We start from the raw sequence: 55,769 nt of genomic DNA, 5'->3' as shown, positions 1-55,769 counted from the left end.
GCCGTGATCGGCTTGCCGGTCTGGGTCTTGGCGCCCTCCTCCAGGGCCGCGGCGAGGATCAGCGGCTTGAAGGTCGACGCGGGCTGGTAGTCGCGCCGGGTCGCGTTGTTGGTGAAGTGCTTGACGTAGTCCTGGCCGCCGTACATCGCCAGCACCGCGCCGGTCTTCGGGTCGACCGAGACCGCGCCCGCCTGGACGTCCCCGTCGACCTTGCGGGTCTTCGGCTCCAGCTTGCTGGTGAGCTTCGCCTTGACGGCCTGCTCCAGCTGCCGCTGCTTCGTCTTGTCGATGTTCAGCGTGAGCGTCCAGCCGCCCGCCTCGACCTGCGCCTCGGCGTCGGACGCGGACAGCCCCTGGGCGACGAGCTGCTTCTGGAGCGCGTCGTTGGCCGCCTTGACGAGGTATCCGGTCTGGCCGCTGAGTCCGGGCGCGGGCCGCGGATCCTTCGGCACCGGGAACTTCAGGCCCTGCCGCTTCCCGGCGTCCAGCCAGCCCTGCTCGACCATGTTGTCGAGGCTCTTGTTCCAGCGCCCCTGCACCAGCCGCTTGCCGGTGTCCGTCGCGGTGGCCCAGTCGTACTGGCCCGGCGCCTGGAGCAGCGCGGCGAGATAGGCGCCCTGCTCGACGCTCAGGTCCTTGGCGTCGACCCGGTAGTACGCCTGGGCGGCGGCCTGGATGCCGTAGGCGCCCCGGCCGTAGTAGCTGGTGTTGATGTAGCCCGCGAGGATCTCGTCCTTGGACGACTGGCGGTCGACCTTGAGCGAGATGACCAGTTCCTTCAGCTTGCGGCTGACGGTCTGGTCCTGCGTGAGGTAGTAGTTCTTGACGTACTGCTGGGTGATGGTCGAACCACCCTGCTTGCCCTTGCCGGACAGGGTGTTGATCAGGCCGCGTGTCGTGCCTTTGAAGTCGATGCCCTGGTCGCTGTAGAAGGTCTTGTTCTCCAGGGCGACGTAGGTCCGCTGGACGTCCATCGGCACCTGGTCGAGGTCGACCACCTCACGGTTGAACTCTCCGGTACGGGCCAGGATCGAGCCGTCGCTGTACTTGTAGACGTTGCTCTGCTTCTGCGCGTCGGCGTTGCCCGCCGGTATGTCCACGAGCATGTACAGGACGATGAAGCCGGCCATGCCGAGCAGGCAGAGGCCGAAGAAGGTGCCGAGGATCTTCTTCCAGGTGAAGAAGCGGCGTATGCCCCGGCGCCCGCCGTCGGACGAGCGCCCGCGCGGCGCGCGGCGCGCGCCGTGCTGCCGTGCCCGTCTGTCTTCGGCTCGTCCCATGGGTCCGATCGCTCCGCTTCCTTCTCGTTCCTGCTCGCTTCTCACTGGTGCCTCACCCGTGAGGTCAGCTCAGCAAGCTAACACCGCAGGGCGGGACAAAGGACTGCCGATCCGGCCTTTTCCGGACGTGACAATGAGCACCAAGCCCCATGGGAACCGACGAGCGAGAGGTGCGGAAGGTTGCCGCTTGCGCTAATCTGATATCACTTTGCTAGGCCCAACAGGGGCCCGGGGCAAGGGAAACCGAGAGAGACGGGGGCGCGATTATGTCCGATACGCCTGATATATCCGCATCGGAGAAGATGGCCGTCACCAAGGCGGCGGGAGGGTCCGACGGGGGCGCGGGGATGCCCGAGATGCCGGCGCCCCGGGTGCGGGAGTTCGCGGCGCGCAGCATCGGCGGGGGACTCGCCCTGCTCCTGGGTCTGGCGGGGCTCCTGGTGGGAGCGGGGCTGCTCGCGGTGGGTGCGGGGGTCGACGCGACCGGCGCCAAGGCCACGCTGATCGTGCTCGGCGTGGTGGTGGTCATCGCGTCGCTCGTCGCGATGGGCGGTCTGAACATGGTGGCGCCCGGCGAGGCCCGGGTCGTCCAGCTCTTCGGCCGCTACCGGGGCACGATCCGCACGGACGGGCTGCGCTGGGTGAATCCGCTCACATCGCGCACGAAGATCTCGACGCGGGTGCGGAATCACGAGACCGCGGTCCTCAAGGTGAACGACGCCTACGGCAACCCGATCGAACTCGCCGCGGTCGTCGTCTGGCGGGTCGAGGACACCGCGCAGGCCACGTTCGAGGTGGACGAGTTCCTGGAGTTCGTCGCGACGCAGACCGAGGCGGCGGTACGGCACATCGCGATCGAGTACCCCTACGACGCGCACGACGAGGAGGGTCTGTCGCTGCGCGGGAACGCCGAGGAGATCACCGAGAAGCTGGCGGTCGAACTGCACGCGCGTGTGGAGGCCGCCGGGGTGCAGATCATCGAGTCCCGCTTCACGCATCTCGCGTACGCGCCCGAGATCGCGTCAGCGATGCTCCAGCGGCAGCAGGCCGGGGCCGTGGTGGCCGCGCGGCGGCAGATCGTGGACGGCGCGGTGGGGATGGTCGAGGCGGCCATCGCGCGGATCACCGAGCAGGACATCGTCGAGCTGGACCAGGAGCGCAAGGCCGCGATGGTGTCCAACCTGATGGTCGTGCTGTGCGGGGACCGGGCGGCGCAGCCCGTACTCAACACGGGTTCGCTGTACCAGTGACGCCGCAGCAGCGGAAGCAGGTGTTGTTGCGGTTGGATCCGCTGGTGTACGAGGCGCTGGCGCGGTGGGCGGGGGACGAGTTGCGCAGCGCCAACGCCCAGATCGAGTTCCTCCTGCGGAGGGCTCTGGCGGAGGCGGGCCGCCTGCCGGGTTCGGCGAAACCGATTCCCCGGCGGGGGCGGCCTCCGGCCGGGGAGGACGGCTGAACTTCCTTCGGGGGCGCCCGGTACTTGGGCACAGCGGGGGGAACCTTTGGTCGTCAAGGTTCCCCCTCCGGTGGCTATACACGGGGGGTATACATGGTGTGTAGAGTGCTCGCATGTCCATCGGTCACACTCTTTTGGGGCTACTGGAGTCAGGGCCCCGCCATGGCTACGACCTGAAGCGAGCCTTCGACGAGCGCTTCGGGCACGACCGGCCGCTCCACTACGGCCAGGTCTACTCGACCATGTCCCGTCTCCTGAAGAACGGTCTCGTCGAGGTCGACGGAATAGAGGCGGGCGGCGGCCCCGAGCGCAAGCGGTACGCGATCACGGAAGCGGGCATCACGGATGTCCGCCGCTGGCTCGCGACCCCCGAGAAGCCGGAGCCGTACCTCCAGTCGACGCTCTACACCAAGGTCGTCCTCGCGCTGCTCACCCACCGCAACGCCGCCGACATCCTCGACACCCAGCGCGCGGAGCATCTGCGCATGATGCGCATGCTCACGGAACGCAAGCGCAAGGGTGACCTCGCCGACCAGTTGATCTGCGACCACGCCCTGTTCCATCTCGAAGCCGATCTGCGCTGGCTGGAACTGACAGCCGCGCGTCTCGACAAGCTCGCCCAGGAAGTGCGCCCATGACCCCCGCAGGCTCCCTGCTCACCGCTGTCGACCTGCGCAAGGCGTACGGTCCGACGCCCGCGCTCGACGGCGCCGGATTCTCCATCCACCCGGGCGAGGTCGTCGCCGTGATGGGCCCGTCGGGCTCCGGCAAGTCCACGCTGCTGCACTGTCTCGCCGGCATCGTGACACCCGACTCGGGCACCATCACGTACGCCGGTCGTGACCTGACCGCGATGAACGACGCCGAGCGCAGCGCCCTGCGCCGCAGCGAGTTCGGCTTCGTGTTCCAGTTCGGCCAGCTCGTACCGGAACTGACCTGCGTGGAGAACGTGGCGCTGCCGCTGCGGCTGAACGGGTCGAGCCGCAAGGAGGCCGAGCGGACCGCGGTGGCGTGGATGGAGCGCCTGGAGGTCGACGACCTGAAGGACAAGCGCCCCGGTGAGGTCTCCGGCGGTCAGGGCCAGCGCGTCGCCGTGGCCCGCTCCCTGGTCACCGTTCCGCGCATGCTGTTCGCGGACGAGCCGACCGGCGCCCTGGACTCCCTCAACGGCGAGCGCGTGATGGAGCTGCTGACCGACGCGGCCCGCTCGGCGAACGCGGCGGTCGTCCTCGTCACGCACGAGGCCCGGGTCGCCGCGTACTCGGACCGCGAGATCGTCGTACGTGACGGCAAGTCGCGTGACATGGAGCGCGTCGTATGAGCCTCGGAACCCCCGGCGCGGGACCCGACCCCCGCCCCACGGGCCCGACGGGTACGACCGGTTGGGTACGGGACCTCACGATGGGCGCCCGGTTCGCCGTCACGGGCGGGCGCGAGGGCTGGATGCGGACGGCGCTCACAGCCGTCGGCGTCGGCCTCGGTGTGGCGCTGCTGCTGCTCACCACCGCCCTACCCAGCGCCCTCGGCGAACGCCACAACCGTGAGCGTGACCGCCAGGACATGACCTACGCCCAGGAGATCCCGCCGAAGGCGGACAACACGCTTCTCATCGCTCGGGCCGACTCGACGTACCGCGGCGACGAGATCCGCGGGCGGTTGATCCAGGCCGAGGGCCCGCGCGCACCGCTGCCGCCGGGCGTCGGCACCTTCCCCGCGCGGGGCGAGATGGTCGTCTCCCCCGCACTCGCGGAGCTGCTGAAGTCCGACGCGGGCAAGCTGCTGCGCGAACGCCTTCCGTACACGATCACCGGCAGCATCGGCGACAGCGGTCTGATCGGTTCGCAGGAACTCGCCTACTACGCTGGCTCCGACCGGCTGACCGCCCAGAACAGGGGCTCGATCCGGGTCGAACGCATCGACCGCTTCGGCGTGGACCGCGAGTCCGAGCCGCTGGACCCGGTTCTGATGCTGCTCATCCTGATGGTGTTCATCGTGCTGCTGATGCCGGTCGCCGTGTTCATCGCGACGGCGGTCCGCTTCGGCGGCGAGCGCCGGGACCGCAGGCTCGCCGCGCTGCGCCTGGTCGGCGCCGACGGCCGGATGACCCGCAGGATCGCCGCGGGCGAGGCGGTCGCCGGGTCCCTGTTCGGGCTGGTACTCGGCACCGGATTCTTCCTGACGGGACGGGAGTTCGCGGGCAGCCTCCAGGTCTACGACATCTCCGCCTTCCCCCAGGACCTCAACCCGTCGCCCCTGCTGGCGCTCCTGGTCGCCCTCGCCGTACCGGCCGCCGCCGTCGCGGTGACCCTGTTCGCGCTGCGCGGTGTCGTCATCGAACCGCTGGGCGTGGTCCGTTCGGCCAAGCCCCGGCGCCGCCGGCTGTGGTGGCGTCTGCTGCTTCCGCTCGGCGGTCTGGCGATGCTGTACCCGATGATCGGCCAGGGCACCGACCAGGGGTACTTCAACCAGTGGCTGGTCACCGGCGGCACAGTGCTGCTCCTGATCGGGGTCACGGCACTGCTGCCCTGGGTCGTCGAAGCCGTCGTGTCCCGCCTGGACGGTGGCTCGGTCTCCTGGCAACTGGCGATCCGCAGGCTTCAGTTGAGCAGTGGTCCGGCGGCCCGCATGGTCAACGGCATCGCGGTCGCGGTGGCCGGCGCCATCGCCCTGCAGATGCTGTTCGCGGGCGTCGAGGGCGACTACACGAAGATGACGACCAACGACCTGTCACGCGCCCAGATGAACGTCTCGCTGCCCGGCGACGTCCCGCTCGCGGAGGGCGCCCGCGTCCTGGCGGCCACGCGGGGCGTGACCCACACGACACCGCTCGGGGGAGGTTCACTGGGCGACAAGAAGAACGACCCGGACCGCACGAGCGAGCTGACCGTCGGTGGCTGCGACGCCCTGCGCGAGGTCGCCAAGGTGACGTCGTGCCGCGACGGGGACGTCTTCGCCGTACGGAACGCCGAGTACGACACGAACACGCCCCTGCTCGCCAAGTCCGGCCAGACACTGTACGTCGACCCCTCCTACGGCGGCTGGGGCGGCGCCCGGGTGGCCTGGACGATGCCGAAGAACATCAAGTGGGTCGACACCCGTACGGACCCGTCCGGATCCGAGCGCGGCGGCCTCCTCGTCACGCCGAGCGCCCTCCCGAAGGCCGCCGCCCCGGCGATCGTGAGCTGGGTCTATCTCCAGCTCGACCCGTCGGTGGCGGACTCCCGTGAGTTCGTGCGCAACGCGGCGGCGTCACTGAGCCCGATCGCCGAGCCCATGACCCTGGTGGCGCAGGAGCGGAACGATCGCTTCACGTCCATCCGTACGGGCCTGTTCGTCGGCGCGACCTGCGTGCTGCTGCTGATCGGCGCGAGCCTGCTGGTCTCCCAGCTGGAGCAACTGCGCGAGCGCAAGAAGCTGTTGTCGGCGCTGATCGCCTTCGGTACGCGGCGCCGGACGCTGAGTCTGTCGGTCCTGTGGCAGACGGCACTCCCGATCGCCCTCGGCCTGGTCCTGGCGGCGGTGGTGGGCCTCACCCTGGGCGTGGCGCTCCTCAAGATGACGGGAGCGAGCGTCGCCATCGACTGGCCAAGCCTCTTGTCCATGACGGGAATCGGAGCGGGAGTAGTCCTCCTGGTCACCCTCCTGAGCCTCCCCCCACTATGGAAACTCATGCGCCCGGACGGCCTCCGCACGGAGTAACCACCACGCCGCGCCCCGGTGCCGGGTGACCCGAACTTCACAGGGTCACCCAGGCACCGGGGCATCAGCAACCACCCGAACCGGCAACCCCCGAAGCTCCCCCCGCAAAGCCTCAGCCAAAACCCCGTACTCCCCGAACCTCGCCGCCCCCACCCTCGTAGCGAAAGCCACCCTCCGAGCCGGCGCGGGCTCGGCGAAGTACCCGGTCAGCAACTGACCACTACGGGCCGTCTCCACGGCAACCGCACTCCGCGGCAACAGAGTCACCCCCAACCCCCCGGCCACGAGCTGCACCAACGTGGACAACCCGGCAGCGGTGGTCGTGACGGGCACATCGTCCCGCCCCGCCTCCCGGCAGATGTCGAGCGCCTGGTCCCGCAGACAGTGCCCCTCGTCCAGCAGCAACAGCTTCAACTCCCGCAGCGCGTCGCGAGGAATCCCCTCCCGTCCCCCGAGCCAGTGATCCATCGGCGTGACGAGCACGAAGTCCTCGTCGAACAGGGGGAGTTCGACTATTCCCGGCACCCCGAGCGGCACGGCGAGCAGCAGCAGATCGAGCCGCCCGGCGGCGAGGCCGTCGAGCAGGGACTCGGTCTGCTCCTCGTGCACCTGGAGGTCGAGTTGCGGATACCGCTCGTGGACGAGCCGCAGCACCGTCGGCAGCAGATAGGGCGCCACGGTGGGGATCACCCCGAGCCGCAACGCCCCGGTGAACGGCGCCCGTACCGCCTCGGCCTCGTCGAGCAGCGCGCCGACCTCGTCCAGAACGGCCTTGGCCCGTATCGCGAGCCGCTCCCCGGCGGGCGACAACAGCACCTTGCGGGTCGTACGCTCCAGGAGCCGCACCCCGAGGACGTCCTCCAGGGCGGACACGGCGCCGGACAGCGCGGGCTGGCTCATCCCGATCGAGGCCGCCGCGTCCCGGAAGTGCAGATGCTCGGCGACGGCGGCGAAGGCCCGTAGCTGCGCCAGACTCGGCTGCCGCCCCCGCCCGCCCCGCGCGACACCGCCGCGCGCCGCGCGCGTAGCCGTACCCGTACCCGTATCCCTGGCCATGGGCCGTCACTCACTCCCCGTCACTGATAAGCAATCTCGATCAACACCACCGAGTCTAGCTATTTCCCGAATCAATGCACCGTGTGCCACCATCGTGAGCAGTCCAACCCCACAGGAAACCCCTGGAAATCGGGGGTTCCTACGCTGCAAGGAGAGCGCGTGCTCACTGTCGGTGACCAGTTCCCCACGTACGACCTGACTGCTTGTGTGTCGCTGGAGAGCGGCCAGGAGTTCGAGCAGATCAACCACAAGTCCTACGAGGGCAAGTGGCGCGTGGTGTTCTTCTGGCCGAAGGACTTCACCTTCGTCTGCCCCACCGAGATCGCCGCTTTCGGCAAGCTGAACGACGAGTTCGCCGACCGTGACGCCCAGATCCTCGGCGCCTCGGGCGACTCCGAGTTCGTGCACCACGCCTGGCGCAAGGACCACGACGACCTGCGTGACCTGCCGTTCCCGATGCTCGCCGACTCCCGGCACGAGCTGATGCGGGACTGCGGTGTCGAGGGCGAGGACGGCTTCGCGCAGCGTGCCGTGTTCATCGTCGACCCGAACAACGAGATCCAGTTCACGATGGTGACCGCCGGTTCCGTGGGCCGTAACCCCAAGGAGGTCCTGCGGGTCCTCGACGCGCTCCAGACGGACGAGCTGTGCCCGTGCAACTGGTCCAAGGGCGAGACCACTCTCGACCCGGTCAAGCTGCTGGCCGGTGAGTGAGTGTGGCCCTCGACGATCTGAAGTCCGCCGTACCGGACTACGCCAAGGACCTGCGGCTCAACCTCGGTTCGGTCATCGGCAACAGCGATCTGCCGGCGCAGCAGCTCTGGGGCACGGTCCTGGCCTGCGCCATCGCGACCCGCAGCCCGATCGTGCTGCGGGAGCTTGAGCCGGAGGCCAGGGCCCACCTCTCCCCCGAGGCGTACACCGCGGCGAAGTCGGCGGCGGCGGTCATGGCGATGAACAACGTCTTCTACCGCACCCGCCATCTGCTCTCGGACCCCGAGTACGGGACGCTGCGCGCGGGCCTGCGGATGAACGTCATCGGCAACCCCGGTGTGGAGAAGGCCGACTTCGAGCTGTGGTCGCTCGCGGTGTCCGCGATCAACGGCTGCGGGCAGTGCCTCGACTCGCACGAGCAGGTGCTCCGCAAGGCGGGCGTCGACCGCGAGACCGTCCAGGAGGCGTTCAAGATCGCCTCGGTGCTCCAGGCGGTCGGCACGACCCTCGACGCCGAGGCCGCCCTCACGGCCACGGTCTGACGGCGACGTACGACGAAGGGCCCGCACGGACACTCCGTGCGGGCCCCTTCGTCATGTGCCGTACCGTGCCTGGGAGTTGGCCGTAGTCGCGCCGCTACTTCTCCGGACCCGTGCCGGGCGGTGACGCCGGTGGCGCCGGTGGTTCCGGGGGCGGTGCGGGCGGCAGGTCCACCGGAGCCACGCCCGCGGCCGTCGCGCCGTGCGGCTGCGGTGACCGTCTCAGCGCCTCCTCGCGGGAGTACGCCCGCAAATAGCCGACGACCGTGTTGGTCACCGCGACCAGCGGTACGGCGACGACGGCGCCGCCGATCCCGGCGACCAGACCGCCGGCCGCGACCGACAGGACGACGGCGAGCGGATGCACCCGTACCGCGCGGCCCAGGATGAAGGGCTGGAGGATATGGCCCTCGATCTGCTGCACGGCGAGCACCACCGCGAGCGTCATGACGGCGGTGAACACGCCCTGCGTGACCAGCGCGACGACGACGGCGAGCGCGCCGGACACCACCGCGCCGACCAGCGGGATGAACGCGAACAGGAAGATGAACACGGCGAGCGGCACCGCCATCGGCACACCGAGGAAGTAGATGCCGAGGCCGATGAAGATGGCGTCGATCAGGGCGACTATCACCGTGCCGCGCACATACGCGGTCAGCGTCCGCCAGGCCCGGGGCCCGGCGCCCGCGATGCCGGGACGGGCCGCCGTCGGGACGAGCTTGAGGACCCACTCCCAGATGCGGCGGCCGTCGTAGAGGAGGAACAGCGTCGAGAACATCGCGAGGAGGATGCCGGTGAGGGCCTCCACGATGACGGTGACGCCCTCCAGACCGGCGGACGTTATGGAGTCGGTGTTGGCGCCGACCGCGTCCCGCAGGTTCTTGGCGATGTCGTTGATCTGGTCCTCGGTGACATGGAACGGGCTGTTGAGGAGCCACTTGCGCAACTCGTCGATGCCGTCCTGGACCTGGTTGGACAGGTCGTCGATGTTCTCCATGACCTGCCACACCACGAACCAGCCGACCAGGCCCATCACGACGAAGCCGAGGATCGCGGTGAGCACGGTCGCGAGCCCGCCCGGCACACCGAGCCGTTTGAGGCGGGCGACGGTGGGTTGCAGCAGCGCGGTGACGAGGAGCGCGGCGACGAACGCGAACACGACGAGCTGGACGGAGCTGATGACCCGCATCAACACCCAGAGCGTGCCCGCGAGAACGAGGAGGCGCCAACTGGCCTCGGCGGCGACCCGCAGCCCCCACGGCACGGCCGTGACCGGGTCGGTGGGCGGCGCCACGGCGGGCGCGTAGGCCGGGGGCGGTGGTACGTGGTCCGGTGTCGACGGGTCGGTGCCCGTGCCGGGCCCCGGCATGTCGTCCTCGGCGTCGGCGCGTTGCTCGGCGCGCGCCCGGCGTTCGTCCCACTGTTCGCCGAGTTGCTGGCCGAAGCGCGAGAGACCCGACCCGAGCCGGTCGAGCCACCCTGGTACGCGCGCCATGATCTGTCCTCTTCCCCCGCTTCTCGCGCTTTTCCCGCTCACCACTCCCCCGGAACGTAGAGAACCGTACAGGGCCGAAGCCCCTCACCGTAGGACGGCGAGGGGCTTCGGAAGGTTGAGCGGTACGCGACGAGCGCGCACTCGGAACCAGGGCTCCTAGTACCAGTTGTTGGCCTGCCAGAAGGACCAGGCTCCACAGGGGCTGCCGTAGCGGCCGTCCATGTAGCTGAGGCCCCACTTGATCTGGGTGGCCGGGTTGGTCTGCCAGTCGGAGCCGGCCGAGGACATCTTCGAGGCGGGCAGGGCCTGGAAGAGCCCGTACGCACCCGAAGAGGGGTTCACGGCACGGTAGTTCCAGGTCGACTCGTGGTTCACGATGTTGCTGAAGCACTGGAACTGGTCCGCGGGGACCATGGAGCGGGCCATCGCCTGGATCTGCGAGATCGAGTACGAACTCTGCGGGGAGAAGCTGGACGCGTCGCGGGTGGCGGAACGGCTGGCGACCTTCTCGGCCTCGGCGCGCTCCTTGGCCTCCTTCTCCGCCTTCTCCGCTGCCTTCTGCTTGGCGACAGCGTCCTCGGCGGCCTTCTTACGGGCCGTCTCCTCCGCGGACTTCTTGGCAGCGGTGTCGGCCGCGATGGCCTGGGCGTCCGCCTGCTGGGTCAGCGAGGCGGTCTGCACCTGGGCCTGCTGGCCCGCGGGAATGTCGGCGAGGAGGGTCGCTTCGCCGGCCGTCGCCTCGAAGTCGTTCGAGGGCTGCTGGGGGTTGCCCGAGGCAACACCCACGACGGCGCCGACAGTGGTGACCGCGGTGGCCGAGGCCACCGCGAATCCCCGGACCGAGATCCGGCTCACACGGTTGTCCTTCCAGCATCGCCCGCTTAGGTGACCCTCGCGGACGCAATCGTGCCCCTGGCGCTGGCCTCCGAACTACGGGGTCACGGGAGGCACGGGCCCGCTGGGCAACTCCCTTGGCGGGAGCGCCACATGATGCTCGGGCGGCATACGACGACGCTATGGAGTTCTGTGGTGCCGTATCGCTGGGGATACAGATGTGTCGTATGCGGGGACCTGACAGGACCCAGACTTTGCCGCAGCCCCGCACCGCAAGGCAATTCCCTGTTGCGTGTGAAAGCTCACACCTCGTTTGCCTCAAGAGTTTCGCGGAATCTCCCGCACATGAAGGCGCCGCCCGGCTAAGCTCTCAGGCTCTTCCGGACGGCGCCAACATACGTGCCGTCGCCACGAGATGACGGACCGGGACCGATCACCCCACCTCGTGGCCAGACCCTCGCTTCCGGGTCAGATATGCACGTCCTCCAGCATTTCGGTCACCAGGGCAGCGATCTGTGAACGCTCCGAACGGGTGAGCGTGACATGGGCGAAGAGCGGATGGCCCTTCAGCTTCTCCACGACCGCGACCACACCGTCGTACCGCCCGACCCGCAGATTGTCCCGCTGGGCGACATCATGGGTCAGCACCACCCGTGAATTCGCCCCGATCCTGGACAACACGGTCAACAGGACATTCCGCTCCAGGGATTGGGCCTCGTCGACGATCACGAACGCGTCGTGCAGCGAGCGGCCCCGGATATGCGTGAGCGGCAGCACCTCCAGCATGCCGCGCGCGGTGACCTCTTCGATGACGTCACGGCTGGTGACCGCCGACAGCGTGTCGAAGACGGCCTGCGCCCAGGGGCCCATCTTCTCGGCCTCGGTGCCCGGCAGATAGCCCAGCTCCTGCCCGCCCACCGCGTACAGCGGCCGGAAGACCATCACCTTCTGGTGCTGCCTGCGCTCCAGGACGGCTTCGAGACCCGCGCAGAGCGCGAGCGCCGACTTACCGGTGCCGGCCCGGCCGCCCATGGACAGGATCCCGATGTCCGGGTCGAGCAGCAGATCCAGCGCGATGCGCTGCTCGGCGCTGCGGCCCTTGATGCCGAACACCTCGCGGTCCCCGCGCACCAGCCGGACCTGGCCGTCGGACGTCACCCGGCCGAGCGCCTTGCCCCGCTCCGACTGGATCGTCAGCCCCGTGTGCACCGGCAGCTCCGCCGCCTCCGGGACATACAGGGTGTTCCCGTCGAAGAGGAGATCCACCTGCTCACCCGAGAGGGTCAGTTCGGACATACCGGTCCAGCCGGACTCCGTGATGGCGAGTTCCGCGCGGTACTCCTCGGCGAGGAGACCCACCGACGACGCCTTGATGCGCAGCGGCAGGTCCTTCGACACGACCGTCACGTCGTATCCCTCGGCCTGGAGGTTGCGGGCGACGGCGAGAATCCGGGAGTCGTTGTCCCCCAGCCGATAGCCCGCCGGGAGGACGCCGGGGTCGGAGTGGTTCAGCTCGACGCGCAGGGTGCCGCCCAGGTCGCCCAGGGAGATGGGGGCGTCGAGACGGCCGTACCGGACACGGTAGTCGTCGAGCAGGCGCAGGGCCTGCCGGGCGAAGTAGCCGAGTTCCGGATGGTGCCGCTTGGCCTCCAGCTCCGTGACGACGACGATCGGCAGGACGACTTCGTGCTCGTCGAACCGGGACATCGCGTTCGGGTCGGCCAGCAGGACGCTGGTGTCGAGAACATAGGTGCGCCGGTCTGGCAGGCGGCGCTTTGTGCTGGTCACCACGGAAGGACGTACCCCCTCGGACGAGGTCGGGGAGCGACGGCAGCGCGGGGCACCCCGAAAGGAAGGAACGAACCGGGTTCGGGCCGCGAGACAGCGGCCGAACTCCGGCCCTCTGCCTCGTCCGCACGGTACGTACGGTGCACCTGGTGCAAAGAGCCTCCCGGGCGGGCGACGCCATGCCGTCCGCTGAGATCCGACATCCCTTTCCGGTACTGCTCGGGATGTCGACCTGGGTGGCTTATTCCCTTCAATACGCCTGGCCATGCCATGGCATATGACGGCGCGTGGGTGAACGTCGGGTGACCCGCTCCGCCCGGGACCTCACTTCGGACCTCGTCCGGGGCCCCGGTCAGCCCCCGTAGCGCCGGTGGCGCGCGGCGTAGTCACGCAGGGCGCGCAGGAAGTCGACCTTGCGGAAGGCCGGCCAGAAGACCTCACAGAAGTAGTACTCGGAGTGGGCCGACTGCCACAGCATGAACCCGGAGAGCCGCTGTTCACCGCTGGTACGGATGACGAGGTCCGGGTCGGGCTGGCCCCGGGTGTACAGGTGTTCGGAGATGACGTCGATGTCGACCAGCTCGGCGAGTTCCTCGAAGCTGGTGCCCCGCTGGGCGTGGTCGAGGAGCAGGGAGCGCACGGCGTCGGCGATCTCCTGGCGTCCGCCGTAGCCGACGGCGACATTGACCAGTATCCCGTGGTTGCCGTCGGTGGCCTGCTCGGCCTCCTTGAGGACGGTCTGGGTGCGGCCGGGCAGCAGGTCGAGGGTGCCCACGTGGTGGACGCGCCAGCGCCCGTCGGAGGCGAGACCGCGGACGGCGTCCTCGATGATGCCGAGCAGCGGACCGAGTTCGTCCTCGGGCCGGTCGAAGTTGTCCGTGGACAGCATCCAGAGGGTGACGACCTCGACCTCGGTCTCGGCGCACCAGCCGAGGAACTCGGAGATCTTGTCGGCGCCCGCGCGGTGGCCCTGCGCGGTGGTTCCTCCGGACGCTTTCGCCCAGCGGCGGTTGCCGTCCAGGATGACGCCGATGTGCTTGGGGACCTGGTCGTGGTCGAGGCGACCTTCCACCCGGCGTGCGTAGAGTCCGTACACCAGGTCGCGCAAGTTCACCGAGTCTCACCTCTCGCGTTGCGTGGGGGCCGGCCGCAGGGCTGATCCTGCCGGGGGTCCGGGGGTCGCCCCCGAAGAGCACAGCACACTCTTGTCGGCCCCTCGGGCAATCGGCTTCCCCGAGGGCCCTGGTATTCGGCTTCCCCGAGGGCGACACCCTACCGCTGTGAGGGGTGGGTGCCGCTGTGGGGTGCGGGCCCGCTGAAGTAGTTTCGGACTCATGAACGACACGGCTCTGTACCAGGCGGCAACGGCGCGCTACGACTCCATGGAGTACCGGCGCTCGGGCCGCAGCGGTCTGCGACTCCCTTCGATCTCTCTCGGCCTTTGGCACAACTTCGGCGACGACCGCTCCCTGGAGTCCCAGCGCGCCATCCTGCGGCGCGCCTTCGATCTCGGCGTCACCCATTTCGACCTGGCGAACAACTACGGCCCGCCGGCCGGTTCCGCCGAGCTGAACTTCGGCAAGCTCTTCCAGCAGGACTTCGCGCCGTACCGCGACGAACTGGTCCTGTCGACCAAGGCTGGCTATCTGATGCACCCGGGCCCGTACGGCGAGTGGGGCTCCCGCAAGTATCTGCTGTCGTCGCTGGACGCGTCGCTGAAGCGGATGGGCGTGGACTACGTCGACATCTTCTACTCGCACCGTTTCGACCCCGACACGCCGCTTGAGGAGACGATGGGCGCGCTGGCGTCGGCGATCCAGCAGGGCAAGGCGCTGTACGTCGGCGTGTCGTCGTACACCAGCGAGCAGACGGCCGAAGCCGCGCGGATCCTCACCTCCATGGGCGTACGTCCGCTGATCCACCAGCCCTCGTACTCGATGATCAACCGCTGGACCGAGGACGACCGGCTGCTCGACACCCTTGAGGACGCCGGGATGGGCTGCATCTCCTTCGCACCGCTCGCCCAGGGGCTGCTGACGGACAAGTACCTGACGGGCATTCCGGAGGGTTCCCGGGCCGCGCAGGGCAAGTCCCTCGACCCGAATCTGCTGAGCGACGACGTGGTCCGGAGGCTGCGCGGCCTGAACGACATCGCGGCGCGGCGGGGCCAGTCGCTGGCGCAGCTCGCGCTGACGTGGGTGCTGCGGGACGAGCGGATGACGTCGGCGCTGATCGGCGCGTCGAGTGTGGCGCAGCTGGAGGCGAATGTGGCGGCCCTCACGGGCCCGAAGCTGACGGACGAGGAACTCGCCGAGATCGACACGTTCGCGGTGTCGACTCCGGGGACGAACATTTGGGCCGGCCGACGCTAGGGCCCCCGGCGGGGCGGTGAGTCTGGCGCCGGCGGTCGGGGGCTCGGTGCCGCTGCGGCGGGTTCGAAGGGCGGTGCCCTTCGAGGAACCCCGGGGCGGGGGCGGTGTGGGCTTGGCACCGCCGGTCAGGCTCGTGGTGGCTGAGCGCCGTCGCGGCGGATTCGAAGGGCGGCGCCCTTCGAGCAACCCCCGGATGGCGGTGGGCTTGGCACCGCCGGTCAGGATCGTGGTGGCCGGGGGCCGCTGCGGCGGAATCGAAGGGCCGGGCCCTTCGAACCACGCCGGAGCGGAGGGCTTGGCGCCGAAGGCTGGTGCCCTTCGGGCCACCCCGGACGGCAGGAGGCTTCGCGCCGGCCGTCAGGGTCGTGGTGGCCGGGCGCCGCTGCGGCGGAATCGAAGGGCGGTGCCCTTCGAGGGACCCCGGGCCGTGGGCCGGCGCCGAAGGGTCGTGCCCTTCGGGCAACCCCGGACGCTGGGGGCGGTGGGTTTGGCACCACCGGTCAGGCTCGTGGTGGCCGGGCGCCGCTGCGGCGGAATCGAAGGGCCGGGCCCTTCGAGCAACGCCGGAGCGGAGGGCTGGCCCCGGAGGGTGGTGCCCTTCGGGGTACCCCGGACCGGGGGGCGGAGGGCTTGGCGCCGCCGGTCAGGGTCGTGGTGGCTGGGCGCCGTCGCGGCGGAATTGAAGGGCGGCGCCCTTCGAAGAACCCCGGGGCCGTGGGCTGGCGCCGAAGGGCCGGGCTCTTCGAGGAACCGCGGGGCGGAGGGCTTGGTGGCGGAGGGTGGTGGCCTTCGAGGGGCCCCGGGGCGGAGGGTGTCGTGCTTCCGGATTTCCCGGCATGAAAAAACGGGCCGGTCCGTGGGGGGGGATACGGACCGGCCCGAGGGGGGGTTTCCACCATAACCCTTCGTAAGTGATGCTGCGTGCATTGGCGTCGGACAACTACTCTCCGTTATTGGCCGACGACGCCGTGAGGCAGGTACAGGCCGGTTCCGGCCGGTAAAACTGCCGGTGCGCGGGGGTGGAGCGGCGGCGTGTCGCACGTGCGTGCCGTACTCCGCTCGGGGGACGCGGGGCGGGACGTCCGCTTGACGCGGGAGCCTCCCGGACGGCGCTAGCCTCACGCACATGGCGACGAGCTTCACCGTGCCGGGGCACGCGGCGGCGGTCCCGCTGGAGATCGCGGAGACGGGTGCGGCGCGCCGCCGGGGACTGCTGGGACGTACGGGCATCGACGGGGCGCTTCTGCTGACCAGGACCCGGTCCGTACACACCCTGGGGATGCGGTTCACGATCGATGTGGCCCACCTGGACGGCGACTTGAGAGTGCTCGCCGTACGGACCATGCGCCCTGGACGGATCGGCCTCCCGCGACTGCGGGCGCGGTACATGCTTGAGGCGGAGGCGGGGGCGATGAGGGCCTGGGGAGTGACCCCGGGAACCCGTCTGAAGATGGCCGAAAACTGATACGACACGGGCCCGGTGCCGAACCGACTCCGATCCGGCACCGCGCAGCCCCCTCCACTGCGCGGTACCGCCCGCGCAGCTTTGCTGACGCGAATAACCTTGGTCTGAACTTACGTGGCGCCGCGCCCCGATGCGAGCCAGGCTCGATAACGATACGGAAAACGTCCCCTGGGGCGGATGGTGCCGCTGATACGCCAGAGGCAGTCAGTTCGGCGTACGAGAGGATCGAATTCAGGCCATCGAGCGCCTGGATCGAGCCGCTACGCGTCAGGCCGACGTGGGGTGCTGGTGCTGGTCATGGTGCTTGCGGGCGACGACCTCGTCCATGTGCCGCTCCCCCCACAGCCCGAGCGGAATCAACGCGGTGTTGAGCTGCTCGCCGAGGTCGGTGAGCGAGTACTCCACCTTGGGCGGGACCTCCCGGTACACCTCGCGATGCACGATCCCGTCGGCCTCCAGCTCCCGCAACTGCTGGATCAGCATCTTCTCGCTGACGCCCCGCACATGGCGCCGCAGCTCCCCGAACCGAAGTGTCCCGCCCTCGTACAGCGACCACAGGATCATCGGCTTCCACTTCCCGCCGACGACATCGACGGCGGCGTCGAGACCACAGCTGTACGGACCCTTGCCCTTGGTCATCCCCAACTCCTCGCACGCGTCCCTCGCTTACCGGATCGACAGTACTGCCGAGCCCGACGCCGGTCACCGGTCACCGGTCACCGGTCGGGGATCGCGGACGAAAGGTCATTGCGGACGGAATCCGACCTGATCGGCGCCTAGCCTCGCGCCCATGACAGCGACGATCACATGGGCGCGGGCCGGGGCCCGCCGCGCCGAACGCCAGTTCCTGCGGACCCGCGCGGCCGAGGGCACACCGGTCGCCGACGTGGCGCGCGCCATGCTCGGCGTCCACGCGCAGGTGCTGTCCGCGGCGGAGATCTCCCTCGGCGTACGGATGGCCGGCGTGACCCGGCGTACCGTCCGCGACGCGCTGTGGACGGACGGCACCCTGGTGAAGACCTTCGGCCCGCGCGGCACCCTGCATCTGCTCCCCACCGCCGAACTCCCCTTCTGGTCGGCCGCGTTGCCCGAGATCCCGCCGAAGGCTTCGTTCGCGTCCGGGGTACGGATGTCGCCGGAGGAGACCGAGGAGGTCGTCGCGGCGATCGGCGACGCGCTCGACGGCGCGCGGCTCACCGTCGACGAACTCCACGACGAGGTGGTGGCCCGTACCGGGGCGTGGGCCGGTGACCTGGTGATGCCGGCGTTCCAGGGGATGTGGCCGCGCTGGCGGCAGGTGATGCACCTCGCCGGGCAGCGCGGCGCCCTCTGCTTCGCGCCCGACCGGGGCCGCAAGGCCACGTACACCCGGCCGCCGCACCACGAGCCGATGCCACGGGACGAGGCGGTCGCCGCGTACGTACGCCGCTATCTGTACGCCTACGGGCCCGCCACCGCCCACGACTTCGCCCGGTGGGCGGCGGCTCCGCAGGGGTGGACCGTGAAGCTGTTCGGCACGCTGGCGGCGGTGGGCGCGATCGAACCGGTCCCCTTCGAGCCGGTGTCGGACGGCGCGACGGCGTGGGTGGCGGCGGACGACACGGAGTTCCCGGACGATCCGGGGGACGCGGTGGGCGGGGTGCCGGGGGTACGGCTGCTGCCGTACTTCGACGCGTACGGGATCGCGAGCCACCCCCGCGCACGGCTCTTCCCCGGCCGGGCCTTCGCACGTGCCCTCGCGGGCGGGCAGGCCGGGAACTTTCCACTGCTCCTGGTGGACGGGGAGGTCGCGGGGGTCTGGCACCAGCGACGCCGGGGCCGCCGGACGACGGTCACGGTGGAGCCCCTGGGCCGGCTGACGGCCGCCCACACAAGGGAGTTGACGGCGGAGGTCGCGCGGGTGGGGGAAGTACTGGAGGCGGAACCGGAGTTGGTGGTGGGCGAGGTGACGGTCGGGGCACACGCGTAGCCCCTCAGGGACACCCGTACGTTCAGCGTGGCTTGTGCGCCTCGATCAGGAAGCGGCTGCTGTGGGCCACGAACGGGCCCTCGGCCACGATCCGTTCATGCAACTCACGCAACCGCTCCCCGTACCGTTCGACCGTGAAGCCCGGCACCATCCAGATGACCTTGCGCAGGAAGTGGACGACCGCGCCGATGTCGTGGAACTCGATCCGCAGCCGCTCCGCACGCAGGTCGGTGACCCGGAGCCCGGCCGCCTCGGCGTCGCGGCGGGCCCGCTCGGGGTCGCGGCCGGTACGGATGGCCTCGGGCTGCGGGCCGAGGAAGTACTCGACGACCTCGAACACGCTCGCCGGGCCGACCTCCTGCGAGAGATAACCGCCGCCGGGGCGCAGGACCCGGGCGATCTCCGGCCAGTGCGCCTTCACCGGGTGCCGGCTCACGACAAGATCGAACGCGCCGTCCGCGAAAGGCAGCGGCGCGTCCTCGGGTGAGGCGACGACGACCACGCCGCGTGGGGCGAGCAGGGCGGTGGCTCGGGCGACGTTCGGAGGCCAGGCTTCGGTGGCGGCGGTCAGGGGCGGCAGTGTGGGCGCGGAGGCGAGGACTTCGCCGCCGCCGGTCTGGATGTCGAGGGCGGCCGTGGCGCGGGCGAGGCGCCGCGCCATCAGCCGGGCGTACCCCCAGGAGGGACGCTCTTCGGTGGCCCGCCCGTCGAACCAGGAGAAGTCCCACCCGTCGACGGGCGCGGCGTCGGCCTCGGCGACGAGATCGTCGTAGGTACGGGGATCGACTGGGGACATCCCCCGATGGTCCCAGAGGCGCCGTGACCTGGCGAACCGTTTATCGCGGGGCGGATGCCGCAGCCCGCTGTTACGTTTCCGGGCATGACGAAACAGACGCAACAGGTGCCCTACACCGGCGGCGAGAAGGAAAGCCTGCGGGTGAGCCTGGACCGGCATCGGGACGCGGTGCTGTGGAAGCTCGAAGGACTGGACGACGAGCAGGTGCGGCGTACGGTACTGCCGTCCGGGCTGACACTGATCGGTCTGGTGAAGCATCTGGCGACGGTCGAGTACGGGTGGTTCTGCGAGACATTCGGGCGGGACTTCGAACCGCTCTGGTTCGACTCGGAGACCGAGGACATGGCGCTCGGCCCGGACGAGACGCCCGAGCAGATCCTCGCCTTCTACGGCCGGGCCCGCGCCGCCGCGGACACCGCCGTCGAGGAGACGGAGCTGGACGCGCTGGGCACGGCATGGCACGGGGCGACGGTGTCGATGCGGTGGGTGCTGCTGCACATGGTGGAGGAGACGGCACGGCACGCGGGGCACGCGGATGTCATGCGGGAACTGATCGACGGGTCGACGGGCGACCATCGGGCGGCGTGACGGAGGTCAGGGGTACTTCGTGTCAGGGGGTGCTGGACCCGGCGGCGGTGTCACCTCCGGACTCCGAAGCGGCGGGTCCCTCGCCCCGCTGGAAGGAGACCTCGACCCGGCGGTTCTTCCTGCGGCCCTGTTCGGAGGAGTTGTCGGCGATGGGGTAGTCCTCGCTGTATCCGCGGACCTCGTAGGTGATCTCGGGGCCGAGGTCGGCGGCCAGCGCGTCATGGACGGCATCGGCCCGCTGCTTGGACAGCACCTTGCCGTGGGCGTAGGAGCCGAGGTTGTCCGTGAAGCCGAACACGCGGACGTTCGTGGCCTGTTGGCTCTTGATCTCGTCGGCGATGGCGCGGATACGGGACAGGGCGTCCGGGTTCAGTTTGCCGCTGTTCTTGGGGAACAGGACCTCGGCCTGGAGTGCGAACTTCACGTCCTGGTTGGTGTCTTCGCGGCGTTCCTCGCCGCCCATGTCCTCGACGACGGACTTGATGTCGAGCACCTTGGCATCCGCCAGCGTGGCCCCGTCGGCCAACCGCAGCCCCGGACTGTTGGCGTCCACCTCGGGCACAACAGCACTGCTGACGCTGCCCGGGGGGACGCTGGGGGTGGGGTCATCGGCTTGAGCGGGTTCGACCCCGGCAACGACAAAGCCGATCACCAGGGTGAACATGCCTAGGGCGGTGGTGGCGGGGCGCGGGATGGGGCGCCGGCATGAGGCGGTCATGGGGTTACTCGCCGTCGGAGATTTCGATGGGGGCGGGGGGCATGGTGGGCACCTGGAATTCCGCTTTGGTCGTGCCTTCCGGGGGTGCGGGGAATTGAGCGAACCATTCGACGGTCTGGCCCCGATTGACCCCTCCTTGGAACTTGGTGCACAGGCAGCGACCTTCCGTGTCCCGGAGCACGAGGTACCTCTTCTTCGCCGTGGCATCGATGACACCGGCACCTGCCAGGGAGCCTCCGTTCTCGCTCAGTTCGGTCTCGTCACTCTTCCACTCGGTTCCAAGCCAGATTCCTGACGTGCCGTTGGTGACCTTCCCCTGGACTGTGAGGAACCCACCAGCGTCGCGCACAGCCGAGGTCACCGTCAGAGTGATCCCGTTGTTCTTGACCTCCGCCAGCACCTTCTCATCGGCGGGTGCCTGTGATTCCTGCGGTTTCTCGTCAGTTCCGTCGTTGGTGGCAGCGGACGAGGTGTCGGCCCCGGACTTCGGTTTGTCATCCCCTCCACCGCCGCAACCGGCCACCGTGAGGACCAGCCCAGTCGTGATCGCCACCGCGGTCAGTGCCCTGCGGGCCTTCATGGTGTGCCGAATGTGCATCGGTACGGCTTCCTCTCACTCAGCCAGATGAACGGAGAACAGGACGGACGCGTCGGGAAGATCCTCCGGGTCGAAGTCCCCCGGATCGATGTTCACCAACTCGCCGTCACAGTTCAGTTCGACGGGCTTCTCTGAATCGGCGGCCGTGTCGAAGTCGCAACGCGGTTGGATGACGGCCGTGGCATGCGCCTTCGCATGCTGGGATTCGGTACCCGGAATGATGGAGTCACCCACGGTGTAGCGGGTCTCGATCTCCACACGGTATCCGGGGTAACTGTTGACCTGGGTCGAGGCGAAGGCCGTGACGTCGGAGTCGTTCTGGTCGGCCAGTCGCTGGGCCGCGGCCGGGGCGCCGGCCCCCTGGAACAGATCGCCGTTCAACCAGTCGAGCCACTGATCGTCCTCGCCGATCGCGGTCTCCAGGCCGAGCATCAGCTCGTCCCGGGAGTCCTGGGCAGCCGCCAGCGCCGCCGCATCAGCGGCGGACTGTGCGCCGTTGCGTGCGGAGGCGGCCTGGGCGAAGGCGAAGAAAGCGAACGCGACGAAGAGCAGAATGCCTGTGAGCCAGATATAGATCGGGAGAGTCTGCCCTCGGTCGCCGTCGGCAAGGCCAGGCGTCAGCCTCCGCCGATGACTTTGGCGACGGTGTTCCCGATCGCCTGGGCGATCTTGCCGTCCAGACCCAACTGGTCGATCGCTGTGAAGATGCCCGCGATGATGATCAGCAGACCCGCGTACTCGACAAACCCCGCCCCCGCGTCCTTCTCCCTCTCGCGCATCCGCAGGGAAATCGTGCGCATCCAACTGCTCAGCGCTACAGCGACTTTCAACGACAGCTCCGCCACTGTGAGCCCCTCCCTCAAAGACAAACCCCGCGCCTACCCTGGCAACGTAGGCCATGAAGTGAGTCTCCCTCGTGGGCCTGGGGGCCCAACCCTCCCCCCATAGGGCAAGTTGGCCGGTTTGTGAGGGGGTGTGGTGGGGTGTCATCGGTGGCGGGCCTCCCCCACTGCCGCGTGTGCCGTGCCCAGCCACCGTGCTATCGCCTCGCTGCGGCTCGCGCACTGCACCTTCGCGAAGATCCGGTTGATGTGGTTCTTGACCGTCTTCTCGCTGATGAAGCAGGCCGCCGCGATCTGCCGGTTGTTCATGCCGGACGCGATGAGATCCATGACCTCCACCTCCCGAGAACTCAGCCCGTACGCACGCCGGTCGAAGCGGTCCCGGGTACCGACACGGTCCCCGTCACGGTCCTGGTCCGACTGTCCCACAATGGGTTGCATCTGCGAAGGAGTTTCGAGGAGAGCGGACGATGTCCCGCCAAGGGGAGGGCTGTCGGAGACAGACGGCATCGTATGCATCGTCCGCTGAAGCAATGCGTCCCTCGCCGTCGGCGTGAACGTACCTCGCCCGTCCCGCGTCCACCGCACCGCCGCCACGAGTTCCCCCGCCGTGAACTCCCCGTGCACCAGATACCCCCGCGCCCCCAACCGCACCGCCTCCCGCACGGTCCCCGCGTCCCCGCTGTACGTCAGCATCAGCACCGGTACATGTCCGGCGAGCGCGGACAGTGCCGTGAGGCCGTCCGTGCCAGGCATCCGGACGTCCAGGAGCAGCACATCGGGCCGCCACCTCCGTACCGCCGCCACCGCGCCCGCACCGTCGGCCGTCTCGGCGACCACGCAGATGTCGGCCCGGCCGTCGAGCAGCGCGGTGAGTCCGGCCCGTACGACCGGGTTGTCGTCCGCCACCACGACCCGCAGCGCCGCGGGGCCCTTCTCATCCGGCATGGGATCTCGCCCCCTTCGAGGGGACCGGGGTCAGGGTCAGGGTGATCGCCGTGCCCGGGTCCCGCCCCCCGCCCGGCCCGTACGTCAGCGTGCCGCCCAGCGCCCCGGCCCGTTCCGCCATGCCGATCAGGCCGTAGTGGCCCTTGGCGCGCAGGGCGGGCAGGGTGGTGTCGGGTGGGAGGCCGCGGCCGTCGTCGGTGAGGGTCAGGGTCATGTCCCTGGCGCCCGTGCCGGAGAGGGCGATTTCCACCCGGGTCGCCGCCGCGTGGCGCCGCGTGTTCTCCAGCGCCTCGCCCACGATCGTCAGCACCTCACGCGCCGCCCAGCCCGGCAGCGACGCCCGGTCGGCGCCGGTCCGGACGACCCGGGTGCGCAGACCGGTACGGGCCGTGAAGTCCTCGGCGTACGCGGTGAGTTCGGAGAGTAGGTCCACCGGGTCGGCGCCGTTCGCCCCGGGCTCGGTGTGGTGGCGTAGACCGTCGAGCAGGGCGCCGGACTCGGCGGCTGCGTGCCGGGCCGAGCGGGCCACCAGGTCGGCGCGGTGCCGCAGCGCCGCCGGGTCCTCGCGGTCGGCGGACGCGGCGAGGGCGTCCGCCGAAAGGGCGAGTCCGTAGAGGGTTTTGGTTACCGAGTCGTGCATCTCGCGTGCCAGGCGGGCGCGTTCGGACTCGACGGCGTCGCGGACCGCGAGCCGGGCGTTGGCCTCGGCGAGCGCCTGGCCTGCCGCGCCGAAGCGGAACATCAGGTTGCGCAGGGTCACGCCGATGATGCCGGCGCCGACGCAGAACCCGGCCAGGAGCAGGGCGCTGGGTCCCGCGCCCGGCCGGTGCTCCCAGGCGCGGTACACCGACATCAGCAGGGCGATCTGGATGCCCGTGAAGACTCCGGCGCCGCGCCAGCCGTAGAGGAGGCCGGACAGGAGGGGGGTACAGACGGCCGCGTAGCCGAGCGGGGAGGCCGGGGACGCGGCGAGCAGGAGGACCGAGCCGAGGAGCAGGTCGACGCCGAGGAGGGTGGGGTGGGCCAGGAGGCGCGGGCCGAAGCGTTCCCAGTCGCGGAGCATCGCGTACGAGCCCATGAAGCTGAACACGGCGGCGGCGAGGACGAAGTAGCGCGGGTGGCCGTCCGCGGCGCCGGTCAGCGCGAAAGGGGTGCCCAGGGCGATCATCGCGAGGCGTACGCCGCACACTTGGCGGCACAGGGCCTGGAGGGCGCTGAGCTGGATACGGAGGCTGGGCGCGGGCGCGTCGTCCTCGATGGCGGACGGCCACGGGCCGGGGCGGGTGGCCAGCGGAGAGGTCGCGGAACGCGGCCGGAGCCGGAGCCGGTACCGCAGCGGGCGCCACCGCCCGGGACCCGCGCCCGAACCGCCCGGTGCCACCCCACCTCGTACGGCCCGTACCTCCCGTACCGCCCGCATCGCTCCGACCCCCTTCGCCCCCCTGACCGCCCTCATGCCCCTCACCGCCCCAGAATCGAGCCGAAGTCGGTGCCCGAGCCGAGGAACATGCCCGTGGCGATGAGGATCATCGTGGCGGGGAGCATGAAGACGAGGGTGACCATGGTCGCCTTGGGGATGGTCTTGGCGGCGCGGCGGCGGGCGTTCTGCGCGTCGGTGCGGCGCATGTCCGTGGCGATCTGGATGAGGGTGTCGGCGATCGGGGAGCCGAGTTCCTCGCCCTGCTGGAGGGCGGAGACGAACTGGGCGACCTGTTCGGACTCGTTGCGCCGGCGGAGTTCGTCGAACGCCTGGCGGCGGCTGACGCCCATGTCCATCTGGCGCAGGGTGATGCGGAGTTCGTCCGCCCAGGGACCCTCGTAGCGCTCGGCGACGCGGTCCAGGGCCTGGCGGAAGCCGAGTCCGGCCGAGACGACGACGGCGAGTACGTCGAGGAAGTCGGGCAGGACGCGGTCGATGACGGCGCGGCGTTCGCGGATGGCCTGCCAGATGAGGGCGTCGGCGGCGAACAGGCCGAAGGCGAGGGTGAAGGCGGCGAACAGGGTCTGGCCGTTGCTGAGGAACACCAGGCCGAGGACGACGCCGAAGATGCCGTAGACCGCGCGGCGGGCCGCGTACCGGTCGATGGTGAGGCCGCCCGGGTTGCCCGCCATGTCGATACGGCGGCGTTTGGCGTCGACCCGTCGGCGGCCCATCAGGCGCAGCACGGTGGGCGCGAGGCGCATACCGAGGCGGTCGACGGCGGAGTCGGCCTTGGAGACACGGGAGGCGCCGACTTCGAGGGCGACGGCGAGGTCGCCGGGGAGTTTGGCATCGGCGCGGTACATGCGGACGCCGACGCAGACGCCGAGGACGGCGGCGCCCATGAGGGCGGCGAGCAGCAGGCCGGTCAGCGCGGTGTTCACGGCTCACACCTCGATCTTGCCGAGGCGGCGGATGACGATGAATCCGACGCCGTAGAGGCCGAGGGAGATCAGGACGAGGGCCTGGCCGACCGGGGAGCCGGTGACCCGGGCGAGGGCTCCTTCGTTCGAGGAGTTGACGAGGAGGAGCGAGCCGAGGCCGAGGAGCGGGACGGTGAAGGCGGTGGCGTTGACCTCGGAGAGCATGGTGCGGATCTCGCGGCGGGTCTCCTTGCGGTCCTCCAGGGTCTGGGTGAGGTTGCGCAGCGAGCTGACGACGGTGCCGCCCGCCTTGTTGGCGAGGACGAGGGTGGTGACGAGGACGATCAGCTCACGGGACGGGAGGCGGGTGGCGAGTTCACCGAGGGCGTCGTCCACCGAGCGGCCCATCGTCAACTGGTCGGCGACCAGGGAGAGTTCCTCACCGGCCGGGGCCTCAAGTTCCTCGGCGGCCATGGCGAGCGAGGTGCGCAGGGCGAGTCCGGCGGCGGTGGCGTTGGCCAGCAGGCGGGCCACGTCGGGGAGTTGGTTGATGAACGCCTCGATGCGTTTCTGGCGCTGCCAGTTGAGGAAGAACACGGCGCACCATACGCCGACGAGCCCGGCGATCGGGCCGAAGAACGGGGCGAGTACCGAGGACGCGATCAGCCAGAGGGCGACGACCACGGCGGTGACGTAGGTGAAGAACTCCCCTGCCGTCAGGTCGAGTCCGGTGGCGGAGAGCCGCAGGTGGATGGCGCGGCCGAGGCGGGTGCGGCGGAGCCTGCGGTCGACGGCGGCGAAGCGGCGTACGCGGCCGGTGCCGGTACGGAGCGGTCCGGTGCCGGAGAGCCGGTCCACGAGGGCCTGGCGCTGGGCGCGCCCTGAGGCGTAGCTGTGTACGCCGGCGACGGCGAGGGTGCCGCACAGGACGGTGGCGCCGAGGGCGAGGAGGGTGGGGTGATTCATGCCGGGCTCCTGGCCGGGGTGGCGGCGGGTGCCGCCGGGCTCGTGGGGTGCATGCGCGGGTTCATCCAGTCGTGCGTGGGGTGCATGCGCTGACGTCTCCGGTAGGTCATCCGACGGTTCATCCGATGGCCTGCCGGGTGGGGAGGAGGTCGAGGCTCTCGACGACGCCGAACGCGGGCGGGATCGGTTCGCCCGCGCCGTACAGCTTCTCGGCGACGGGGCGGGGCAGGGGCAGGTGTTCGAAGTGGCCGTGGACGATGCGGTCGGCGGCCACGGGGCGGGGGACGAAGCGGGAGACGGTGGCGATACGGAACTGTTCGCGGCCGTGCGAGACGAGCAGGGCGACCTCGGTGATCTTGCGGGAGCCGTCGATGTGCCGGGTGAGCTGGATGACCACGTCCACGGCCGAGTTGATCTGGTCCTTGAGTGCCTCGAAGGGGATCTGGACCTCGGACATCGAGCCGAGGGTCTGGAGGCGCATCAGGGCGTCCTCGGCGGTGTTGGCGTGGACGGTGGCGAGGGAGCCGTCGTGTCCGGTGGACATGGCCTGGAGCATGTCGAGGGTCTCGCCGCCGCGGACCTCGCCGACGATGATGCGGTCGGGGCGCATCCGGAGGCTGTTGCGGACGAGGTCGCGGATGGTGATGCGGCCCTTGCCCTCGACGTTCGGGGGCCGGGACTCCAGGCGGATGACGTGTTCCTGCTGGAGTTGGAGTTCGGCGGAGTCCTCGACGGTGATGATGCGTTCACGGGCCGGGATCAGGCCGGAGAGCGCGTTGAGCAGGGTGGTCTTCCCGGAGCCTGTGCCGCCGCTGACGATGAGGTTGAACCGGGCGCGGACGAACGCGGAGAGCAGCATCAGCATCTGCTCGTCCAGGGTGCCGAGGCCGATGAGTTCGGGGAGCGTGTAGGCGCGGGGGAAGCGGCGGATGGTGAGGGTGGGGCCGGTGAGGGAGAGCGGCGGGATGATGACGTTGACCCGCTCGCCGGTGGGGAGGCGGGCGTCGACCATCGGGTTGGACTCGTCCACGCGGCGGTTGACGGTGGAGACGATGCGCTCGATGGTCTGCATCAGTTGTTCGGTCGAGGCGAAGCGCAGGGGCAGTTGCTCCACGCGGCCCGCTCGCTCCACGAAGATGGAATCCGGTCCGTTGACCATGATCTCGGTGATGGACGCGTCGGCGAGCAACGGTTCGAGGACGCCGAGTCCGAGTGCCTCGTCCACGACGCGGCGGATGAGCTGGGTGCGTTCGGCGGTCGACAGGACCGGGCCTTCGCGGCTGATGAGGTGGCCGAGTACGCGTTCGAGGCGTACGCGGCGTTCGGCGGCGGCGAGGGACGACATCTCGGCGAGGTCGATCTCTTCGAGGAGTTTCGCGCGGTAGACGGCGACGAGGTGGCCGTCTTCGCGTGCGGATCCGCCGCCCTCGTCGGGGGTGGCGATACGGGACCTCAGGCTCATCGTCCTCACTCCCTCCGGTCGTTGGGCATGGTGACGCTGCGCTCGACTTCCCAGCCGGAGCCGACGAACGGGAGCAGGAGGGGGACCTGGACGGTGACCGTGGCGGTGGTGGTGTCGCCGGTGCCGGGGCCGCCGCCGGGATTGACGTCGGCGGTCAGGCGGCCGTCCATCGCGGCGAGGCCCGCCGCGGTGCCGTCCTCGCCCTGGGACTGCACCCGGGCGGCGGCCCGAGCCCCGGACCCGGCCTGACTGACGGCGTACCCGACGAGCCCGAGCTGAATGGTGGCGAGCCCGATGAACAGCAGGATGGGCAGAAACCCGACAAATTCGAGAATGCTGACACCCCGGTCCCCGGAGGGCCGTCGCCGAGCCAACCTCCGCAGCAGGCTTCTCTCCCCCCGTACCGGTGACCTCAGGGACCTCAGGCCCCTCATGGCGCATCCCCCTCAGTCGCCGCCCCCGCGTTCGCGTCGACCGTCCAGCCCGTGTTCACGCCGGGGAAGAACACCGGGACGTCCGCGCTGACCTGGGCGCGCCAGACCAGGCCCTGGGGGCTGCACGTGACCGTGGCGTCCTGCCAGGCGTTCGGGAGGTGGGAGCGGGCGGCGCTCTCGCAGGCGGCCTGCGCTCCGCCCCCGGCCGCCGCCGCGGCGACGGCAGCGCGGGCGCCCTCGTCCGCCGCGTTCCCGGCCAGGGAGAACGTGTACCCCCACAGCGCGCACTGCCACAGGATCGCCATCACGACGAGCAGCAGCGGGAACATGCCCGCGAACTCCAGGGTCACGGCGCCGCGGTCGAGGGCCCCGCGGTCGAGGGCGGCGCGTTTGCGGCGGCCGGAGGCGGGCACCGGCTGCCCGTCCGTCGCGACCAGGCCCAGTTCTCCGGCGAGTCCCCACAGCGCCTGTTTCACCGTGGACCGGCTGTCCAGGTCCTGCATCCGGCCGGCGTCCACGGCGGACTGGAGTTCCTTGAAGTGGGACGGCACCGTGGTACGGGCGACCCGGGTCCCGGTGACCCGTTCGACGAGGGCCGACTGGATCTCCGTACCGCGTGCGTTGCGGTTGAGCAGGGTCACCGTCTCCTCCGCCTTGCGGATCTGGAGCCGGTCCCACAGCCGTACCATCCGCTTGGCCGCGCGGACCGCGATCACGTCGGGGGTGACCACCAGGAGGGCCTGGTCGGCGAGTTCGACGGCGACGGCGTTGGCGGCGCTCATCTGGGAGCCGCAGTCCACGACGACGATCTCGTACCGGCTGCGCAGCGCGGCGAGTACCTGCCGGGCGACCCGGTCGGTGACCTCTTCGCCGCGTTCCCCCTCGGCGGGCGCGAGCAGGAGTCCGAGCCCGGTCTCGTGCGTGAACACGGCCTCCTGGAGGACCCGGGGGGTGATGTCGCTGATCGAGGCGAGGTCGGCGACGGACCGCCGGAACTGGACGTCGAGGTAGGACGCCACGTCGCCGGACTGGAGGTCCAGGTCGAGTACGGCGACGCTGTGCCCGGACGCCTTCGCGGCGAGGGCGAGTTGGACGGCGGTGAGGGTGGTTCCGACGCCGCCCTTGGCGCCGGTGACCGTGACGAGGAGCCCACCGGGGCCCGTGTACAGGGTGTCGCCGCCGCTGCCGAGGTGGCGCCGCATCCCGCCGGACCAGGCCGCCGCCGCCTGCACCCGCTCGGCCAGCGCGTCGTATCCGAGAGGGAGGCCGACGATGCCGCGGGCGCCGGAGTCCATGGCGGCGGTGAGGACGCCGGTACTGGTGTCGGCGGTGATGAGGACGACGCCGACCGCCGGGAAGCGGAGCACGAGTTCACGGATGAGGTCGAGCGCGGGCACCGGCCCGATCCGCTCATGGACGAGGACGACCTCGGGCACCTCGTCGAGGGATTCGGCGGCGAGCCGGCCCAGGGTGTCGAGGAGGGCGGTGGAGTCGGCGACGGGCAGGGCGGGTTCGGCGTCGGGGAGTTGGCTGAGGAGAGTGGAGAGGGCGCGCGCGGACTCCAGGTCCGGCACGGCGGGCAGTACGCGCACACTCATGACGACCCCCAGGACGCACCGGGCGCTCCGGGCAGCCCGGACCCGCCCACCGCTCCATGTTCCGTATCCATCAGGCCACTTCGCACACCCGTCCGCGTACCCATCGGGCGCGCTCCCGTACCCCCGGGGCCGCCTCGCGTCCGCGCGGGCCCGTTACGGCGACGACCCATGCCGCGCCTCCTACCTGTCCTCGTCGAGGGTGTACGTACGGTCGCCGGGCGGTACGGTCGCGTCGCCGCCGGGGGCGACGAGGGCGAGCCGGACATGGGTGGCGAAGGACTCGGCGTAGGCGACGCGCTGGGTGTCGCCGGTGTCGAGCGCGAAGGTGATCGGCACGGCCTCGGTGGTCTGGCGGCTGCGGCTGTCCTGGCTCGGGTCGAGCGGGGTGAGCTTGCCGACGTCGATGACCTTGGCATTGGCGACGATGACCTTGGACTGGTCCTTGCCGTTGTCGTTGGCGGCCTTGAAGGTGGCGTAGATGTTGACGGTGGAGCCGGGTGTGATCTTCCCGGCGACTCCGGTGGCCGCGTCGATCATGATGGCGATCTCCTGCTGGCCGGGCGAGAGTTGGGGCCGGGCCACGATCATGTCGGTCTGGAGCAGGGAGCCTTTGCGGAGCTGGGTGACGGCGATCTTGCCGCGGATCTGGCCGAGGCTGGTGACGGCGTTCGTCGACAGCCACCGTTCGGGCATCTCGATCTTCTCGAACTGGTCGGCGTTCAGCTCCTTGTAGGGCGCGATGTCGCTCTTGAGGCGGTACGCCGTGACCTCCGGGCCGACCTTGGAGTTCACGTCGCGGATCACCGCGAGGACTCCGGCGAAGGCGCCGAGGGCGCACAGCACCGAGAGAACCAGCAGGATGACGCCGCGGCGCTGGCGTGAGTTCATGGCCGGACTACCTCGATCGGGGCGGGGGCGGGGGCGAGTGGTGACGGGTGGTGGGCGGGGCCGCGTCGGCGTCGGCGCGGATCCTCCCGCCGGGGCCGGGTCAGGTGACTCCGGGGGGCAGGGCGCGGGCCGCCGGCGCCGGGGCGTTCGGCGGGCCGGGTGCGCGGGCGTCGGCGGCGGGTGCGCGCAGGGCGCGGGTGGCGTTCGACGGGCCGCGTACGCCGGTGACGGTGGTGGGTGTCGTCGCACCGCGGCGGGTGGCGACGGCGGGGATCCGTTCGGGCGGTGGGCCGAGGGGCGCTGAGCAGAACCCGCAGCGGTCGCCGATGAGTTCGAGACCGCACCAGTGGCACCGCTCGCGCCGGACGGACGAGACGAGTTGGTAGAGGACGGAGATGTCGGGGATGGCCGCGGCGAATTCGACGATGCGGCCGGTGGCCCACCAGCGCGCGGACTCGGCGGGCAGCCGGGTCTCGGTGACGCCCTGGACGCGCCAGGCGGGGGCGAGGGTGGAGGTGACCCAGTCGGTGGCGAGTTGGCCGGACGCGGTGAACATGCGGGTGGCGAAGGCGGGTCCGGACAGGGCGGGTTCGGCGTGGGCGCCGTCCGCGCCGCGGGTTCCGGCGCCGGATCCGGCGACCCGGACGAGTTCGGGCTGCGGGGTCGCGAGGACCGCGAACTGGCTGCCGGGCACCCAGGACTTGGCGTGTGCCTTGAGCCCGACGGGGACCCGGTCGAGCTTGGCGACGGAGCCGAGGAGGGCGCCGGCGTAGATGTAGTGGGCGAGCAGCCGGGCGGACGAGGCGAGGACGCCGGGGCTGAAGTCGCAGATGGTGAGCTGGCGGAGCTGGAGCGCGAGTACGGCGAGGCCGAGCGGCGGAAGGTCGGGCCGGAGCAGGGCTATGCGGTCGCTCTCCAGGACGGAGCGGACGGTGTGCAGGCGGTGCACGACGGCGTCGGGCGCGGACGCGGGGCACAGGACGATCACATAGCCGTGGTGCTCGATGAGGGTGTGCATCTCGGCGAGTGACTGGTCGAGGGTGTAACCCTGGGGCGCCTTGCCCTGTTTGACGGCGCGGTCTGCCCGGTCGGCGGCGCGGTCGGCGGCCTTGGCGGCGGCCCGCGGGTTCGCCTTGGTGGCGGCGCCCTTGCGGTCGGCGGCGCGGTCGGCCCGTACGGCGGACTGGAGTACGGCCGCGGACGGCGTGTGCCGGTCCGGTGAGGGCAGCACGAGGTCCGGGCTCGTGACGGCTATGGCGGTCGGCACGCGGCACACCCCCGAATCCTTCTGGCGGCGTGGTCAACGACCGCCTCGCATCGCCACTGTGACGTCCTCCTGCATCTGCACCATATCCACGGTGTGGCCCGCTCAACACCCGATCTCATCAGATGACCTCACCGCCGGTAGGAAGCTGATCAACACAGCGTGAACCGGGGGCCCGGCGCGTGATCGGCAACTCCCCTGCGGGAGGGGCGGGTTGACGGCTGTGAGTGCCGTCAGAGGTCTTGACAACCGAATTGGTCTGGACCAGCTTGTACGCCAACGGTGGCCACCGTTCCGCACGTTGCCGCACTCGCTGATGCCCCCCGAGGTGTTCCCGTGCCCCACGCGGGAGTTGCCCCGTTCGTCACCCCCACGGAGGCCGTAATGGACCGCCGATCCACCCTGTCCGGCAGAGTCACCGGCAGAGCCAGAAGAACCTGGGCCGGTGCGCTGGCCGCCGTCCTCGCCGCGTCCGCGCTCACGCTCACCGGACTCGCCACGGACGCCGCGGCAGCGGACGTCAACAACGCCAAGAACGCCGGCTTCGAGTCGGGTCTCGCCAACTGGACGTGTTCCGCGAACAGCGGCGCGACCGTTTCCTCGCCCGTGCACGGCGGTTCGGCCGCGCTGAAGGCGACGCCCGCCGGGCAGGACAACGCCAAGTGCTCCCAGACGGTCGCCGTGAAGCCCAGCTCCACGTACACGGTCAGCGCCTGGGTGCAGGGCGGTTACGCCTATCTCGGCGCGAGCGGCACCGGCACCACGGACGTGTCGACGTGGACGCCCGACTCCGCCTCGTGGAAGCAGTTGTCGACGACGTTCACGACGGGCGCGTCCACGACGTCCGTGACGCTGTACACGCACGGCTGGTACGGGACGGCCGCGTACTACGCCGACGACATCTCGGTGTTCGGCCCGGACGGCGGCGGTGGCGGTGACCCGACCCCGACGATCCCGGCGGCCCCCGCGACCCCGGCAGTGGGCACGACGACCTCCTCCTCCGTCTCCCTCTCCTGGAACACGGTGTCGGGCGCGACGGGTTACAACGTCTATCGCGACGGTACGAAGGTCCTGGCCGTGTCGGGTACGTCGGCGACGGTGACCGGGCTCGCGGCGGACACGTCGTACTCCTTCCAGGTCACCGCGACGAACGCGGCCGGTGAGTCGCCGAAGTCGGCGGCCGTGACCGGGCGGACGGCCACCGGCGGCGGGGGCGGCGGGGTCGTCCCGAAGCACGCCGTGACGGGCTACTGGCAGAACTTCAACAACGGCGCGACGGTCCAGCGCCTCTCGCAGGTCCAGTCCCAGTACGACATCATCGCGGTGGCCTTCGCCGACGCGACCGCCACACCGGGCACGGTGACGTTCAACCTGGACTCGGCGGGCCTCGGCGGCTACACCGTCGACCAGTTCAAGGCCGATGTCGCGGCGAAGAAGGCGGCGGGCAAGAAGGTCATCATCTCCGTCGGCGGCGAGACCGGCACCGTCCGCGTGAACGACGCCGCTTCGGCGACGAACTTCGCCAACTCCGTCTACTCGGTGATGCAGACCTACGGATTCGACGGGGTCGACATCGACCTGGAGAACGGCCTCAACGCGACGTACATGACCCAGGCACTGCGCTCACTGTCGTCCAAGGTGGGCTCGTCGCTGATCATCACCATGGCCCCGCAGACGATCGACATGCAGTCGACGTCGAACGAGTACTTCAAGACGGCGCTCAACATCAAGGACATCCTGACCGTCGTCAACATGCAGTACTACAACAGCGGCACGATGCTCGGCTGCGACGGCAAGGTGTACGGCCAGGGCTCGGTGGACTTCCTCACCGCCCTTGCCTGCATCCAGCTGGAGGGCGGCCTCGCCCCGTCCCAGGTCGGCCTCGGCCTCCCCGCGTCGAGCCGCGCGGCGGGCAGCGGCTATGTCTCCCCGACGATCGTGAACAACGCCCTCGACTGCCTCACCAAGGGCACCAACTGCGGCACGTTCAAGCCGTCGCGGACGTACCCGGACCTGCGCGGCGCGATGACCTGGTCCACCAACTGGGACGCCACCGCCGGCAACGTCTGGTCCAACGGTGTGGGAGCCCACGTCCACGCCCTCCCGTAACCCGTAACCACACCCGACACCCCCACCAACAGCGCCGCCGCTCCCCCGGCGGCGCTGTTGCGTTGCCGGGCATGGCCGAAGTACCTCCCTTGACGCGCCCACGCGGGACCCCGACCATGAGCGCCACCCCGTGGCTTCCCGCACAGGGAACGCACAGGCGAAGCACAGCCATCACATCGCTCCATCGCATCGCACCCCGCCGGTGATCACCCCGTACCGGCCGGGTGACCCCCCACCTCCCATCAGGAGATCTCATGCGATCACGCTTTCGTGGCAGACGGTCGGTGACGCTCGCCGTCGTGCTGGCCGCCGCGCTCGCGGCACCCATCACTGCCACCGCGACCAGCAACAGTGCCGGTGCCGGTGCGCCCGCTCCGGCCGAGGAGATACGGCAGTACGAGATCCAGGGGCCGTCCAGTGCCTCCGAGCGGACCGCCATCGCCGCCACCGGTGTCTCCCTCGACGAGGCCGACGCCGAGAGTGTCGTTGTGTCGGGGCGCAAGGCGCAGGCCGACAAGCTGCGGGCCCTCGGGTACGACGTCCAGCCGCTCGGTGCCGCGCCCGACCGGAGCCGGGGCGCGGCGGCCACACCCTTCGACTTTCCCTCCGCCGACTCGCGGTACCACAACTACGCGGAGATGAACGCCGAGATCGACCAGCGGCTCCGGCAGTACCCCAGCCTGATGAGCAAGCGCGTCATCGGCAAGTCGTACCAGGGCCGCGACATCGTCGCCATCAAGGTCAGCGACAACGTCGCCACCGACGAGAACGAGCCCGAGGTGCTGTTCACCTTCCATCAGCACGCCCGTGAGCACCTCACCGTCGAGATGGCGCTCTACCTGCTCCGCGAACTCGGCGCGGGCTACGGCTCCGACTCGCGTATCACCAACACCGTCAACTCCCGTGAGATCTGGATCGTCCCCGACCTCAACCCGGACGGCGGCGAGTACGACATCGCCACCGGCGCGTACCGGAGTTGGCGCAAGAACCGCCAGCCCAACACCGGTACCACCAATGTCGGCACCGACCTCAACCGCAACTGGAACTTCAAGTTCGGCTGCTGCGGCGGCTCTTCGGGCTCCACCGGCTCCGAGACCTACCGCGGACCCGCCGCCGAGTCGGCGCCGGAGGTAAAGGTCGTCGCCGACTTCGTACGGTCCCGGGTCGTCGGCGGCAAGCAGCAGATCACCGCCGGCATCGACTTCCACACCTACAGCGAACTCGTCCTGTGGCCCTTCGGCTACACGTACAGCGACACGGCCGCCGAGCTCACCCAGGACGACCGGGACGCGTTCGCCGCCGTCGGGCGCAAGATGGCCGCCAGCAACGGCTACACGGCGCAGCAGTCCAGCGACCTGTACATCACCGACGGCTCGATCGACGACTGGCTGTGGGGCAACCAGAAGATCTTCGGCTACACCTTCGAGATGTATCCGTCGTCGTCCGGCGGCGGCGGCTTCTACCCGCCCGACGAGGTCATCGAGCGGGAGACCAGCCGCAACCGGGACGCCGTCCTGCAACTCCTGGAGAACGCCGACTGCATGTACCGGTCCATCGGGAAGCAGCAGCAGTACTGCGCGACCCCGTAGTCCGTAGCGCACACAGGTCGGCGGTCAGCCGGCACAGGTCACTCGTCCTCGAACCACGCGTCCAGCGCCTTGTCCAGGCGTGCCGTCCACTCCTTGAGGTCGGAACGCGCCGGTGCCTCGACCTCGTTGGGGTACCAGCGTCGGTCCGGCGTGTGGACGAGGACGGTGAACCGCTTCCCGAACCGGGGCGTCTCGTACTCGACCGCGCCGATCTCGTCCCACCGCCATTCGGCGGTCTGGTCGTCCAGTTCGAACCGTACGCCGTCCCGGTCCACCGTGATCGAACCTCGGCGGTCGGAGACGGCGAAGACGGGGTCGTCGGCATCGGCATCGGCGTCAGCGGTGCCTTCATCGTCAGCGTCGTCGTCGCCGTCCACCGCCTTGCCGGATTCGGCATCGGTATCGGCATCGGCTTCGGGCTCGGCATCGGTTTCGGGCTCCGACTCCGGTACGTCGGTCTCCGCCACCGGTTCATCCGGCTCGGCCGGTACCTCCGGTTCCGTCGGCTCCGGCTCCGACCGCTCAGTTTCCTGAGCCTTCGGTGCCGGGGCCTTGGCGGCCGTAACGCCGGCCGAGGACGTCACGAGGCCGGGGACGTGCGCCGGATCGAGCGCGGCGGCGTCGACGAGCGAGGGGTTCTTGCCTATGGGCTGCTCCACGGCACCGCAGTATGGCCGACGATCCTGTGACGCGCAGGACCGGGGTGGACATTCGGCGCCCCCGGCTGTCCGGTAAAGGCCGGACCAGGCCGAAGTAAAGCCCGGCCCAAGCCCGGCCCGAGGCGGCCCGAGTCCCCCGAAGAAGCAGGTACGACGGGCCCCGGCCGCTCAGACGAACAGGCTCAACAGCGCCGCCATCGCGAAACCGGCCACCGACAGAACCGACTCAAGAACCGTCCACGACTTGAGCGTGTCGCGCTCGCTGATGCCGAAGTACTTGGCCACCATCCAGAACCCGCCGTCGTTGACGTGCGAGGCGAAGATGGAGCCCGCCGAGATGGCCATGATGACGAGGGCGACGAACGCCTGCGAGTGGCCGCCGTTCTCCAGGAGCGGCAGCACGATCCCGGCGGTCGTGACGATCGCGACGGTCGCGGAGCCCTGGGCGACCCGCAGCACCAGCGAGATCAGATACGCAAGGACGATGATCGGCAGACCGACATCGCTGAAGGTGTCCGAAAGCGCCTGCGCGACCCCGCTGCCCTTCAGCACGGCACCGAAGATCCCGCCCGCGCCGACGACCAGCAGGATGTTGCCGACCGGCTTCAGGGACGAAGTGGACACCGTCTCCAGGGACTTGCGGGACCATCCGCGGCGCAGCCCGAGCAGCCAGTACGCGAGGAGCAGCGCGATCGTCAGGGCGACGAAGGGGTGCCCGAAGAACTCGACGACCGAGCGGAGCGTCGACGGGTCGAGGGCGATGGACGAGAAGGTGGCGAGGAGGATCAGGAGCAGCGGCGTACCGATGATGGCGAGGACCACTCCGAGCGGTACGGGCTTCTCGCGGGGCGTCACTCCCTCGGCGCGCTGCTCGTCGGCGACGGCCTTCTTGGCCTCGTCGGCGGCCTCGACCATGTCCTGCGGTACGGCGACGAACAGCCGCCTGCCGATCCACGCGGAGTACCCCCACGCCACGACGACGGCGGGCAGACCGCAGACGACGCCCATGAGGATGACCCAGCCGAGGTCGACGTCGAGCAGTGCGGCGGCGGCGACGGGGCCGGGGTGCGGCGGCAGGAACGCGTGTGTCATCGACAGACCCGCGAGCAGCGGCATGCAGTACAGCAGGATCGACTTGCCGGAGCGTTTGGCCGCCGCGTAGACGATCGGTGCGAGGACGAAGATGCCGACGTCGAAGAAGACCGGGATGCCGAAGATGAGGCCGGTGAGGCCCATGGCGAGCGGGGCGCGGCGCTCGCCGAAGAGGTTGAGCAGCCGGGACGCCAACACCTCGGCGCCGCCCGACACTTCGAGGATCGCGCCGAGCATGGTACCGAGGCCGATGATGATGGCGACATGGCCGAGGATGCCGCCCATGCCGCTCTCGATGAGCGAGACGGCGTCCGACTTCTGGACGGTGCCGAAGAGTTCGGTGACGGAGAGTCCGGCCGCGAGGCCGACGGCTATGGAGACGGCGAGCAGCGCGACGAACGGCTGGAGCCTGACCTTGATGATCAGGAAGAGCAGCAGCAGGATGCCGAGCGCGGCGACGGTCAGCAGTCCGGCGGTGCCGGATATGAGGGCGAGCAGACCGCCGGTGTGGGGTGGGGTCTCGGCGGCGGGTGTTGCGGCGAGGAGGAGGGACATGGGGGGCCTCGGCAATCAGTGGGGCTTTCGGGCAGGGGGGATCGCGGCACGGCGCCCCGGGAAGGGACACCGCGCCGTGTTCGGGCGGGCGGGGAGGGGCGTCAGCCCAGGACGGCCAGGGCGTCGATCTCGATGAGGAGACCCTTGGGCAGCCCGACGTACACGGTCGTACGGGCGGAGGCGGGGGCCGTCAGCCCCTGCTCCTCGAAGTACGCGTTGTAGATCTCGTTCATCTCCGCGAAGTGGTCCACGTCCGTGAGGTAGACGCGTGTCATCATCACGTCGTCCCAGGTCGCGCCGCCCTCTTCGAGGATCGCCTTGACGTTGGCGAAGGTCTGGAGGGTCTGCTCGCGCAGGGTCGGCCCGGCGGGCGTCGACGGCTGCCCCTCGACGGCCGGCAGGAACCCGACCTGCCCGGCGACCTGGAGGATGTTCCCCTTGCGGACGCCGTGCGAGAACTTCGCGGGCGGCACGGTGTGCGTGGCGGGCGTGAGGGCGATCTTCTCGGCGCCGGTCGTCTCGGTGCCGGTCTGGTCGGTCATGGACGGTCCTTCGGTTCACTGGGCGGGGCGGGTGTGCTGCCGGAGTACTCGCGGCTGATGGCGTCGGCGGTACGGCGTACCAGCGGCAGCAGGGTGAGGAGTTCCTCGGCGGTGACGACGACGTTCGGCGCGGACACCGACATGGCGGCGACGACCCGGCCGTCCGCGCCGCGGATGGGGGCGCCGACGCAGTTGATGGACTCCTCGTGGCCACCGAGGTCGGTGGCCCAGCCCTGTTCGCGTACGGTCGCCAGCTCCTTGAGGAAGGCGGCGGCGTTCGGTGTCGAACGGGCTGTGTACAGGGGGTAGTCGAGCTTGTCCGCGAGGGCGCGGCGCTCGGCCTCGGGGAGGTCGGCGAGGAGCAGCTTGGCGACGGCGGCGACGGTGAGGGCGACGGGCTTGCCGATCCGCGAGTACATCCGTACCGGATAGCGGCTCTCCACCTTGTCGATGTAGAGGACCTCGTTCTCCTCGTAGACCGCGAGGTGGACGGTGTGGCCGCACTTCTCGTTCAGGGCGAGGAGGTGCGGGTGGGCGATCTCGCGGACGTCGAGGTTCTCGACGGCTTCCTGGGCGAGCGCGAAGAGGCGGGCGCCGAGCCGGTAGCGCTGGTCGGACTGGCGGTAGACGAGGCCGTGTTCGTGGAGGGTGCGCAGCAGCCGCAGCGCGGTCGACTTGTGCACCCCGAGGCGTTCGGCGACCTGGCCGAGGTCGGCGGGTCCCTCGGCGAGCAGCGGCAGGATGGACAGCGCGCGGTCGACGGTCTGGCTCATGGCGTACGTACCTCCTCGTCGGCACTCCGGGCTGCCTCTGTCCAGCCGGGGCCGAGTCGAAGTGTCCCCCACGCGGTGTCGTCGAGTGCGGCCAGGCGGTCGGCGTGGTCGCGGGCGGGCGGGGTGCCGAGGTCGCCGGGGACGGTGAGCGCGGCGGCGGCCATCAGATGGCCGTGGCGCAGCCGGTCGCGTACGGGGAGGCCGCGCAGGGTGGCGGAGAGGAATCCGGCGGCGAAGGCGTCCCCGGCGCCGACCGGTACGACGACGTCGACGCGGAGGGCGGGTACGGAGGTGACGGTGGCGGCGGCGTCGAAGGCGGTGGCGCCGTGGGCGCCCTGCTTGACGACGAGGAGGCGGGGTTCGGGCAGGGCCGCGCGGATCGCGGCGGGGCCGCCGGTGATGCCCCAGGCGGCGCGGGCCTCGTCCTCGCCGACGAAGACGAGGTCGCTCGCGCGGGCCAGGCCGAGCAGGATCTCGCCGGCCGCGGCCGGGTCGCGCCAGAGGCTGACGCGGTAGTTGACGTCGAAGGAGACGAGGGGGCGGCCGGGGCGGGGCGCGGTGAGGGCGCGGAGCAGGGCGAGGCAGTCGGCGGAGAGCGCGGCGGTGATGCCGGAGAGGTGCAGGACGCGCCCGGAGAGGACGGCTGCGAGGTCGACGGTGTCGGGGGACATGGCGGACGCGGCGGAACCGGCGCGGTAGTAGACGACCTCGGCGAGGGGTGGGGGGCCGCCGGGGCCGGGGGTGGCGGGCTCGGAGCCGGCCGGTTCAGTCGGCCGTTCCCCCGCCGTACGGAAATAGACGCCGGTGGGCCGGTGCGGGTCGCGGCGGACGGCGCTCGTGTCAACCCCGTACGAGGCGATCTCCTCGACCAGGTGGGTGCCGAAGCCGTCGGTGCCGACCCGGCTGACCCAGCGGGCGCGGTGTCCGGCGCGGGCGAGGCCGCAGGCGACATTGGACTCGGCGCCGCCGATGCCGCGCTCGAAGGAGGGTACGTCGGCGAGGCGGCCCGGCCGGGTGGGCAGAAAGGTGACCATGGACTCGCCGAGCGCGACGACGTCGGCCTCGACATCGGCGGTGGCTCCGGCGGTGGTTCCGGGTGCGGTCACGGCGGTCACGGCAGTCTGGCTCCTCGCTGGTTCCCGTCGCCGGGAGGCGCCCGGCTCCGTTGACCCGGCGTCCGCTGGGATGTTAGACAGCGGTGAGCGACATGCGCAATCGGTGTTGCGCATAATGCAACGCGATACGTTCGTCCGTTATGTGCCCGACCGCCTATCGAGGAGGCTCCATGGCCGCCGAAGCACGTACTGCTCGGACCCCGCTGGCCGCTCCGTCCGCGCCGGCCGCCCTGGCGGCTCTGGCCGACGAACGGATCGACCACCGCTTCAAGGGGCTGCCGCCGGACGCCGACGGGCTGACGGTGGGCGAGCTGGCGGCTCAGCGCCGGAACCTCTTCACGGGCGGTTTCACGACCCCGGTCCTCGCCCTGTCCGCCGAGGGCCTGGAACACAACCTGGCGCTGATGGAGACGTACGCGACTCGGCACGGGCTGGCGTTCGCGCCGCACGGCAAGACCTCGATGGCGCCGCAACTGTTCGCGCGGCAGCTCGACCGCGGGGCGTGGGGCATCACACTGGCGGTGCCCCACCAGGTGCGCGTGGCAAGGGCGTTCGGGGTCGGCCGGATCTTCCTGGCGAACGAACTCGTCGACGCGGCGGCCCTGCGCTGGCTCTCCACCGAACTGGACCGGGACCCCGACTTCCGCTTCATCTGTTACGTGGACTCGGTACGGGGCGTGGAGCTGATGGACGCCGCGCTGCGGGACGCCGGGGCGGGGCGGCCGGTGGACGTGGTGGTGGAACTGGGCGCGGGCCCCGGGGCCCGGACCGGCGCCCGCACGGAATCGGACTGCACGGCGGTCGCGGACGCGGTGGCGGATGCGGCGACGCTACGGCTGGTGGGCGTGGCGGGATACGAGGGCGAGGTACCGGGCGCCACATCGGAACGGGTACGGGAGTGGCTGCGCCGGCTGGTCGGGCTCGCGGTCGCCTTCGACGGGGAGGGGCGGTTCGCGGGGGCCGACGAGGTGGTGGTGAGCGCGGGGGGAAGCGCGTGGTTCGACGCGGTGGCGGAGGTCTTCGAGGAGACCCCGGAACTCTCCCTCCCTGTCCTGAAGTTGCTGCGCTCCGGTGCGTACGTATCACACGACGAGGGCCACTACCTCCGTCTGACGCCGTTCAACCGGGTACCGGAGGAGGGCGCGCTGCACCCCGCCTTCCGCCTCTGGACCCAGGTGGTGTCCCGCCCGTCCCCGGACCAGGCTTTCGTGAACGCGGGAAAGCGGGACGCGGCCTACGACTTGGACCTGCCGGCGGTACGGGAGGTACGGGGCGAGGCGGACCCGACGGCCATCGAGCTGACGGCCCTCTCGGACCAACACGGGTGGCTCCGCACGGAACCGGGAGCTGACCTGGCGGTCGGCGACTGGGTGGGCCTGGGCCTCTCGCACCCGTGCACAACCTTCGACAAATGGAACCTGATCCCCCTGACCGAACAGGACGGCACGGTAACGGACTACATCCGCACCTTCTTCTAATTCTTTTCCCCACCCACCCACCCTCATTTCCCACCGGAACGGATGGGGCCAGGCGGGTGCGAAAACGCACCACGCACGGACCCGCAGCCGCCGGCGGCGCTCCACCCCGGGAGGGTCCACCCGCACCCGCCCACGACCTGCACGGTGGGTGCACCACCCACGGACCGGAAGCCGCCGGCGGTGGTCCACCCCGGGAGGGGCCACCCGCACCCGCCCACGGTCCGCACGGGTGGTGCGGGTGGGAGCACGATCCGGCCGAAGGCCGGGAGCACCACGCACGGACCCGCAGCCGCCGACGGTGGTCCACCCCGGAAGGGGCCACCCGCACCCGCCCACGGTCCGCACGGGTGGGCGGGTGGGAGACACAACAAGCCAACGGCACGGAGGACCCCCCATGGACCTAGTCATCCGCGACGCCCAACTGATCGACGGCACCGGAACCCCCGCCCGCAGAGCAGACGTCACCGTCCACGCAGGCCGCATCACCGAGATCCGCGAAGAAGGAACGGGCCCCCGCCCCACAGGGACCCGAACCCTCGACGCCCAGGGACTGACCCTCACCCCGGGTTTCATCGACATGCACGCCCACAGCGACCTGGCCCTCCTCCGGGACCCGGAACACACGGCCAAGGCGGCACAGGGCGTCACCCTCGAAGTCATCGGCCAGGACGGCCTGTCGTACGCCCCGGTGGACGACGAATCCCTCACCCACATCCAGCGCACGATCGCCGGCTGGAACGGCACGGACGGCGTCGACTTCACCTGGCGCACGGTCGCGGAGTACCTGGACACCCTGGACCGTGCCCACGGCGGTGAGGGCATCGCGGTGAACGCCGCGTACCTCCTCCCCCAGGGCACGATCCGTATGCTCGCGGTCGGCTGGGAGGACCGCGAGGCCACCCCGGCCGAACTGGACCGGATGCGCCACGAGGTGGCGAAGGGCATGCGCGAGGGCGCCGTAGGCATGTCGTCGGGTCTGACCTACACACCCGGCATGTACGCGAAGAACACGGAACTGACCGAACTCTGCAAGGTGGTCGCGGCCCACGGCGGGTACTACTGCCCCCACCACCGCAGCTACGGCGCCGGCGCGCTCCAGGCGTACGAGGAGATGATCGACCTCACCCGGGATGCGAACTGCCCCCTGCATCTGGCCCACGCCACCATGAACTTCGGCGTGAACAAGGGCAAGGCGCCCGACCTGCTCGCCCTCCTGGACGGCGCCCTCGCCGAGGGCGCCGACATCACCCTCGACACGTACCCGTACACCCCGGGCTGTACAACTCTCGTGGCGATGCTGCCGAGTTGGGCGAGCGAGGGCGGCCCGGAGGCGACGCTGGCCAGGCTCCGGGACGAGGAGACGGCGGAACGCATCCGGCACCACATGGAGGTCATCGGCGCGGACGGCTGCCACGGCGTACCGATCGACTGGGACACCATCGAGATCTCGGGCGTGAGCACGGGCGCCCCGGACCTGGCCGGGTACGTCGGCAGCACGGTCCGGCAGTCGGCCACCCGCCTCGGAGAGGAACCGTGGACGACGGCCCGCCGCCTCCTCATCGCCGACCGCCTCGGCCCGACGATCCTCCAGCACGTCGGACACGAGGAGAACGTGCGCGCGATCATGCGGCACCGTGTCCACACCGGCGGCTCGGACGGCATCCTCCAGGGCGACAAGCCGCACCCGCGCGCGTACGGGACGTTTCCGCGGTATCTTGGCCGGTACGTAAGGGAGTTGGGCGTCCTCGGCCTGGCGGAGTGCGTGGCCCATCTGACCTCGCGTCCCGCCGCCCGCCTGGGCCTCACCGACCGGGGTGTGGTCCGCGAGGGCTACCGCGCCGACCTGGTCCTGTTCGACGCGGACACGATCGCCGCGGGCTCGACCTTCGACGCCCCCCGCACCCTGCCCACCGGCATCCCGCACGTCCTGATCGACGGCCGTTTCGTCATCGAGGACGGCCACCGCACGGACACCCTCGCGGGCCGCACCGTACGCCACATGTGAGGGGGGCGCCGCCGGTCGCCGACGGACTAGCGCCGCTTCCCGCGCAGCCGCTGAATCATCAGCGCGGTCTCCGCGAGGGCTCTACGGCGGAGCGACTCGATCTCGGGGTCGTGCACGTTCCACGCGTGTTCGAGGGCGTGCTCCCGGTAGAGCGTGCACGCGTCGCCGTCCGGCCCGCCCTCGGTCTCGCACCAGGGAAGGGACTCGAACCGCATGATGCCGCCGGTGTCCCAGCGGGCCCACAGCGGCGGTGCCATACCGTCGGGCCAGTCCCATGCGTGGTCGGCGTGCTCGCCCTTGTGCCAGAGTCCGAGTTCGCACCGGACCCGCAGGGGCGCGTAGCCGAGATCGTTGCCGTAGACCCGCCCTTGTCCGGCGAGGATGGCGAAGAGGAGAGCGGCGCGCGGCACATCGGCTGCGGCTTTGCATTGACGCATGAGGGGCCTATCCGAGGTGGGCGGTCGGCACGTTCCAGAAGTCGCCGTGAGGGGACTGGTGCCAGAGCGTGTGTTGTCCGTCCGGGCCGACCGTGAGGCCGAATTGATCCCAGGTGGGCTTCGAGTTCGCGATCCACCAGCACCACATCATCTCTACGACTTCCCAGAAGCCCTGGCCGTGGTCCTGGTAGGTGCCCCTGATGTCGCTGCCGTCGCCGCCGTCCCGGTAAGTGACCTCGCCCCAGTGGCCGTTGGGCATCGTCAGGCGGCGCGTCCGCCGACCGTCCTCCGTTCCGTACTGGAGGTCCAGGCCGGGAAGTCGGGCGGACAGCAGGAACTTCAGGTGGTAGTTGTCGAAGTCCTCGATGGGGATGGCGGAGACGCCATCGGAGTGCTCGCTGAGGTCTGCCCCCACGGGCTTGGCGTCGCGCCTGGCCGGCATGAAGGACCCGCCGTCCTTCGTGAAGCGGCCCGTGAGGGTTCCATCGGGCTGAGCTTCCAGAAGAACGAGACCGGCGCTCAGGGGGCCGAACACGTTGGCGATGAGCTTGCCGCCCGGTGCGAGCGCCCTTCGGACCGAGTCCGTGACGTACGGCAGCCCGAAAGAGAAGATGATCTTGTTGAACTGTTTCGGCCACCGCGACGAAGTGGCGTCGGCTTCGATGATCGTGGGCAGGTGGCCCAGTTCGTCCAGGCGTTCCCCAGCGGCCTCCGTACCGCTGATGTCGCTTGCCACGAGTTGGCTCTGTTCGTTCACCAGTTTCAGGATGAGCGCGGCTTGATATCCGGTGCCCAGGCCCGCGTCCAGAACGTCGTCGTCGGGCTCGATGCCGAGATCTTCGAGCATGCGAACCGTGAGGCTCGGCTGAGTACTCGAAGACGTGGGGACACCGTGCCAGCCACCCTCAACTCGCTCGCCGGCGCCCAGCTCGGTGACCAGGGAGGCATTCGTGTAGATCGGCTCCATCCACTCGATGCCGTCCCCTTCCGCGCGCTCCCTCCACAGCGTCGGAACACCCCCGGTGTTCTGGAAGTACTTCGGCACGAAGGCATGCCGCGGAGTCGCGGCCACGGCCTCGTACACCCGCTGCGACCTGATGTCCCCGGATTCGCGCAGCGAGTCCGCCAGGGAGCGGGCCTTCGGCCCCCAGTTCAGAGATTGCACCATTCCTCCAGAACGCTAGAGATTGCCTTCGCCACAGGTAGATCAGGGGAGTTGGCCCAGGCCCATTGGCCGGACGGGTTGGCCTCCAGGAACATCCACTTCCCCGAGGGCCGCACGATGAAGTCCGCGGCGAAGTAGGCCAGATCCATCACGGCCGCGTACCGCCGCAACGACTGGAGTACGGACTTCGGTGTCTCGATCGCGGTGAGCTGGATCGAGTCGTAGTCCGAACGCCAGTCGACCCGGGCCTGATCGCTCGTCGCGTCGATGCGGGCGCAGAAGCACTCGTCTCCGATGAAGATCGCACGGACCTCGAAGTCCTTCTCGATCCGCGCCTGAAACAGGTGAGCGGTCGAGTCGACGCCTTCAAGGGCGTGAAGGTCCGCTTCCCGGGTGTAGACGGACTCGTAGCCCGCCTTGTGGGCCACGACGGGCATTCCCAGGGCCTTGGTGATGATCGGGCCATCGATCAGGCGCGCGAAGCGCCGCACGGCCTCCGCGTCCGTTGTCACCAGTGTCCGGGGAACCGACAGGCCGGCCGCGCTCGCCACCTGGAGCTGACGCGGCTTGAACTCCGCGGCCGATGCCTTGGCCGGGTGGTTGAGATACGGGGCGTCCAGGCTTGTCACGATGCCGCCGAAACCGATCCTGGCCGCCCCACGGGCGTAGTGCTCGTCGGACTCGGACAGCCCGGAGAACCTGAACGTGCCCGGCCGATTCCAGTACACGGCCTGGATGGCGGACAGCTCCACGGACCTCTCGCCGTTGGCGAGGACGCCCTCCCAGTGCCTCCCGCTGAACGTCGCGCGGAACTCCAGCTCGGTCGGGAACTCGGCCGTGTCCACGCGGAACACGGGGACCCCCGCCGAGGCCAACTCGCCGACGATCAAGTCAGTCCCGGCCTCGAACGGGTTGTCCACGATGAGGACAGTCACTCGGTGTACCCCGGGTCTCCACCCTCGTCGGACGGCGGCGGGTTCTTGTGGTCGCCGTCCGGGTTCGTCTTCCTGCTCGTGGCCATGGTGATCAGCAGCGTGCCGTCCTCCATGGACGCGGTCTGCGTCATACGGTCGTAAACGCGCGTCTCCGTGCGGGGTGCGGAGAGGTCGGAGGCCGTGAAACGAGCCCCCTGGAGCGCGTACGGGCGGACGTACGACGGCCGTTGTGCGATGGGGGCCGGCCTGCCCAACGGCAGTGCCTCGATGACGTTCATGTCGTCCTTCCGATCGTCAGGTGAGGGAACCCGCCCCCGGACCGAGCGCTAACTCTTCGGGCCGGGGACGGAGATGATGGGGCGGAAGATCTCGCGTACGGACGTCATGACCCAGGGGCCGTAGCGCTCCAGGATCAAGATGCGGCCCGAGGCCCCGCCCTTGCCGCGCATGTCGTTCACGCGGCAGAAGTGGTGGTCCAGGAGGACGTAGTCGCCCACACGGACCTCGTGGGGAGCACATCGCGCCGGCAGCGTGTGTCGCGGCCGTTCGGGCCGGTACTCGGGCGCGGCCTCGACGAGCGTGCAGCGCTTCTCCAGCACGGTCCACGTGCAGCCGACGCTGTCCTGAAGGTGCAGCACGTCACCCGAGCGCTTCCAGACGATCCCCCGCGCCGCCCGTGTGTGGTCTTGGACCACGGCCCCTACGGCGAAGCTCACGACGCTCCCTCCTTCGGGGCGTCCGCCTCCGTGGCGCCGGCCTCGGCCTTCTTGTCGGAGAGGATCTTCTCCAGGGCCTCGATCAGCTTCTCGGCGGTGGGGATGTTGATGCCGCCGAGCGCGATGAGCGGGTTCGTCGGCCCGTCCTCGCGCAGGCTCATGCTGCGGAGATTCACCCCCTGCGAGACGAGCAGGGTGTAGAGCCTCGCGTAGGCGGCCTGGGCGCGATCGAGGGGGATGTGCTCCAGGTTGATCTCGCTGCGCATGGGAGTGCGCTGGGGGAGAGAGGGGGTGGTGCGCTGCGGGGGCATGGTCGCTCGCTTCCTGGGAGAGATGAACTTCGCCGTTCCGCAACCAGGTTGAGCGAGTAACCGTACGATCACCAGGTGTAATAATTCCGAGTCCGCAACGCGAAGAAACGGAGCCGCACACATGGCGAGGCCGCCGAAGGAGCTGACGCCCGAAAAGAGCGTGGAGGACCTACTCGGGTCCAAAATCCGGAAGTTGAGACTGGCGAAGGGTTGGGATGTCACCGACCTCGCGACGAAGGTGTTCGTCAGTACTGGCCGGATCAGCTCGATCGAGACCGCGAACGACCCGCCGGGACGGGACCTGACGCTGAAGCTGGAGCAGGTGCTCGACGCCCCGAAAGGCGCCCTGTTAGAACTCCAGACACTCATCCGGGCCGAGGCGTTCAAGGACTACGCCCAGCGATTCCTTCGCGACCAGGCCCTTGCCAGGTCCATCCACGAGTTCTCGCTCGGAGTCCCGGGCCTGCTCCAGATCCCTGGCTACGCCCGCGCGCTGATGGCCGTGGACTTCACGGACAACCCCGAGGGCCTGGACGCTTCCGTTGTCCGACGAAGTGAGAGGCAAGAGGTCTTCAACAGGGAGAGTCCTCCGTGGCTGTGGGTCGCCCTTGCCGAGCCGGCCCTCCATCAGGTCCACGGCAGTCCCGAGATCATGGCCAAGCAACTCAATCACCTGCTGGAGATGGGCGAGCGGCCGAACATTCACATCCAGGTGCTCCCCGCCGAGCAGCCGGCCGTGCCCGGCTCAATCAGCCTGCTGACGCTCCAGGACGGTGCCCGAATCGCCTACGCTGAGGGGTTCAACACGGGTACCTACTACCAGGAGCCCAGTGATGTCGATAGGTTCCAGAGGATCTACGATCGCATCCAGGCAGGCGCGTTGGACATCGACGCGTCCGCACAGGCCATGAGGGACGCACGAAGGAAGCATCAGCGATGACACGGCAGACTGACTGGCACATCAGCTCGTACAGCGGCAGCAACGACAACTGTGTCGAGGTGAAGGTCGCAGACCCGAACCTCCCCGGCGTGGTCCGTGCACGCGACAGCAAAGACGCCAGCATCCCCGAGGTACGGGTCCCGACCGCAGCCTGGGGCGCCTTCGTCGACTACGTCAGCCACCCCGAGGTCTGAGGAACGTACGGAGGAAGCGCCAGCGATGACACAGCAGACTGACTGGCACATCAGCTCCTACAGCGGCAACAACGACGACTGCGTCGAGGTGAAGGTCGCAGACCCGAACCTCCCCGGCGTGGTTCGTGCACGCGACAGCAAAGACGCCAGCATCCCCGAGGTACGGGTGCCGACCGCAGCCTGGGGCGCCTTCATCGACTACGTCAGCCACCCCGAGACATGAGGGACGCACGAAGGAAGCACCAGCGATGACACAGCAGACTGACTGGCACATCAGCTCCTACAGCGGCAACAACGACGACTGCGTCGAGGTAAAGGTCGCAGACCCGAACCTCCCCGGCGTGGTCCGTGCACGCGACAGCAAGGACACCGGCATCCCCGAGGTCAGGGTCCCGACCGCAGCATGGGGCGCCTTCATCGACTACGTCAGCCACCCCGAGGTCTGAGGGACGTACGGAGGAAGCATCAGCGATGACACGACAGTCTGACTGGCACATCAGCTCGTACAGCGGCAGCAACGACGACTGTGTCGAGGTGAAGGTCGCAGACCCGAACCTTCCCGGTGTGGTTCGTGCGCGCGACAGCAAAGACGCCGGCATCCCCGAGGTCAGGGTGCAGGCCGCAGCGTGGGGCGCCTTCATCAACCACGTCAGCCACCCCGAGGTCTGAACACACGACGACCGTCCGTGCCCCGCGTCTCGCCCTGGTTCAGGCCGTCTGCGGGGCCGGGGCGAAGGTGCCGGTGGCCCGTCCTGAAAGGGCGGGCGGGTGGGATCGCCGGTTGCGTAGATCCGTTGGGGCGGGTGGGTGGGAACACCGGTCGCGTGGGGCGGGCCCCGGTGGCAGGACGGCCCCCGTGTGGGGGACAACACCGCGCAGGCCCTCCTACCCCGCCGTAAAGTTGCGGACATGCAGGTGATCCAGTCCACGAAGCTCGCCAACGTCTGTTACGAGATCAGGGGCCCCGTCCTCGAAGAGGCGATGCGCCTGGAGGCCGCGGGCCACCGCATCCTCAAGCTCAACACGGGCAACCCGGCGGCGTTCGGCTTCGAGTGCCCGCCCGAGATCCTGGAGGACATCCTCCGCAACCTCGGCGACGCCCACGGATACGGCGACGCCAAGGGCCTCCTCGCCGCCCGGCGCGCGGTCGTCATGCACAACCAGACCCTCGGCATCGAGACCGACGTGGAGCATGTCTTCATCGGCAACGGCGTCTCCGAGCTGATCGTCATGGCCATGCAGGGCCTCCTTGACGACGGCGACGAGGTCCTCGTACCGGCACCGGACTACCCCCTGTGGACGGCCGCCGTGTCGCTCTCCGGGGGGACGGCCGTGCACTACCGGTGCGACGAGCAGTCCGACTGGATGCCCGATCTGGCCGACGTCGAGCGGAAGGTCACCGACCGCACCAAGGCCATCGTCATCATCAACCCCAACAACCCCACGGGTGCCGTATACAGCGCGGCCGTCCTGCGCGGCCTGACCGACATCGCCCGCCGTCACAACCTCCTCGTCTGCTCCGACGAGATCTACGACAAGATCCTCTACGACGACGCCACGCACACCCCCACCGCCGCCGTCGCCCCGGATCTGCTGACGCTCACGTTCAACGGCATGTCGAAGGCGTACCGGGTCGCCGGTTTCCGCGTCGGATGGATGGCGATCTCCGGGCCGAGGGCGCACGCCGACTCGTACATCGAGGGTCTGACGATCCTCGCGAACATGCGGCTGTGCGCGAACATGCCGGGACAGCACGGTGTGGTCGCGGCGCTCAGCGGCCGGCAGACCATCGGCGAGCTGGTGCTGCCGGGCGGCCGGCTGAAGGAGCAGCGGGACACGGCGTACGAGCTGCTGACGCAGATCCCCGGTGTGACCTGTGTGAAGCCGAAGGGCGCGCTGTATCTGTTCCCGCGCCTGGACCCGAAGGTGTTCAAGGTCAGGGACGACCGTCAGATGGTCCTCGATCTGCTGCGCGTCGAGAAGATCATGGTGGTGCAGGGCACCGGCTTCAACTGGCCCGAACCGGACCACTTCCGGGTGGTCACGCTGCCGACCACCGCCCAGCTCACGGAGGCGGTCACCCGTATCGGCGCCTTCCTGGACGGCTACAGCCAGCCCTGACGGACCACGCGGCCCGAATCGAGCACACATTCGAATAGAGGGCGTACGGTGGTGTGGTGAGCGCGCATCTCCAAGGTTCCCTCTTCGACCAGGCCGACCCCGACGAGACCGGCGGTATCCGGCTCGGCTGCCTGGCCGCGGTGCGCCGGACCGTGCTCGGGGCGGGCGCCTGGATCGACGTACTGCCCGGCTGGCTGCACGGCGCCGACGCCCTGTTCACCCGCCTCGCGGCCGACGTCCCGTGGCGCGCCGAGCGCCGCCAGATGTACGAGAACACGGTCGACGTACCCCGCCTGCTCTGCTTCTACGGCGCCGACGACCCGCTCCCCCATCCGGTCCTGACCGAGGCCCGCACCGCCCTCACCGAGCACTACGCCGGCGAACTGCGCGAACCGTTCACCACGGCCGGGCTCTGCCACTACCGCGACGGCCGCGACAGCGTCGCCTGGCACGGTGACCGCATCGGCCGTGGCGCGCGCGAGGACACGATGGTCGCGATCCTGTCGGTCGGCGCCCCGCGCGATCTCCTGCTACGCCCCCGTGGCGGTGGCGGGCGCACCGTCCGCCGCCCGCTCGGCCACGGCGACCTGATCGTCATGGGCGGCTCCTGCCAGCGCACCTGGGAACACGCGATCCCGAAGACCACACGCGCCACGGGCCCCCGCATCAGCGTCCAGTTCCGCCCACAGGGCGTCCGCTGATGTGTCGGGTCACTTGGTCGGGTTAATTAGTCGGGTTACTTGAAGGCCGGCAGATTTCGGGTCGCCCAGTCGGCGAACGTATGCGGTGCGCGGCCCAGCAATCGCTCCACATCCGGACTGATCCGCCGCTCCGGTGGCAGCGGCTCGCCGAGGATGGACAGGGTGCCCTCGACCACCGGTTCCGGCATGAACTCCAGCATCGCGGCGCGGGCCTCCTCGCGGGTCTGTTCGATGAATCGGACCGGTTCACCGATGGCGTCGCCGATCGCCTCGGCCCGCTGCCGGGGCGTACTGAGTTCCGGTCCCGTCACCTCGTAGACCTGCCCGGCGTGTCCCTCCTCGCGCAGGGCGACGGCGGCGACCTCCGCGATGTCGACCGGATCGACCATCGGCAGACCGACGTCGCCGAAGGGCGCGGCGGCGGTGCGGTCGGTACGTATGGAGGCAGCCCAGGCGTAGGCGTTGGAGTCGAAGCCGCCGGGGCGCAGGATCGTCCAGTCCAGGCCGGATTCCCGTACCGCGTCCTCGATGGCCCGCAACGGTGCGTGGGACGGCGCGTCCGGGCGGGTTCCGGCGGCCTGGGACGACTGGAGGACGATCCGCCGCACACCGCCCGCCGCGGCGATACGGAGGAGGTCCGCCGGGTCGGGGATGTGCGCTCCGGCGCCGGAGACGAGCAGGTACAGGGCGTCCGCCCCGATAACGGCGGCGCGGAGGGTGTCGGGGGCGGAGAGGTCGGCCCGGATGTGCCGGACGGACGGGGGAAGGGGGTCGCCCGGGGTATGACGGGACACGGCGGTCACCTGCTCGCCGGCCTCGGCGAGGGCCCGGACCAGGGGACGGCCGACGTTTCCGGTGGCTCCAGTGATGACGATCATGCTGCTGCTCTCCCATGGTTCGCGTTGTTCGCGGTGTGTTCGTCAACGACCCTCGCCCGCAAACTGGCCACCTTCTGGCCACTTTCTGAAGGAGAATGCGGAAGATGAAGGCCGAAGATGAGAGCTGACCGTCTAGTGGCGACCCTCCTGTTCCTCCAGACCCGGGGGAGGGTGACCGCGGCGCAGGTGGCGACGGAACTCGGGGTGGCCGAGCGGACCGCGCGGCGCGATCTGGAGGCGCTGGCGAGCGCGGGTGTCCCGGTGTATTCGCAGCCGGGGCGCGGCGGCGGCTGGTCGCTGGTCGGCGGCGCCCGTACCGATCTGACCGGGCTGACCGCGACCGAGATCAGGGCGCTGTTCCTGGTGGCGGGCCCGTCGGCCGTGACGCCCGAACTACGCACGGCGCTGCGGAAGTTGGTACGGGCCCTGCCGGCACCGCTGCGTCCGGACGCCGAGGCCGCGTCGCGCGCCGGTGTCACCGACGGCACGGACTGGTCCCGTACCGAGGTGACGGCGTCCGAGCCCCATCTCGACGCGCTGCGCCGGGCGGTGCTGGACGGGACGGTGGTACGGCTCGGCTACGCGGGACCCGGCAGGCCGACCGGCGAGCGGACGGTGCATCCGCTGGGGCTGGCGTCCAAGGCGGGGGTCGAGTACCTCGTCGCGGGGACCGAGCGGGGGACCCGGACGTTCCGGCTGAGCCGGGTCACGTCGGTCGAGCCGACCGGTGAGCCCGTGGTACGGCCGGACGGCTTCGACCTGGCCACGGAGTGGCGGACCCTGGCCGGACGGATGGAGGACCGGATGCGGGCCGCGACCGTACGGGCACGGGCCGAACCGGGCGCCGGACCGCTCCTCGACCGAATGTTCGGCGCCCGGCTACGGGTGACGGGCCGCGACCCCGACGGCTGGCTCGCCATCCACCTCGACGGCCCCTCCCCCGAGATCCTCGCCTCCCAACTAGCGGGCCTAGGCACCCGAATAGAAATCCTGACCCCACCGGAAACAAGGACCCACCTGGCCCGCCTGGGCACCGAACTCACCGGTCTGTACGGCGGCGACACACCGGTCTCAGCGGGTGCCGGGTCGCCGGGTTCGACGGATGTCGGGTCGCCGGGTTCGGCGGACGCCGGGTCGCCGGGTTCGGCGGATACCGGATCGCCGGGATCAGCGGACGCCGGGTCATCGGGTCCGGCGGACGCCGAGCCGCCACATTCGGCAGACGCCGGGACGCCGGGTCCGCCGCACGCCGGGAAACCGGACTCGGCAGATGCCGGGTCATCGGGTCCGGCAGGCGCCGAGCCTCCGCATCCGGCGGACGCCAGGTTGCCAGGTTCGGCGGACGCCAAGAAACCGGACTCGGCAGATGCCGGGGCGCCGGATTCGCCAGACGCCGGGACGCCGCCCACCGGCACCCCCGCCCCGCCCCACCACACCCAGCAGCCGCGGCAAGCGCCCTGAAACCGGCGCGGCGCTGTGACACATGCGGCTCCACCGCACGAGCACCCAGAACCCACAAGGCCCAGCGCGACACATGCCCCTGAAAGGGGCGCGGGGAACTGCGCACCCAGCCGACCATCCAGAACCCACAAGGCCCAGCGCGGCACACGCCCCTGAAAGGGGCGCGGGGAACTGCGCACCACCCACCACGACCCGCAGCTCCCCCACCACCCCAACCAGCCGACCACCCCCGCACCGACCTCCCAGAACCTGAAAGCCCCGGCACGACAAGCGCCCCTGAAGGGGCGCGGGGAACTGCGCACCCAACCGACCATCCAGAACCCACAAATCCCGGCGCGACACACGCCCCCTGAAAGGGGCGCGGGGAACTGCGCACCACCCACCCACCACCCGCACCCCCCAATCCGGTCAACCCAGCGGAGCGCTACCGCGTGAGCCCCCCCACAATCGTCCTCAACGTCCGCTCCACCACCCCATCCCGCTCCCCGGAGGGCAACCGCGCCAACGGCCCATCAAGAATCAGCAGCGACAGTCCGTGAACCCCCGCCCACGCCGCGATCTCCGCCGCGGCCCGGTTCTCCGGCCGCATCCGACCCGCCGCCACCAACTGGTCAAGCACCTCGGAGAGTTGCGCGAACGCCGTCAGTTCCGGCGTGTCCCCGGCCGCCGAGAGGCCGGTGAAGTCGCTGCCGTCCATGTCGGGCGACCGGCAGAAGGCGGTGCGGTAGAGCCCCGGGTGCTCGATCGCGAAGCGAACGTACCCTCGGCCGACCGCCTCGGTCCTGCGTACCGCCTCGTCCCCCGGATCATCCAGTGCCGGCACACTCCCCACCGCATCCGTCATCGACGCGGCGAGCGCCAACTGCGCCCGGACCTTCACGGCATGGAGGAGATCACCCTGCCCGGTGAAATGGCGGTACGCGGCGGTCGGTGAGACGCCGACGTCGCGGGCCGCCTCGCGCAGGACGACCCGTTCGGGACCGCCCTCGGCGGCGAGTTCGACGGCGGCCTCGATCAGCGCGTTGCGAAGGTCGCCGTGGTGATAGCGGGACTTGCCGCCCTTGATCGATGCCATGAACCCCATCCTGCCCGAGTCCCGTACCCCGCCCCCACCTCTCCCTCCCCGCCCGACTCGCCCCACCCCCTCCAATGTTGACGCCGTTAACTTCCTGTGCCACCGTCAATGTTAACGTCGTAAACATGCGGAGGCGATGACCGTGCTCGACCGAATTGCCGAGCTGTCCCTGAAGCGGGGCAGACTCGTGCTGACACTGACCGTGGTGGCCGTCGTCGCCATGGGGGCCATCGGCTTCGGAGCGTTCGGCAAGCTCCTGGGCGGCGGCTTCGAGGATCCGAGCGCGCCGTCGACCCGCGCTCAGGAACTGATGGACGACAAGTTCGGCGGCGAGACCAACCTGGTCCTCCTGGTCGAGGCCGACGGCGGCGCCATCGACTCCCCGGCCGCCGAGCAGGCGGGCCGCACCCTGACCGAACGGCTCAAAAACGAGCCCACGGTGGCGAACGTCGTCTCGTACTGGGACACCGGCCGGGACACCGGCGCGTCCGCGCTGACCTCCCGGGACGGCAAGTCGGCGCTCGTCCTGGCCCATGTCAAGGGCGACGAGACCACGCAGGCCGACAACGCCGCCGAAGTCATCGACACGTACACCGGCGACCGGGACGGCGTGACCGTACGGGCCGGTGGTGCCGCCGCCGTCGGGGACGAGGTGCCCACCCAGGTCGCCAAGGATCTCGTACTGGCCGAGACGATCGCCGTGCCGCTGATCCTCATCCTGCTCGTGATCGCGTTCGGCAGCGTCGTCGCGGCGCTGCTGCCCCTGATCGTCGGGGTGATCGCGATCTTCGGCACCTTCGCCGAAC

General features: G+C 70.1%; 58 protein-coding genes (2 of these 58 cut by a window edge). 24 read left to right on the top strand and 34 right to left on the bottom strand.

The annotated features are described in order from the left end of the window. Positions 1-1,280 carry the 5' portion of a transglycosylase domain-containing protein gene (locus ACFVT5_RS03085; protein WP_389880770.1) on the bottom strand. 997 nt of this gene lie to the left of the window's left edge, so the window shows 1,280 of its 2,277 coding nt (coding positions 1-1,280); its start codon is at positions 1,278-1,280; its stop codon lies beyond the left edge, outside the window. 302 nt (positions 1,281-1,582) lie between these two features. On the opposite strand from ACFVT5_RS03085, the gene ACFVT5_RS03080 reads away from it, so the two are divergent. The 5 genes from ACFVT5_RS03080 (at position 1,583) to ACFVT5_RS03060 (ending at position 6,435) form a co-directional block, all read left to right on the top strand. After that, complete coding sequence (locus ACFVT5_RS03080) at positions 1,583-2,530, top strand: SPFH domain-containing protein (protein ID WP_389881011.1); 948 nt, start codon at positions 1,583-1,585, stop codon at positions 2,528-2,530. Further along, positions 2,476-2,736 carry a hypothetical protein gene (locus tag ACFVT5_RS03075; RefSeq protein ID WP_389880768.1) on the top strand — a complete coding sequence of 87 codons (261 nt, stop codon included), beginning with the start codon at positions 2,476-2,478 and terminating at the stop codon, positions 2,734-2,736. The genes ACFVT5_RS03080 and ACFVT5_RS03075 overlap by 55 nt, the downstream gene beginning before the upstream one ends. A 113-nt stretch (positions 2,737-2,849) precedes the next feature. Continuing rightward, a complete protein-coding gene (locus ACFVT5_RS03070) occupies positions 2,850-3,374 on the top strand; it encodes a PadR family transcriptional regulator (RefSeq protein ID WP_389880766.1) in 525 nt (174 codons plus the stop codon). After that, positions 3,371-4,057 carry an ABC transporter ATP-binding protein gene (locus ACFVT5_RS03065; RefSeq protein WP_389880765.1) on the top strand — a complete coding sequence of 229 codons (687 nt, stop codon included), beginning with the start codon at positions 3,371-3,373 and terminating at the stop codon, positions 4,055-4,057. Before ACFVT5_RS03070 ends, ACFVT5_RS03065 begins: the two co-directional genes overlap by 4 nt. An 80-nt stretch (positions 4,058-4,137) precedes the next feature. Further along, positions 4,138-6,435 (top strand): ABC transporter permease, encoded by a 2,298-nt coding sequence (locus ACFVT5_RS03060; protein WP_389881009.1) that lies wholly within the window; start codon positions 4,138-4,140, stop codon positions 6,433-6,435. A 45-nt stretch (positions 6,436-6,480) separates the two neighbouring features. Here ACFVT5_RS03060 and ACFVT5_RS03055 read toward each other — a convergent pair whose 3' ends face one another. After that, positions 6,481-7,491, bottom strand: a complete 1,011-nt coding sequence (locus ACFVT5_RS03055; RefSeq protein WP_389880763.1) for a LysR substrate-binding domain-containing protein — start codon at positions 7,489-7,491, stop codon at positions 6,481-6,483. 159 nt (positions 7,492-7,650) lie between these two features. Between ACFVT5_RS03055 and ACFVT5_RS03050 the strand changes: the two genes are divergently transcribed. Next, a complete protein-coding gene (locus ACFVT5_RS03050; RefSeq protein WP_389880761.1) occupies positions 7,651-8,205 on the top strand; it encodes a peroxiredoxin in 555 nt (184 codons plus the stop codon). A 2-nt stretch (positions 8,206-8,207) separates the two neighbouring features. After that, positions 8,208-8,747: an alkyl hydroperoxide reductase gene (locus ACFVT5_RS03045; protein WP_389881007.1), complete on the top strand. Its 540-nt coding sequence runs from the start codon at positions 8,208-8,210 to the stop codon at positions 8,745-8,747. Positions 8,748-8,841: 94 nt separating this feature from the next. On the opposite strand, the gene ACFVT5_RS03040 is transcribed toward ACFVT5_RS03045, so the two are convergent. From ACFVT5_RS03040 to ACFVT5_RS03025, 4 genes are all read right to left on the bottom strand, one after another. Then, on the bottom strand, positions 8,842-10,239 hold the full coding sequence (locus ACFVT5_RS03040) for an AI-2E family transporter (protein WP_389880759.1): 1,398 nt from the start codon (positions 10,237-10,239) through the stop codon (positions 8,842-8,844). Between the two features lie 156 nt (positions 10,240-10,395). Next, on the bottom strand, positions 10,396-11,094 hold the full coding sequence (locus tag ACFVT5_RS03035) for a transglycosylase SLT domain-containing protein (protein WP_389880757.1): 699 nt from the start codon (positions 11,092-11,094) through the stop codon (positions 10,396-10,398). Positions 11,095-11,541: 447 nt separating this feature from the next. Beyond that, positions 11,542-12,864 (bottom strand): PhoH family protein, encoded by a 1,323-nt coding sequence (locus tag ACFVT5_RS03030; protein WP_389880755.1) that lies wholly within the window; start codon positions 12,862-12,864, stop codon positions 11,542-11,544. A 349-nt stretch (positions 12,865-13,213) separates the two neighbouring features. Further along, a complete protein-coding gene (locus ACFVT5_RS03025; protein WP_389880754.1) occupies positions 13,214-13,975 on the bottom strand; it encodes an isoprenyl transferase in 762 nt (253 codons plus the stop codon). A gap of 220 nt (positions 13,976-14,195) precedes the next feature. Here ACFVT5_RS03025 and mgrA point away from each other — a divergent pair, with 220 nt between their 5' ends. Then, complete coding sequence (gene mgrA, locus ACFVT5_RS03020) at positions 14,196-15,233, top strand: L-glyceraldehyde 3-phosphate reductase (RefSeq protein WP_389880752.1); 1,038 nt, start codon at positions 14,196-14,198, stop codon at positions 15,231-15,233. 1,126 nt (positions 15,234-16,359) lie between these two features. Continuing rightward, complete coding sequence (locus ACFVT5_RS03015) at positions 16,360-16,698, top strand: DUF192 domain-containing protein (protein WP_389880750.1); 339 nt, start codon at positions 16,360-16,362, stop codon at positions 16,696-16,698. A gap of 267 nt (positions 16,699-16,965) precedes the next feature. Here the strand turns inward: ACFVT5_RS03015 and ACFVT5_RS03010 are convergent, their stop codons facing one another. Continuing rightward, positions 16,966-17,337 carry a winged helix-turn-helix transcriptional regulator gene (locus tag ACFVT5_RS03010; protein WP_389880749.1) on the bottom strand — a complete coding sequence of 124 codons (372 nt, stop codon included), beginning with the start codon at positions 17,335-17,337 and terminating at the stop codon, positions 16,966-16,968. Positions 17,338-17,488: 151 nt separating this feature from the next. Here ACFVT5_RS03010 and ACFVT5_RS03005 point away from each other — a divergent pair, with 151 nt between their 5' ends. Next, positions 17,489-18,667 (top strand): winged helix DNA-binding domain-containing protein, encoded by a 1,179-nt coding sequence (locus ACFVT5_RS03005; RefSeq protein ID WP_389880747.1) that lies wholly within the window; start codon positions 17,489-17,491, stop codon positions 18,665-18,667. Positions 18,668-18,689: 22 nt separating this feature from the next. On the opposite strand, the gene ACFVT5_RS03000 is transcribed toward ACFVT5_RS03005, so the two are convergent. After that, the gene (locus ACFVT5_RS03000) at positions 18,690-19,463 is read right to left on the bottom strand and encodes a methyltransferase domain-containing protein (protein ID WP_389880745.1); all 774 of its coding nucleotides are present in this window, start codon (positions 19,461-19,463) and stop codon (positions 18,690-18,692) included. Positions 19,464-19,547: 84 nt separating this feature from the next. Between ACFVT5_RS03000 and ACFVT5_RS02995 the strand changes: the two genes are divergently transcribed. Further along, positions 19,548-20,051, top strand: a complete 504-nt coding sequence (locus ACFVT5_RS02995; RefSeq protein WP_389880743.1) for a DinB family protein — start codon at positions 19,548-19,550, stop codon at positions 20,049-20,051. A 22-nt stretch (positions 20,052-20,073) separates the two neighbouring features. On the opposite strand, the gene ACFVT5_RS02990 is transcribed toward ACFVT5_RS02995, so the two are convergent. From ACFVT5_RS02990 to ACFVT5_RS02930, 13 genes are all read right to left on the bottom strand, one after another. After that, positions 20,074-20,715 (bottom strand): OmpA family protein, encoded by a 642-nt coding sequence (locus ACFVT5_RS02990; protein WP_389880741.1) that lies wholly within the window; start codon positions 20,713-20,715, stop codon positions 20,074-20,076. Between the two features lie 58 nt (positions 20,716-20,773). Beyond that, positions 20,774-21,367 carry a hypothetical protein gene (locus ACFVT5_RS02985; protein WP_389880739.1) on the bottom strand — a complete coding sequence of 198 codons (594 nt, stop codon included), beginning with the start codon at positions 21,365-21,367 and terminating at the stop codon, positions 20,774-20,776. A 15-nt stretch (positions 21,368-21,382) separates the two neighbouring features. Next, complete coding sequence (locus tag ACFVT5_RS02980) at positions 21,383-21,988, bottom strand: pilus assembly protein TadG-related protein (protein ID WP_389881004.1); 606 nt, start codon at positions 21,986-21,988, stop codon at positions 21,383-21,385. Then, positions 21,985-22,167, bottom strand: coding sequence for a hypothetical protein (locus ACFVT5_RS02975; protein WP_389881002.1), 183 nt, complete (start codon positions 22,165-22,167; stop codon positions 21,985-21,987). Before ACFVT5_RS02975 ends, ACFVT5_RS02980 begins: the two co-directional genes overlap by 4 nt. Before the next feature lie 186 nt (positions 22,168-22,353). Beyond that, a complete protein-coding gene (locus ACFVT5_RS02970; RefSeq protein WP_389880737.1) occupies positions 22,354-23,157 on the bottom strand; it encodes a response regulator in 804 nt (267 codons plus the stop codon). Continuing rightward, the gene (locus ACFVT5_RS02965; protein WP_389880735.1) at positions 23,147-24,613 is read right to left on the bottom strand and encodes a sensor histidine kinase; all 1,467 of its coding nucleotides are present in this window, start codon (positions 24,611-24,613) and stop codon (positions 23,147-23,149) included. The genes ACFVT5_RS02970 and ACFVT5_RS02965 overlap by 11 nt, the downstream gene beginning before the upstream one ends. A 5-nt stretch (positions 24,614-24,618) precedes the next feature. After that, on the bottom strand, positions 24,619-25,509 hold the full coding sequence (locus ACFVT5_RS02960; RefSeq protein WP_389881000.1) for a DUF5936 domain-containing protein: 891 nt from the start codon (positions 25,507-25,509) through the stop codon (positions 24,619-24,621). 15 nt (positions 25,510-25,524) lie between these two features. After that, the gene (locus tag ACFVT5_RS02955) at positions 25,525-26,466 is read right to left on the bottom strand and encodes a type II secretion system F family protein (protein WP_389880734.1); all 942 of its coding nucleotides are present in this window, start codon (positions 26,464-26,466) and stop codon (positions 25,525-25,527) included. A gap of 118 nt (positions 26,467-26,584) precedes the next feature. Then, the gene (locus tag ACFVT5_RS02950; protein ID WP_389880732.1) at positions 26,585-27,928 is read right to left on the bottom strand and encodes a CpaF family protein; all 1,344 of its coding nucleotides are present in this window, start codon (positions 27,926-27,928) and stop codon (positions 26,585-26,587) included. 5 nt (positions 27,929-27,933) lie between these two features. Next, positions 27,934-28,362 (bottom strand): TadE family protein, encoded by a 429-nt coding sequence (locus ACFVT5_RS02945; protein WP_389880730.1) that lies wholly within the window; start codon positions 28,360-28,362, stop codon positions 27,934-27,936. After that, positions 28,359-29,960 carry a CpaE family protein gene (locus ACFVT5_RS02940; RefSeq protein ID WP_389880728.1) on the bottom strand — a complete coding sequence of 534 codons (1,602 nt, stop codon included), beginning with the start codon at positions 29,958-29,960 and terminating at the stop codon, positions 28,359-28,361. The genes ACFVT5_RS02945 and ACFVT5_RS02940 overlap by 4 nt, the downstream gene beginning before the upstream one ends. 180 nt (positions 29,961-30,140) lie before the next feature. Further along, a complete protein-coding gene (gene cpaB, locus ACFVT5_RS02935; protein ID WP_389880726.1) occupies positions 30,141-30,848 on the bottom strand; it encodes a Flp pilus assembly protein CpaB in 708 nt (235 codons plus the stop codon). Between the two features lie 100 nt (positions 30,849-30,948). Further along, on the bottom strand, positions 30,949-32,115 hold the full coding sequence (locus ACFVT5_RS02930) for a hypothetical protein (RefSeq protein ID WP_389880724.1): 1,167 nt from the start codon (positions 32,113-32,115) through the stop codon (positions 30,949-30,951). 381 nt (positions 32,116-32,496) lie between these two features. Between ACFVT5_RS02930 and ACFVT5_RS02925 the strand changes: the two genes are divergently transcribed. Together ACFVT5_RS02925 and ACFVT5_RS02920 are read left to right on the top strand one after the other, a co-directional pair. Then, complete coding sequence (locus ACFVT5_RS02925; protein ID WP_389880723.1) at positions 32,497-34,221, top strand: chitinase; 1,725 nt, start codon at positions 32,497-32,499, stop codon at positions 34,219-34,221. A 254-nt stretch (positions 34,222-34,475) separates the two neighbouring features. Beyond that, the gene (locus ACFVT5_RS02920; protein WP_389880721.1) at positions 34,476-35,810 is read left to right on the top strand and encodes a M14 family metallopeptidase; all 1,335 of its coding nucleotides are present in this window, start codon (positions 34,476-34,478) and stop codon (positions 35,808-35,810) included. 38 nt (positions 35,811-35,848) lie between these two features. On the opposite strand, the gene ACFVT5_RS02915 is transcribed toward ACFVT5_RS02920, so the two are convergent. The 5 genes from ACFVT5_RS02915 to ACFVT5_RS02895 form a co-directional block, all read right to left on the bottom strand. Next, on the bottom strand, positions 35,849-36,469 hold the full coding sequence (locus ACFVT5_RS02915; protein ID WP_389880719.1) for a hypothetical protein: 621 nt from the start codon (positions 36,467-36,469) through the stop codon (positions 35,849-35,851). A 168-nt stretch (positions 36,470-36,637) separates the two neighbouring features. Continuing rightward, on the bottom strand, positions 36,638-38,116 hold the full coding sequence (locus ACFVT5_RS02910) for a GntP family permease (RefSeq protein ID WP_389880717.1): 1,479 nt from the start codon (positions 38,114-38,116) through the stop codon (positions 36,638-36,640). A 101-nt stretch (positions 38,117-38,217) separates the two neighbouring features. Beyond that, positions 38,218-38,658: a RidA family protein gene (locus tag ACFVT5_RS02905; RefSeq protein WP_389880715.1), complete on the bottom strand. Its 441-nt coding sequence runs from the start codon at positions 38,656-38,658 to the stop codon at positions 38,218-38,220. Next, positions 38,655-39,431 (bottom strand): IclR family transcriptional regulator, encoded by a 777-nt coding sequence (locus ACFVT5_RS02900; protein ID WP_389880714.1) that lies wholly within the window; start codon positions 39,429-39,431, stop codon positions 38,655-38,657. The genes ACFVT5_RS02905 and ACFVT5_RS02900 overlap by 4 nt, the downstream gene beginning before the upstream one ends. Further along, positions 39,428-40,537, bottom strand: coding sequence for a sugar kinase (locus ACFVT5_RS02895; protein ID WP_389880998.1), 1,110 nt, complete (start codon positions 40,535-40,537; stop codon positions 39,428-39,430). Before ACFVT5_RS02895 ends, ACFVT5_RS02900 begins: the two co-directional genes overlap by 4 nt. A 179-nt stretch (positions 40,538-40,716) precedes the next feature. Between ACFVT5_RS02895 and ACFVT5_RS02890 the strand changes: the two genes are divergently transcribed. Beyond that, positions 40,717-42,024 (top strand): amino acid deaminase, encoded by a 1,308-nt coding sequence (locus ACFVT5_RS02890; protein WP_389880712.1) that lies wholly within the window; start codon positions 40,717-40,719, stop codon positions 42,022-42,024. Between the two features lie 394 nt (positions 42,025-42,418). After that, positions 42,419-44,029, top strand: coding sequence for an amidohydrolase family protein (locus ACFVT5_RS02885; protein WP_389880710.1), 1,611 nt, complete (start codon positions 42,419-42,421; stop codon positions 44,027-44,029). Positions 44,030-44,055: 26 nt separating this feature from the next. Here the strand turns inward: ACFVT5_RS02885 and ACFVT5_RS02880 are convergent, their stop codons facing one another. The 6 genes from ACFVT5_RS02880 to ACFVT5_RS02855 are packed head-to-tail and all read right to left on the bottom strand — an operon-like array spanning position 44,056 to position 47,548. Then, positions 44,056-44,466 carry a hypothetical protein gene (locus ACFVT5_RS02880; RefSeq protein WP_389880707.1) on the bottom strand — a complete coding sequence of 137 codons (411 nt, stop codon included), beginning with the start codon at positions 44,464-44,466 and terminating at the stop codon, positions 44,056-44,058. A gap of 7 nt (positions 44,467-44,473) precedes the next feature. Beyond that, positions 44,474-45,634: a hypothetical protein gene (locus ACFVT5_RS02875; RefSeq protein ID WP_389880706.1), complete on the bottom strand. Its 1,161-nt coding sequence runs from the start codon at positions 45,632-45,634 to the stop codon at positions 44,474-44,476. Next, positions 45,619-46,566, bottom strand: a complete 948-nt coding sequence (locus ACFVT5_RS02870; protein WP_389880704.1) for an MvdC/MvdD family ATP grasp protein — start codon at positions 46,564-46,566, stop codon at positions 45,619-45,621. Before ACFVT5_RS02870 ends, ACFVT5_RS02875 begins: the two co-directional genes overlap by 16 nt. Then, positions 46,563-46,844 (bottom strand): hypothetical protein, encoded by a 282-nt coding sequence (locus ACFVT5_RS02865; protein WP_389880701.1) that lies wholly within the window; start codon positions 46,842-46,844, stop codon positions 46,563-46,565. Before ACFVT5_RS02865 ends, ACFVT5_RS02870 begins: the two co-directional genes overlap by 4 nt. A 48-nt stretch (positions 46,845-46,892) precedes the next feature. Next, on the bottom strand, positions 46,893-47,282 hold the full coding sequence (locus ACFVT5_RS02860; protein ID WP_389880700.1) for a hypothetical protein: 390 nt from the start codon (positions 47,280-47,282) through the stop codon (positions 46,893-46,895). After that, positions 47,279-47,548, bottom strand: a complete 270-nt coding sequence (locus ACFVT5_RS02855) for a hypothetical protein (protein WP_389880697.1) — start codon at positions 47,546-47,548, stop codon at positions 47,279-47,281. The genes ACFVT5_RS02860 and ACFVT5_RS02855 overlap by 4 nt, the downstream gene beginning before the upstream one ends. Before the next feature lie 166 nt (positions 47,549-47,714). Here ACFVT5_RS02855 and ACFVT5_RS02850 point away from each other — a divergent pair, with 166 nt between their 5' ends. The 7 genes from ACFVT5_RS02850 (at position 47,715) to ACFVT5_RS02820 (ending at position 51,549) form a co-directional block, all read left to right on the top strand. After that, a complete protein-coding gene (locus ACFVT5_RS02850) occupies positions 47,715-48,533 on the top strand; it encodes a Scr1 family TA system antitoxin-like transcriptional regulator (protein ID WP_389880695.1) in 819 nt (272 codons plus the stop codon). Continuing rightward, positions 48,530-48,727, top strand: coding sequence for a DUF397 domain-containing protein (locus tag ACFVT5_RS02845; RefSeq protein WP_389880693.1), 198 nt, complete (start codon positions 48,530-48,532; stop codon positions 48,725-48,727). The genes ACFVT5_RS02850 and ACFVT5_RS02845 overlap by 4 nt, the downstream gene beginning before the upstream one ends. Positions 48,728-48,752: 25 nt before the next feature. Beyond that, the gene (locus ACFVT5_RS02840) at positions 48,753-48,950 is read left to right on the top strand and encodes a DUF397 domain-containing protein (RefSeq protein WP_389880691.1); all 198 of its coding nucleotides are present in this window, start codon (positions 48,753-48,755) and stop codon (positions 48,948-48,950) included. 25 nt (positions 48,951-48,975) lie between these two features. Next, positions 48,976-49,173, top strand: coding sequence for a DUF397 domain-containing protein (locus ACFVT5_RS02835; protein ID WP_389880689.1), 198 nt, complete (start codon positions 48,976-48,978; stop codon positions 49,171-49,173). 25 nt (positions 49,174-49,198) lie between these two features. Beyond that, positions 49,199-49,396 carry a DUF397 domain-containing protein gene (locus ACFVT5_RS02830; RefSeq protein WP_389880687.1) on the top strand — a complete coding sequence of 66 codons (198 nt, stop codon included), beginning with the start codon at positions 49,199-49,201 and terminating at the stop codon, positions 49,394-49,396. Between the two features lie 240 nt (positions 49,397-49,636). Then, entirely contained in the window at positions 49,637-50,848 is a 1,212-nt protein-coding gene (locus ACFVT5_RS02825) for a pyridoxal phosphate-dependent aminotransferase (RefSeq protein ID WP_389880685.1), read from the top strand. A 56-nt stretch (positions 50,849-50,904) separates the two neighbouring features. Beyond that, complete coding sequence (locus ACFVT5_RS02820) at positions 50,905-51,549, top strand: alpha-ketoglutarate-dependent dioxygenase AlkB (protein ID WP_389880683.1); 645 nt, start codon at positions 50,905-50,907, stop codon at positions 51,547-51,549. A gap of 35 nt (positions 51,550-51,584) precedes the next feature. Here ACFVT5_RS02820 and ACFVT5_RS02815 read toward each other — a convergent pair whose 3' ends face one another. Continuing rightward, positions 51,585-52,427, bottom strand: a complete 843-nt coding sequence (locus tag ACFVT5_RS02815) for an SDR family oxidoreductase (protein WP_389880682.1) — start codon at positions 52,425-52,427, stop codon at positions 51,585-51,587. Between the two features lie 117 nt (positions 52,428-52,544). On the opposite strand from ACFVT5_RS02815, the gene ACFVT5_RS02810 reads away from it, so the two are divergent. Beyond that, positions 52,545-53,888: a WYL domain-containing protein gene (locus tag ACFVT5_RS02810; protein WP_389880680.1), complete on the top strand. Its 1,344-nt coding sequence runs from the start codon at positions 52,545-52,547 to the stop codon at positions 53,886-53,888. 424 nt (positions 53,889-54,312) lie between these two features. Here ACFVT5_RS02810 and ACFVT5_RS02805 read toward each other — a convergent pair whose 3' ends face one another. Then, positions 54,313-54,963: a TetR/AcrR family transcriptional regulator gene (locus tag ACFVT5_RS02805; RefSeq protein ID WP_389880678.1), complete on the bottom strand. Its 651-nt coding sequence runs from the start codon at positions 54,961-54,963 to the stop codon at positions 54,313-54,315. 142 nt (positions 54,964-55,105) lie between these two features. Between ACFVT5_RS02805 and ACFVT5_RS02800 the strand changes: the two genes are divergently transcribed. Continuing rightward, on the top strand, positions 55,106-55,769 hold the beginning of the coding sequence (locus tag ACFVT5_RS02800; protein WP_389880676.1) for an MMPL family transporter. Its footprint extends 1,547 nt past the window's final position; the window shows 664 of its 2,211 coding nt (coding positions 1-664); the start codon lies at positions 55,106-55,108; the stop codon falls past the right edge of the window.

The sequence above is a fragment of the Streptomyces sp. NPDC058001 genome, assembly GCF_042886315.1.
GTDB lineage: Bacteria > Actinomycetota > Actinomycetes > Streptomycetales > Streptomycetaceae > Streptomyces.
Note: the sequence above shows the minus strand (reverse complement) of the source record. Positions and strands in the feature narration are given on the sequence as shown.

Coding starts and splice junctions, on each gene's coding strand:
- ACFVT5_RS03080 (WP_389881011.1), top strand. CDS start 1,583: ATGGCCGTCACCAAGGCGGCGGGAGGGTCCGACGGGGGCGCGGGGATG.
- ACFVT5_RS03070 (WP_389880766.1), top strand. CDS start 2,850: ATGTCCATCGGTCACACTCTTTTGGGGCTACTGGAGTCAGGGCCCCGC.
- ACFVT5_RS03065 (WP_389880765.1), top strand. CDS start 3,371: ATGACCCCCGCAGGCTCCCTGCTCACCGCTGTCGACCTGCGCAAGGCG.
- ACFVT5_RS03060 (WP_389881009.1), top strand. CDS start 4,138: ATGGGCGCCCGGTTCGCCGTCACGGGCGGGCGCGAGGGCTGGATGCGG.
- ACFVT5_RS03055 (WP_389880763.1), bottom strand. CDS start 7,491: ATGGCCAGGGATACGGGTACGGGTACGGCTACGCGCGCGGCGCGCGGC.
- ACFVT5_RS03040 (WP_389880759.1), bottom strand. CDS start 10,239: ATGGCGCGCGTACCAGGGTGGCTCGACCGGCTCGGGTCGGGTCTCTCG.
- mgrA (WP_389880752.1), top strand. CDS start 14,196: ATGAACGACACGGCTCTGTACCAGGCGGCAACGGCGCGCTACGACTCC.
- ACFVT5_RS03015 (WP_389880750.1), top strand. CDS start 16,360: ATGGCGACGAGCTTCACCGTGCCGGGGCACGCGGCGGCGGTCCCGCTG.
- ACFVT5_RS03010 (WP_389880749.1), bottom strand. CDS start 17,337: ATGACCAAGGGCAAGGGTCCGTACAGCTGTGGTCTCGACGCCGCCGTC.
- ACFVT5_RS03005 (WP_389880747.1), top strand. CDS start 17,489: ATGACAGCGACGATCACATGGGCGCGGGCCGGGGCCCGCCGCGCCGAA.
- ACFVT5_RS03000 (WP_389880745.1), bottom strand. CDS start 19,463: ATGTCCCCAGTCGATCCCCGTACCTACGACGATCTCGTCGCCGAGGCC.
- ACFVT5_RS02995 (WP_389880743.1), top strand. CDS start 19,548: ATGACGAAACAGACGCAACAGGTGCCCTACACCGGCGGCGAGAAGGAA.
- ACFVT5_RS02990 (WP_389880741.1), bottom strand. CDS start 20,715: ATGTTCACCCTGGTGATCGGCTTTGTCGTTGCCGGGGTCGAACCCGCT.
- ACFVT5_RS02985 (WP_389880739.1), bottom strand. CDS start 21,367: ATGCACATTCGGCACACCATGAAGGCCCGCAGGGCACTGACCGCGGTG.
- ACFVT5_RS02975 (WP_389881002.1), bottom strand. CDS start 22,167: ATGCGCACGATTTCCCTGCGGATGCGCGAGAGGGAGAAGGACGCGGGG.
- ACFVT5_RS02970 (WP_389880737.1), bottom strand. CDS start 23,157: ATGCCGGATGAGAAGGGCCCCGCGGCGCTGCGGGTCGTGGTGGCGGAC.
- ACFVT5_RS02965 (WP_389880735.1), bottom strand. CDS start 24,613: ATGAGGGCGGTCAGGGGGGCGAAGGGGGTCGGAGCGATGCGGGCGGTA.
- ACFVT5_RS02955 (WP_389880734.1), bottom strand. CDS start 26,466: ATGAATCACCCCACCCTCCTCGCCCTCGGCGCCACCGTCCTGTGCGGC.
- ACFVT5_RS02950 (WP_389880732.1), bottom strand. CDS start 27,928: ATGAGCCTGAGGTCCCGTATCGCCACCCCCGACGAGGGCGGCGGATCC.
- ACFVT5_RS02945 (WP_389880730.1), bottom strand. CDS start 28,362: ATGAGGGGCCTGAGGTCCCTGAGGTCACCGGTACGGGGGGAGAGAAGC.
- ACFVT5_RS02940 (WP_389880728.1), bottom strand. CDS start 29,960: ATGAGTGTGCGCGTACTGCCCGCCGTGCCGGACCTGGAGTCCGCGCGC.
- cpaB (WP_389880726.1), bottom strand. CDS start 30,848: ATGAACTCACGCCAGCGCCGCGGCGTCATCCTGCTGGTTCTCTCGGTG.
- ACFVT5_RS02925 (WP_389880723.1), top strand. CDS start 32,497: ATGGACCGCCGATCCACCCTGTCCGGCAGAGTCACCGGCAGAGCCAGA.
- ACFVT5_RS02920 (WP_389880721.1), top strand. CDS start 34,476: ATGCGATCACGCTTTCGTGGCAGACGGTCGGTGACGCTCGCCGTCGTG.
- ACFVT5_RS02910 (WP_389880717.1), bottom strand. CDS start 38,116: ATGTCCCTCCTCCTCGCCGCAACACCCGCCGCCGAGACCCCACCCCAC.
- ACFVT5_RS02905 (WP_389880715.1), bottom strand. CDS start 38,658: ATGACCGACCAGACCGGCACCGAGACGACCGGCGCCGAGAAGATCGCC.
- ACFVT5_RS02900 (WP_389880714.1), bottom strand. CDS start 39,431: ATGAGCCAGACCGTCGACCGCGCGCTGTCCATCCTGCCGCTGCTCGCC.
- ACFVT5_RS02890 (WP_389880712.1), top strand. CDS start 40,717: ATGGCCGCCGAAGCACGTACTGCTCGGACCCCGCTGGCCGCTCCGTCC.
- ACFVT5_RS02885 (WP_389880710.1), top strand. CDS start 42,419: ATGGACCTAGTCATCCGCGACGCCCAACTGATCGACGGCACCGGAACC.
- ACFVT5_RS02880 (WP_389880707.1), bottom strand. CDS start 44,466: ATGCGTCAATGCAAAGCCGCAGCCGATGTGCCGCGCGCCGCTCTCCTC.
- ACFVT5_RS02875 (WP_389880706.1), bottom strand. CDS start 45,634: ATGGTGCAATCTCTGAACTGGGGGCCGAAGGCCCGCTCCCTGGCGGAC.
- ACFVT5_RS02865 (WP_389880701.1), bottom strand. CDS start 46,844: ATGAACGTCATCGAGGCACTGCCGTTGGGCAGGCCGGCCCCCATCGCA.
- ACFVT5_RS02855 (WP_389880697.1), bottom strand. CDS start 47,548: ATGCGCAGCGAGATCAACCTGGAGCACATCCCCCTCGATCGCGCCCAG.
- ACFVT5_RS02850 (WP_389880695.1), top strand. CDS start 47,715: ATGGCGAGGCCGCCGAAGGAGCTGACGCCCGAAAAGAGCGTGGAGGAC.
- ACFVT5_RS02845 (WP_389880693.1), top strand. CDS start 48,530: ATGACACGGCAGACTGACTGGCACATCAGCTCGTACAGCGGCAGCAAC.
- ACFVT5_RS02840 (WP_389880691.1), top strand. CDS start 48,753: ATGACACAGCAGACTGACTGGCACATCAGCTCCTACAGCGGCAACAAC.
- ACFVT5_RS02835 (WP_389880689.1), top strand. CDS start 48,976: ATGACACAGCAGACTGACTGGCACATCAGCTCCTACAGCGGCAACAAC.
- ACFVT5_RS02830 (WP_389880687.1), top strand. CDS start 49,199: ATGACACGACAGTCTGACTGGCACATCAGCTCGTACAGCGGCAGCAAC.
- ACFVT5_RS02825 (WP_389880685.1), top strand. CDS start 49,637: ATGCAGGTGATCCAGTCCACGAAGCTCGCCAACGTCTGTTACGAGATC.
- ACFVT5_RS02815 (WP_389880682.1), bottom strand. CDS start 52,427: ATGATCGTCATCACTGGAGCCACCGGAAACGTCGGCCGTCCCCTGGTC.
- ACFVT5_RS02810 (WP_389880680.1), top strand. CDS start 52,545: ATGAGAGCTGACCGTCTAGTGGCGACCCTCCTGTTCCTCCAGACCCGG.
- ACFVT5_RS02805 (WP_389880678.1), bottom strand. CDS start 54,963: ATGGCATCGATCAAGGGCGGCAAGTCCCGCTATCACCACGGCGACCTT.